Below are 55,922 nucleotides of genomic sequence, written 5' to 3'. Positions count from 1 at the left end.
CAAATTCATGGAGCGATGGGCGAACAAGCCGAAATATGATAAGTGCGAATGACGCACCTCGCGCCTGCCGTCGATGCGGACCATTTTGTCGCCCTGTCGGCTATTTCCATGGCGTCCGCAGTATATTACAGCCGGGGTTGTGACTGATTGTGCAACCTGTGTCGTTCGCAACCGCGCGATCTGTGCGAGCCTTAACGCCGAGGAACTCGCGTCGCTCAGCAAGATGGGCCGGCGCCAGCGCGTCCGGGCGGGGCATACGCTGCTCTGGGAGGGGGACGACGCGCCGGTCGTCGCCAATGTCCTTGAAGGCGTGCTGAAGCTCGTGGTCGCGACCGCAGACGGGCGCGAGCAGATTGTCGGGATCGTCTTTCCGTCCGATTTCATCGGACGCCCCTTCGGCAAGGAAAGTCCGTACAGCGCCACCGCGATGACCGATGCCGAGGTATGCATCTTCAATCGCAACAGTTTTGACGATTTTGCGAGCAATCATCCCGACCTTCAGCAGAAGCTGCTTCGCCGCACGCTCGACGAACTCGACCGGGCGCGGCACTGGATGATGCTGCTTGGTCGCAAGACGGCGTCGGAGAAGGTCGCCTCCTTCCTGCTCGAAATGTCGGAGCGATTGTCGGGGCAGGGGTGCGGCGGCGGAACGCAAGCCGGGTTCGAACTGCCCTTCGGCCGCCAGCAGATCGCCGACATATTGGGCCTGACCATCGAAACGACGAGCCGCCAGCTTACCAAAATGCGCGCCGACGGCCTGCTCGACCTGCCGTCGCGCCGCGAGATCGTGATCAACGATCGCGCGGCGATGGAGGCGGTGGCCGGCTGACCATCGGCGCGAGTCGGGGAGGTCAGAAGCGGAAGGCGACGCCGGCGCTGATGACCCAAGGGTCGAGCTTGTGGCGCGTTTTCAGCACCTCGGCGTTGCCGGCGTACCAGGTCGCGGTCGGACGCAGGAAATAGCGCTTGGCGTCAAGCGAGAGCGCCAGCCCGCGGGCATTCACCGGAACGTCTATCCCTGCTTGAAGCGCGGCGCCGAATTTGTCGCCCATCTTCTGCCGCGTCGCGCCGAGCGTGCGCGTCGTCGCGCCGGGCTTTTCGTCGATGAAGATGAAATAGCTCGGCCCCGCGCCGACATAGGGCCGGACGCCGCCCTCGGCGCCGAAATGATATTTGAGCGTCAGCGTCGCCGGGACGATCTTGGCGTCGGAAACAAGCGTCGCGCCGTTCAGCGCGCCGCGGCCGTTCACGTCGTGCTGCGTGACCCCGGCAATCGTTTCCAGCGAGACCGCGCCGGTCACGAAATATTCGATCGCGACCGTCGGCGTCACATTGTCGTCGGCCTTCGCCTGCGTTCCGGCGGGCAGGCCGATCAGGTCGGTCTTGACGTCGCTGATCTTGCCATCGGGTGCGACATAGGTCGCGAAGACCTTCAGTTGCACATCGCCGGCTTTCGCGGCGGCCTGGCCCGGAGCGGCCAGTGCTACGACCAGAGCGGCGAGGGAGAGATAGGTGATCTTCATGATGGGATGCTCCTCTGTTGACGGAGCCTCCGTGCGCCCGGCGCGGAACCGGGGCATTGATGGGGCACAATCTTTTCCTTGATCCTGATCAATGTTTTCGCGCCGCGGGGCGGGCAAGGCGGTTCCGAACCATGCAGCCCGAACGCTGCATCAAGCGGGGACAAGCGAAATGGACGGTCTGGTAACGAAGGCGGGCGGCTGGCTGGGGCTGGCGCTGCTGGCTCTGGTGATGGCGGCCGCGGCCGTCGATGCGCCTTATGCTGTGCACATGATCATCGTGGCGCTGGCGTGCCTGATCATGCTGTGGGCGACGATTTCGCGCGCCGACTATGCGAAGGTCGCGCGCGGGATACTGAAGATGCCGCCCGACGAAGGTGTCTACGACGACGATCCGGTGCGCTGGGGCGTGATCGCGACGATCTTCTGGGGTTTCGCAGGGCTCGCGGTCGGCCTCTATATCGCGTTGCAGCTCGCCTTTCCGGCGCTGAACCTCGGCCTCGAATATACCAGCTTCGGGCGGCTGCGTCCGCTCCACACCTCGGCGGTCATCTTCGCCTTCGGCGGCAATGCGCTGATCGCGACGAGCTATTATGTCGTGCAGCGCACCTGCCGCGCGCGGCTGGCGTTTCCGACCGCCGCGCGCTTCGTCTTCTGGGGTTATCAGCTCTTCATCGTGCTCGCCGCGACCGGCTATGTCATGGGCGTGACCGAGGCGCGCGAATATGCCGAGCCCGAATGGTATGTCGACCTGTGGCTGACGATCGTCTGGGTCGTCTACCTCGCGGTCTTCGTCGGCACGATCGTTAAGCGCCGCGAACCGCATATCTATGTCGCCAACTGGTTCTACCTCTCCTTCATCATCACCATTGCGATGCTCCACATCGTGAACAATCTGTCGATCCCGGTGACGATCTTCGGGTCGAAGAGCTATTCGGCCTTCGCCGGGGTGCAGGATGCGCTGACCCAATGGTGGTACGGCCACAACGCCGTCGCCTTCTTCCTGACAACGCCCTTCCTCGCGATGATGTACTATTTCGTGCCGAAGCAGGCGGAGCGACCGGTCTATAGCTATCGCCTGTCGATCATCCACTTCTGGTCGCTGATCTTCCTCTACATCTGGGCGGGTCCGCACCACCTCCACTATACCGCGCTGCCCGACTGGGCGCAGACGCTCGGCATGGTCTTTTCGGTCATCCTGTGGATGCCGAGCTGGGGCGGCATGATCAACGGGCTGATGACGCTCAACGGCGCATGGGACAAGATCCGCACCGACCCGATCATCCGCATGATGGTCGTCGCGCTCGCCTTCTACGGCATGGCGACCTTCGAGGGGCCGATGCTCTCGATCAAGGCGGTCAATTCGCTCAGCCATTATACCGAATGGACGATCGCGCACGTCCACGCCGGGGCGCTCGGCTGGAACGGCATGATCACCTTTGCCGCGGTCTATTATCTGGTGCCGCGCCTGTGGGGGCGCCCGCGGCTCTATTCGCTGCGCATGGTCAACTGGCACTTCTGGCTCGCGACGCTCGGCATCGTTTTCTACGCCGCGTCGATGTGGGTCGCCGGCATCATGCAGGGCCTGATGTGGCGCGAGTACGGCGCCGACGGCTACCTCGTCTACAGCTTTGCCGAGACCGTCGCGGCGATGCACCCGATGTATCTGATCCGCGCCGCGGGCGGGGCGATGTATCTCGCCGGCTTCGTGATCCTAATCGTCAATGTCTGGGCGACGCTTGCAGGCAAGATCCGCGAGGAAAAGCCGATGACCGAAACCCCGTACAACGCCGCCGCGGACCGCCCGCTGGCGCCCGTTCCTGCCGCATAAGGAGCCTCAGGCAATGGCGACCCAACCTGCCGAAAAGCGCTTCAGCCACAAGAAGCTCGAACGCAACATCACCCTGCTCGGCTTTTTCTCGCTCGTCGCGGTGGCGATCGGCGGCATCGTCGAGATCGCGCCGCTGTTCTGGATCGACAACACGATCGAGAAGGTCGACGGAATGCGGCCCTATACGCCGCTCGAGCTGGCGGGGCGCAACATCTATATCCGCGAGGGCTGCTATACCTGCCACAGCCAGATGATCCGTCCGTTCCGCGACGAGGTCGAACGCTATGGCCATTACAGCCTCGCCGCCGAGAGCATGTACGACCATCCGTTCCAATGGGGGTCGAAGCGCACCGGACCCGACCTCGCCCGGGTCGGCGGGCGCTATTCGGACGAGTGGCACCGGGCGCATCTGATCGACCCGCGCAGCGTCGTTCCCGAATCGATCATGCCGGGCTATGCCTTCCTCGCCGACCGCGACCTGCAGGTGGCCGACATGTCGCGCGACCTGACCGCGCTCTACCGCGTCGGCGTTCCCTATACGAAGGCGGACATCGCCAAGGCGAACGACGACATTCGCGCGCAGGCCGATCCCGAAGCGGGCGCGGGCGACCTCGTCAAGCGCTATCCGAAGGCGCAGGTGCGCGATTTCGACGGCGATCCCGGCCGCGTGACCGAGATGGACGCGCTGATCGCCTATCTCCAGATGCTCGGCACGCTCGTCGATGTCGAGAAGGCGGCGCCGCAGGAACAGGCGCATGCGCCCGACACCCCGGCGGGAGCGGCACGATGAGCTACGACGAAGTCCGCCATTTTGCCGACAGCTGGGCCCTGATCGTCATGGTGGCGATGTTCCTCCTCTTCATCGCCTGGCCGTTTCGCAAGGGGGCCCGCCGTCATCACGACGAAGCCGCGAACATGATCTTCAAGGACGACGACAATGGCCGAGCATAAGCGCATCGACGAAGCGACCGGCACGAGCACGGTCGGCCATGAATGGGACGGCATCGAGGAGCTGGACACGCCGATGCCGCGCTGGTGGCTGTGGGCGCTCTATGCGACGATCGTCTGGGGCATCGCCTATGTCATCCTCTATCCCGCCTGGCCGATGGTCCACGGCGCGACCGAGGGCGTGTTCGGCTGGAGCAGCCGAGGCCAGTTGCAGGCGGAGATGCAGGCCGACGCCGCGCGCCGTGCGCCGGTGATGAACGCGATCGCGGCGACGCCAGTCGCCGACCTTCCCGCCAGGCCTGAACTGATGCAGGCGGCGGTGCAGGGCGGGGCAGCCGCCTTCCGCGTCCATTGCGTCCAGTGCCACGGCGCGGGGGGCGCGGGGGTGAAGAAGCTTTATCCCAGCCTGACCGACGACGACTGGCTGTGGGGCGGCGATCTGGCGACGATCGAATATACGATCACCCACGGCATCCGGAATCCCGATCATAAGGAAACGCGGACGAGCCAGATGCCTGCCTTCGGCCGCGATGGCATCCTCGAGCCCGCGCAGATCGCCGATGTCGTCAGCCATGTCCGCGTCATCAGCCATCAGGAAAAGCCGAGCGCCTCGTCGGCACGCGGTGCGACGCTGTTCGCGGCGAATTGCGCGGTATGCCATGGACCGGCGGGCGAGGGCGGGCGACAGGTCGGCGCGCCGAAGCTGACCGACGCGATCTGGCTCTATGGCGGTGACCGCGCGAGCATCACGGCCACCGTGACCCAGCCGCGCAACGGCGTGATGCCGCGCTGGGACACCCGGCTCGACCCGGTGACGATCAAGATGCTCGCCGCCTATGTCTATTCGCTCGGCGGCGGCGAAAAGGCGCCGGTCCCGGCGGCCGAAGGACAGGGAGCCGATGAGCAGCCCTGACGACCTGACCGGCGAGCATGGGTCGCTCTATGCGGCGCGGAAGGGCGTCTACCCCAAGAAGGTGGACGGCCCGTTCCGCCGTTTCAAATGGGCGATCATGGCGGTCACGCTGGCGATCTATTATGCGACGCCGTGGATTCGCTGGGACCGCGGCCCGCATGCACCCGACCAGGCAGTGCTCGTCGATCTCGCGAACCGGCGCTTCTACATGTTCCAGATCGAAATCTGGCCGCATGAATTCTATTATGTCGCAGGCCTGCTGATCATGGCGGGGATCGGGCTGTTCCTCGTCACCAGCGCGGTGGGGCGCGCGTGGTGCGGCTATGCCTGTCCGCAGACGGTGTGGACCGACCTGTTCCAGCATGTCGACCGGCTGATCGATGGCGACCGCAACGCGCAGATCCGCCTCGCGAACGGGCCGTGGACGGCCGAGAAGATCGCCAAGCGGACACTCAAATATGCGATCTACCTGACCGTCGCCTTCTGGACCGGCGGTGCGTGGATCATGTATTTCGCCGACGCGCCGACGCTGACGCATGATTTCTGGACCGGGCAGGCTGCGCCCGTCGCTTATGCCACGGTCGCGGTACTGACCGCGACGACCTTCGTTCTCGGCGGCTTCCTGCGCGAGCAAGTGTGCATCTATATGTGTCCCTGGCCACGCATCCAGACCGCGATGATGGACGAAAAGTCTTTGCTCGTGACCTACAAGGACTGGCGCGGCGAGCCGCGCGGCAGCGTCAAGAAGGCGCAGGCTCACCCCGGCGCCTTCGGCGACTGCATCGACTGCAACCAGTGCGTCGCGGTCTGCCCGACCGGCATCGACATTCGCGAAGGGCCGCAGATCGGCTGCATCACCTGCGCGCTGTGCATCGACGCCTGCGACGGCGTGATGGCGCAGGTCGGCCGCCCGCGCGGGCTGATCGACTATTGCACCCTCGACGACGCGGCGATCGAGAAAGCGGGCGGTACCGCGCCGCCGATCCGCAAGACGCTGCTGCGCCCGCGCACGCTGATCTATTTCGGCATCTGGGCCGCGATCGGCCTCGCGATGCTGTTCACCCTCGGCCAGCGCACCCGGCTCGACCTTGCCGTCCAGCACGAGCGCAGCCCGCTCTATATCCAGCTGTCCGACGGATCGATCCGCAACAATTACACGCTGAAACTGCGCAACATGGAGCTTCGCCCGCGCGAGGTCGAGATCAACGTCAGCGGCCTCGCGGGCGCGCAATTGTGGACGCAGGCGGGATCGCGCGAAACGGCGCGGCAGAGCCTTCGCCTGCCGCTTGCGCCCGATAGCGTGACCCCGGTCAGGCTGTTCGTCGCCGCCCCCGGCAAGGGGCCAGCGCGGCAGGATTTTACGATCGCGGTGCGCGGGCTCGACGACGATCCGCGGGGTGACAGCGAGACCATCCAGTTCGACCGGCCGGAGACGGGACAATGACCGACAAGCAGACGCAGAAGTCTTTTACAGGCCGGCATATGGCGACAATCCTGATCGTCTTCTTCGGCATCGTCATCACGGTCAATCTCGTCATGGCGCGGTTCGCGCTGTCGACCTTCGGCGGGACGGTGGTCGACAACAGCTATGTCGCCAGCCAGCACTATAACGAATGGCTGGCCCGCGCGGCGACGCAGGACCGGCTGGGCTGGCAGCGGTCGGTGACCGTCGATGCGGACCGCCGTGTCCGCCTCTCGATCCGCAAGGACGGCAAGGAGCTGGAGGGCCTTCGGGTCCGGGCGACACTCAGCCATCCGCTCGGGCGCGTCGAGCCGCGGCCGCTGCATTTCCTGACCGCGCCCGACGGCGGCTTGCAGTCCGCCGAAGCGCTGCCCGCCGGGCGCTGGCGGCTCGACCTGTCCGTGCGGCACGGAGCCGACGAGGCGCGCTATCGCGAGACTCTGCAATGAGCGCCGCCGCGCTGATCGAACGCGACTTCGCGGTCCCCGACATCCGCTGCGCGGGCTGCATCGCGAAGCTCGAGCAAGGACTCGTGCGTGACCGGCGGATTGCGGCGGCGCGCGTCAACTTCACCGAAAAGCGGGTGCATCTGTCGTGTGTGCCCGATGCCGAGATGCCCGATCTGATCGGCGCCTTCACCAATTTGGGGTTCGAGGCGCACCCGATCGGCAAGGGGGGCGAAGGGATCGACGCCGAGGCCGAAACGAGCCGCGAGCTGCTGCGCGCGGTCGCGGTGTCGGGCTTCGCGATGATGAACGTCATGCTGCTTTCGGTTTCGGTCTGGTCGGGTGCGGCGGGCGCGACGCGCGACCTGTTTCACTGGCTCTCGGCGCTGATCGCGCTGCCGACCGTCGCTTATGCCGGACGCCCATTCTTCCGTTCGGCGTGGCGCGCGGTTCGGCATGGCCGCACCAACATGGACGTGCCGATCAGCATCGGGGTGCTGCTCGTCTGTGCGATCAGCCTCTACGAGACCGCGACGAGCGGCGCGCACGCCTATTTCGACGGCGCGGTGATGCTGCTCTTCTTCCTGCTCTGCGGCCGCTGGCTCGACAGCGTGATGCGCGACCGCGCGCGCGGCGGCGTCACGGCGCTGCTTCGCAACATGGGAACGGGCGCGATGATCGTGGAGACCGACGGCCGCACGCGCTGGGTCGATGCGACCGCACTCGAACCCGACATGGTGATGCTGGTTGCGGCGGGCGAACGATTGTCGGCGGATGGCGTGGTAATCAGCGGTGCAAGCCGGCTCGACCTGTCGCTGCTCACCGGCGAGAGCGCGCCGCAGGGCGTCCACATCGACGACCGTGTGCACGCAGGCACGCTCAACCTCGACGCGCCGGTTCGCGTGCGCGTCACCGCGGCCGGAGCCGATACGGTGCTCGCCGACATCGCGCGGCTGATGGGTGAGGCGGGGCAGGGGCGGTCGCGCTACGTCCGCATCGCGGACCGCGCGGCGCGGCTTTATGCGCCCGCGGTGCATTGCCTCGCGCTGATGGCCTTCGCGGGCTGGATGATCGCCGGGGCGGGCTGGCACCACAGCCTGCTCATTGCCGCTGCGGTGCTGATCATCACCTGTCCCTGCGCGCTCGGCCTCGCGGTGCCCGCGGCGCAGATCGTCGCGGCGGGCGAACTGATGCGGCAGGGGGTGCTGATCAAGGACGGGTCGGCGCTCGAGCGGCTCGCCGAGGTCGATCTGGCGCTGATCGACAAGACGGGAACGCTGACACTCGGGCGGCCCGAGGCGCGCGACCTCGACCAGCTCGACATCGCGATCCAGTCGCTGCTGCTCGCGCTGGCGCAGGCGAGCCGCCATCCGCTCAGTGAAGCGCTGACACGTGGGCTGCAGGCGCTGGACGTTCGGCCCGTCGAAATCACCGCGCTTCGCGAAACGCCGGGTTTCGGCATCGAGGCGCATTGGGCGGGAAGCACCGTCACGCTCGGCCGACCGCAGAGCCCCGGAGCGGGCGACGCACTCGCGACCGAGCTGACGGTTGCGGGCCGCCCGGTGGCGACGATCCGCTTCGCCGACCGGCTGCGACCCGACGCCGAGGCAATGATCGAGGCGCTGCGTGGCGAGGGGGTCGGCGCGATGATCCTGTCGGGCGACCGCGCCGAGGCGGTCGCGCCCGTCGCACGCGAGCTGGGGCTGACCGCGCAGACCGCGATGAGCCCGCAGGACAAGCTTGCCGCGATTGGGCGCCAGTCGGCGCAGGGACACAGGGTGCTGATGATCGGCGACGGCCTCAACGACGGCCCCGCGCTCGCCGCCGGCCATGCGTCGATCGCGCCCGGCTCGGCGAGCGATGTCGGCAAGAATGCGGCGGACTGCATTTTCCTCGGCGACCGGATGATGCCGGTGGTCCAGACGATCCGCATGGCGCGGCGGACGCAGGCGGTCGTGCGGCAGAATTTCATGGCCGCGATCGGCTATAATATCGTCGCGGTGCCGCTCGCTTTCATGGGGCTGGTCACACCGCTCGTCGCGGCCATCGCGATGTCGGGATCGTCGCTGATCGTCGTCGGCAACGCGCTGCGCCTGAAGCGGGCGATCCGGTGAACGGGCTCGCCTTCCTCATACCGATCGCGCTCGGCCTCGGCCTGCTGGGACTGGCCGGCTTCTTCTGGTCGCTGCGGCAGGGACAGTTCGAGGACCTCGACGGTGCGGCCTTGCGCATCTTCGTCGAGGAAGAAGAGGATCAGGCACCATGAGCGCGCGCCGCTTCGCTCTGACGCTCGCCATCGCTGCGCTGATCCAGCCGCCGGTCGCGGTCCACGCGCGCGTGCTGATCGTCCCCGCGTGCGGCGGCGCTTCGCATCGCCTGATCGTGCCGGACGATCCGGGCGATCCGGGGCAGGAGAAAGATTGCGCAAAGGCCTGTCACGCCGTCACCGACCGGCGCGGAAAATCGGCGAAGGCAAGGCCCGGATGCTGTTGATGTCCGCGACATTGATCCCGGTCAATGCGGGCGGCGCCATGCAAGGATAGGCCCTGCCCATCATGTGGTCCTATCATCCCGATCTGCTCGCCAAGCCGGTGCCGCGCTACACCAGCTATCCGACCGCGATGGAGTTTGCCGAGAATATCGGCGCGGACGATTATGCGCGCGCGCTGGACGCGATGGAGTCCGCGACGCCGGTCTCGCTCTATGTCCATATCCCCTTCTGCGAACAGATATGCTGGTATTGCGGTTGCAACACCGGGGCCGCGGGGCGCAAGCAGCGGCTCGCCGATTATCTGACGGCGCTCAGGACCGAAATCGCGCTTGTCGCAAAGCGGCTTGGCGGGCGCGGACGGGTGCAGCGCATCGCGTTCGGCGGCGGCAGCCCGAACGCGATCGCGCCCGTCGAACTGGTGCGCCTGCTCGACCGCATCCTGACCGTCTTCGACGCGCACCGGCCCGAAGTGTCGATCGAACTCGACCCGCGCGGCTTTTCGTCCGAATGGGCTCTCGTGCTCGCAGCGGCGCATGTCACGCGCGTCAGCCTCGGCGTCCAGACCTTCGCGCCGCACGTCCAGCAGGCGATCGGGCGCATCCAGCCGTTGTCGCATATCGAGCGCGTGGTTTCCGCGCTTCGTCTCCGCGATATCGATGCGATCAATTTCGACCTGATGTACGGGCTGCCGGGGCAGTCGCTCGCCGACCTTGAGGCGACGCTCGATGAGACGATCCGTCTTGCGCCGAGCCGCATCGCGCTGTTCGGCTATGCCCACCTGCCCGCCATGATCCCGCGCCAGCGGCGGATCGATGCCACGAACCTGCCGGATGCCAAGATGCGGTTCGATCAGGCGTGGCTCGGGTTCGAGCGCCTGACCGCCGCCGGTTATATCCCGGTGGGCTTCGATCATTTCGCGCTGCCCGGCGATGCTCTGGCGGCGGCCGCGCAGGAAGGGCGGGTCCATCGCAATTTCCAGGGCTTCACCGAGGATGACGCGCCGGTGCTCATCGGCTTCGGAGCGAGCGCGATCAGCCGCTTTCCCGATCTGATCGTGCAGAACGAAAAGCGCGCCGGCCCCTATCGCGATCTTGTCGGCGACGGCCGTCTCGCGGCGGTTCGGGGCGTCGCGGTCGATCGCGAGCAACAGGCAAGGGCGGCGCATATCCGCGATCTTCTGTGCAACGGACGGACGAAGCTTTGCCCAGAGAGCGTTGCCAGCGTGCGCGAATCCTTGCTGGACTTCGAGCGGCGCGGCGTCATCGCATGGGATGCGGGGGAGCTTGCAATCCGGGACTGCGGCCTGCCTTACGCGCGCCATGTCGCCGCGCAGTTCGATGGACTGAGAGGTTCGACCCGGTTCCTTTGAAAGGCCCGGTTGCGGCGCGGACGGTCAGGCCGACGCCGGAAACACGGGCCAGGAGCCTGTGATGGCGTTCCCGTCGAACAGCGCGATGTCGCCGAACTGGAGGAAGAGCGCTTCGCTCTGGTTCGGGCGGAAGAAGACGTAATCGTCGGGCTTCAGCGCGACATGCGTCGATCCCGTCAGCATCTCCTGATTGCTCGAACGGCCGTAAAGGTCGCTGAACTGCAATCCGGGCGGCGATACCGGCGTCGCGAGCCAGTGGCCGCCATAGATGAAGAAAGCGCGCGCCGCATTGGGGTCCATGAAGGTCAGCGGGCCGGTCAGCCATTCGTTGCCGGGCAGCTCCATGCGCTTCGCCTTGATCACCGGGGTCGCGATGAAGCTCGCGGGCCTGTGGCGCGTAAGCCAGGGCGTGTCGAAATCGACGGGTTTGACGAAGGCCGAGCCCACCGACACTTCGTTCGCGGCACTTCCCTGCGCGTGGCGTGCATAGGTCGGGCTTCCCGCGCCGTTGAGCGTCAGCGTTGCGGGATCGACGCCGAGCTTTTCGCGCAGCACGCCGATAGCGGTGCGATAGAGCGTCTGCGACGCGGCATAGGCTTCGTCGGGATCGTCCATCTTCGTGACATGCGCATCATAGCCCATCAGGCCGCTGACCGAGACATGCGGGAAGGTGCGGGCGAGATCGACCGCTTCCGCCAGCGCCTTGCCGTCCGCAAAGCCGCCGCGATGAAGGCCGACGTCGATCTCCATATTGGCGCGCAGCTTGACGCCGCGCGCGGCGGCGAGGTCGGCATATTGCCTGAGCCGCGTCGGCGTGTCGATCAGCCACTGGATGCGGCTCGCCGCCTCGGCGCCTGCCTTGTCGATGACTGCGGCGAATTCCAGTTCGGGCAGCGGCTTGCCGAGGAGCAGGTCGGCGTCGGTGCGCGGCGCCATGATCTCGATCATCGCGCCGTTGAAGACCATGAAGCGGTTCGTCGCCATACCCGCCGCGATATGGTCGATCAGGCCGGTCGCGGGCAGCGACTTGACGACGATGCGCAGCGGCAGGCCTGACGGCTTCAGCGTCGCGCGCGCCGCAGCGATATTCTGATCGAGCCGCGCCTGATCGACGACCAGCAACGGATGCGCGATCCCCGCCCGGCGGAGCGCCGCCGACAGCGCGAGGAAATAGCGATCGTGCGCGCCGCCATGGTCGCTCTTGCGCGAGGCCAATACGGCTGCCCCACCCAGCACCGCCGCGCCGCCGCCGACCATCGCCGCGCGGCGGGTCCAGCGTTTCGTCCGTCCAGCCTCAGCCATCGAGGAAAATCCCCTTCAGATAATCGTTGAGCATCCGTCCTTCGGGGTCGAGCGAGCGGCGCACCTCGCCGGCTTCCTTCCAGCGCGGATAGAGCGCCGCAAGGTCGCGCGCCTTCAGGCTGTGCAGCTTGCCCCAGTGCGGGCGGCCGCCGTGGCGGCGGAAGATCGGTTCGACGATGGTGAAGAAGAAGTCATGGTCCTCGCGGTAATAGGCGTGGACCGCGATCGACCCGCTTTCGCGCTGGTAGAAGGGCGACAGCCAGGCATCGTCGGGCGCGATCACGCGCACCTCGATCGGGAAGAACACATCCCTGCGATGCTCCTCGATCGCGGCGATGACTTCGCGCAGCGCCGGAATCTGCGCCTCGATCGGCAGATGATATTCGCATTCGTTGAAGCGCACCGGCCGCTCGTTCGACAGCAGTTTCCAGCCTTCGTCGACCATCTCCTCGGGCGGAACCTTCGCCATCTCCTCCGCCGCGAGCTTGCGGCGGAGCGCGGGGGCGAATTCGAACCAGTCGCGAAGCTGTTTGAGGCCCATCAGCGTCTCGGTGTCGGCGTCGGGGCCGCGCGGCTTGACCGGCCGGTCGGTGATGTCGTTGGTGATCACCGCCGAATGGCCGGTGAAGGGCAGGACATAGAATTCGACGTTGCGGTGCTTCTGGCGCAGTGCCGGCCAATCCTCCAGCACCTCGTCGGTCGGGCGCACCTCGGTGCGCTTGAGGATGCGGTGCAGCGGCTGGTTCTGCAGCGTCACCTGCGTCACGACGCCGAAGGCGCCGAGCCCCACGCGCGCGGCGTTGAAGACTTCGGGGCGGTTGGCGGCGTCGCAATCGATGATTTCGCCCGTCGGGGTCGCGATCCGCATCGCGACGACCGACCCGTGCACCGCCTGGATGCCGCGCCCGGTGCCATGCGTGCCGGTTCCGATCGCGCCCGCGATCGACTGTTTGTTGATGTCGGGAAGGTTGATCATCTCCTGCCCGATCGCCGCGAGCGCGGGGCCGAGGTCGGCAAGGCGGGTGCCGCCGCGCACCGTCGCCTGGTTTTTCGTGGAGTCATGGCCGACCAGCCCCGCCATGCCGTCAAGCGTCAGCAGCGTGCCGTCGGTCGGGACGAGCGCGGTGAAGCTGTGCCCCGAACCCACCGGGCGCACCGGCGCGGGCGCCTTGGTCAGGATGGAGAGCAATTCCTCTTCGCTCGTCGGCGCGCCGCGCTTTTCGGGGTAGCTGTGCGCGATGCCCGACCAGTTCGACCAGAGGAGATGGCCCTTGGCGTCCTCGGCGGCCAACGCCGCGGGTTCGCGGTCGCGCAGCCAGTTGCGCCCGGCAAGACCGCCGACGCCCAGCGCGCCCGCTCCGATCACTCCGCCGCCGACGAGCAGCGACCGCCGCGTTACCTTGCCCATCAATTCCTCCCCGCCATGAAGCGAATGAGCTTCCGATAATCGTCAGGCGTGCAGGAAAAGCACTGTCCGCCCGCCGGCATTCCATTCAGGCCGCGAACCGCGCTGTTCAGCAGCGCGTCCTCGCCCTTCGCCCAGCGCTTGTCCCACTGGGTGCGGTCGCCCGTTAGCGGCGCTCCGGTGTCGGGAACCGTATGGCACGACTTGCACGCTTGCTCGTAGAGCCCCGCGATGCGGGCATCGGCGGGTTTCAGTGCCGCGCTCTGTTCGGGGGTGAGCGGTTTCGCCGGCGGCGGCTCCGACTGGCACGCCGCCAGCAGCAGCGCCGCAGGCAGGAGGATCAGCGCGCGCATCAATATTTGACCCGGAATTCGACGCCGAACATCCGCGGTTCGCCGCGGAACTGCTCGATGAAGCCGAAGTCGGAAAGATCGACGGCGTAGTTGATATATTTTTTGCGCGTCAGGTTGCGGCCGAACACCGCCGCTTCCCAGCGCCCGTCTTCGTCCTTGAGCGCAATGCGTCCGCCGAGCAGCCAATAGCCCTTCTGCTTGAGCAGCGGATTATTGTCGGCCGAGAAAAACTGGCTGCTGCGATAGGAGGCAGAGGGCTGGAAGGCGAGGGCGAGCTTGTCCGACAGCGGAACCTCGTAGTTGGCGGTGCCGCTGAAGGTTACGGTCGGCGACAGCGCGAGGCGGTTGCCCGAATAATCGGCCACCGCAGTGACGAAATCCTTCACCTCGGTATCGAGCAGGCCGAGGTTCAGCGTGATGTCGAAGCGGTCGGCGGGCTTGGCGATCATCTCGAACTCGGCACCATAGATGGTCGCGTTCGCGGCATTGTCGAGCAGCGAGAGCGGGATCGCGCCGGTGTTGATCAGCGTATAAAGCTGCAGATCCTTATAATCATAATAGAAGGCGGCCGCGTTGAAGCGGAGGCGGCGGTCGAACAGCGTCGATTTGATCCCGACCTCATAGGCGGTCAACGTCTCCTCGTTGAACGGCTGGGCCTGCACTGCCGCTTCGGCGGGATCGAAGCTCAGGAAGCCGCCGTTGAAGCCGCCGCTCTTGAAGCCGGTCGAGATGCTCGCATAGGCCATCACGTCGGGGGCGATGTCGTAGTCGAGCCCGATCTTGAAGGAGACATTCTTGAACGACTTGCGATTGTCGAAACTATAGAGGGGAATGATGCCGCCGGGGATCGGCGCGACGGTGACGGCGCCTTCGCCGCCTTCCTCGTCGGGCACGATGATGCTGTTCTCCTCCAGCCGGGCCTCGGCGAGAAAGCGCTTGCGCTCGTAATTGTAGCGGCCGCCGATGGTCGCGCGCAGCGCCGGGGTCAGTTCGATCTCGGCCTGGCCGAAGATCGACGCCGCGTCGGTGTTCTGGCGATTGAGCGTGCGCGAGAAGAGCACGGGGATGCCGCCCGTCGCCAGTCCGTCGGGATCGCCCGCGCCGCCCGGCAGGGCGGCGCGCACCTCGCCGAACAGGTCGCCGGTCTGGTTCTGGTTCAGCGTCTCGTGCAGATAATAGCCGCCGACGACCCAGTTGACGCCGCCGCCCGTGCCCGACAGGCGCAGTTCCTGCGTGAAGGCCTTGGACCGCACGCCATAGTCGATGTCGAGAATGCGGAACGGGCTGGCGTCGGTGTCCTCGCGGTGCAGCTTGTCGTTCCAGTCATAGGCCGAGATCGACGTCAGCGTGATATCGCCGAAATGCCAGTTGAACCGCGCCGACGTGCCCCAATTCTTGACCACCAGCCGGTCGCTGCGGTCGTAATTGCCGTCGTAGAAGCCTTCGGGGCTGACATAGCCGAAGACGTTGCCGCACTGGTTCGCCATGATCGCATCGGGCGCGCATGGCGTCGTGAAGCCGGTGTCGGGATCTAGCAGGCCGAGGCTGCGATATTGCGGCGAGCGAACATCGACCTTGCCGCCGTGGACGTTGAGCAGCGCGTCGAAATTGTCGGCGATATCGAGGGCCAATTGGCCGCGCAGCGCGAAGCTGCCCTGGCCGTTCTCGCGGCGTCCGGTCAGCAGATTGTGGACATAGCCGTTCGAATGGGTGCCGGTGCCCGAGATGCGGAAGCGCGCGGCGTCGGAGATCGGCCCGCCGATCGCGGCCTCGCCGGTGATCGTGTCGAACGAGCCATAGGAGAGCGAGGCCTGCGCCTGAAAATCCTTGCTCGGCTTTGCGGTGATGAAGTTGATCGCGCCACCGGTCGCGTTGCGGCCATAGAGCGTGCCCTGCGGTCCTTTCAGCACCTCGACGCGTTCGAGGTCGAAAAGCTGGAAGGTCTGCGCGCCCGGCGAGGCGATATAGACCTCGTCGACATAGACGCCGTTGGGCCCCGCGTTGTTGCTGTTGGTATCGGCGAGTCCGACGCCGCGGATATAGATGAGCGGCTGATTGCCTTCGCCGGCGGGAAGGCCGATCTCAAGGTTCGGAACCACCGCCGCAATGTCCGAGCTCGACTGGATGCCAAGGTCGGCGATGGCGTCGCCCGAGAAGGCGGTGACCGCGACCGGCACGTCCTGCAAATTCTGTTCGCGGCGCTGCGCGGTGACGACGATGTCGCCGATGCCTTCGTTCGTTTCGGCGCTGGTTCCGGCGTCTGCCGCCCCCTCCTGCGCCGTCGCCGCGGACGGTGCGAGAATCGCAAACGCCAGGACGGAAGCGGTGCCGAGTCGCAATTTGCCCATCAATTTCATTATTTTGTTTCCCTGTTCCCAATTTAGTTATCGCTAAATTATAGTATAAGCTATATTGCGTCAACAAGGCTGGTCAGGACGCGTTGCGCCTTCCATGATGGAGCGGCGCAGGAAGGTGGGAATTCGATGGCAAGGCCGAAAGCAAAGGAGAAGCCGGCACGCGGTCCGTCGACGCGCGAGCGTTTGCTCGACACCGCGGGGCTGTTGCTCGCCGAGGTTGGGATGGAGCGCATCTCGACCAACATGATCTGCGAGCGCGCGGGCGTGACGCCGCCGGCGCTCTATTATTATTTCGCCGACAAGTTCGAAATCATCATCGCGCTCGGCGAGCGGCTGATGGATCGCCAGAATGAGGCGCTGGTCCGCTGGCTCGACCGCCATGCAAGCGGCGGCCTTCGCGCCTATGCCGAAAATACCGAGGAATTGCTGCGCGAGACGGCCGAGATCACCGAGGCCGAACCGGGCGGCGTGTGGATCGAGCGGGCGCTCCATTCGAGCCCGCGCCTCGAGCATGTCCGCATCGAATCGCATCGCTATGTGACCGGGAAGCTGACCGACGCCTTTGCGCCGTTCGTGCCGAGCCGCCCGCGTGACCTGATCTGGCTGCGCGTCCGGATGCTCGTCGAGTTCGGCTATGTCGCGACCGAGATGCTGCACGCCGAGAGCGGGATCGCGCGCGAGGCGGTTCTCGCGGAGACCGCGCGGATGCAGAAGCTGGCGACGCTCGATCTGCTCGATTGATGGCTCCGAATACGGACCTTTTTAATTGTAATTGAGAATCGTTCTCGATAATGGCGGGCATCCTTTCCCGATGGACCCACCTTTCCCCGATGCACGCACCCCGGACCCAACGCCCGCCGACGAAGAAAAGCCGGAAGAGCTTTTGGCTCAAGCAGTTGCATATGTGGCACTGGATGAGCTCGGCGATCAGCCTGATCGGGCTGCTGCTGTTCGCGGTCACCGGCTTCACGCTCAATCACGCCGCCGACATCGAGGGAACGCCAGTCGTGACGCAGGGGGCGGGGCAGATGCCGGCGGCGGTGCTTGGCCAGCTCGGCGCCGATCCCGCGGGCGGCAAGGGCCGGTTGCCAAAGCCCGTCGCGGCCTGGGTCGAGGGGCATTTCCCGGTCAAGGCGTCGGGCGAGGCCGAGTGGTCGGCCGACGAAGTCTATCTGCCCGCGCCGCGTCCGGGCGGCGACGCCTGGGTCGCGATCGACCGCGCGAGCGGCGCGGTGACGAGCGAAGTCACCGACCGCGGCTGGATCTCTTATCTCAACGACCTCCACAAGGGCCGCAATTCGGGTGGCGAGTGGAGCCTGTTCATCGATGTCTTCGCTTTCGCCTGTCTGGTCTTCGCGATCACCGGCCTGTTCCTGCACTGGTTGCACGCGGCGAAGCGCAAGAGCACCTGGCCGCTCGTCGGCGCCGGGCTCGTCCTTCCCGCCGCCGTCGCGATCGTCTTCATCCACTAAGGAGAGTCTTCAATGCAGTCCCCTTCGCGCACGCTTCTGATCGGCGGCTCGCTGAGCGCCGTGCTGACCGCCCCGGTGCTGGCCGCCGCGCCCGCGACGATGGACGTCACGATCACCATTCCGCGGCTCAAGGTTGCCGAATATCATCGTCCTTACGTGGCGATCTGGGTCGAAAAGGCCGGCGCGCCCGCGAAGACGGTCGCGGTCTGGTACGATTATGACATGAAGAATAACGAGGGCACCAAATGGCTGCGCGACGTGCGCCAGTGGTGGCGCGCCGCGGGCCGGACGATGACCTTCCCTGCGAACGGCATCACCGGCGCGACGCGCGCGCCGGGTGCGCAGAAAATCTCGTTCAGCCGCGCCCAGCTCGGCGCCACCGCTCCCGGCGCCTATACGCTGGTGATCGAGGCGGCGCGCGAGGTCGGCGGGCGTGAGCTGCTCCGCATTCCGTTCACCTGGCCGGCGAAGGCCGGCGCAGGTGGCCGCGCCGCCGGCACGACCGAACTCGGCGCCGTCACCATCGCTTTCCGCTGATTTTCGAAGGGGCAAGACAATGAAGAAGCATATCCTGGGTTTCGCGGCGACGATCGCGATTGCGGCGATGGCGGTGGTTCCGGCGAGCGCGCACCGCCAGTGGATGCTGCCCTCCGCGACCGTGCTCTCGGGCGACGATGTTTGGGTGACGGTTGATGCCGCAGTGTCGAACGACCTGTTCTATTTCGAGCATCAGCCGCTGCGTCTCGACGCGGTGAAGGCGTGGGCGCCCGACGGCACCGAACTGACGATCGAGAACAAGTCGACCGGCCGCTATCGCAGCACCTTCGACGTCCATCTGGTGCAGAAGGGCACCTATCGCATCGCGTCGGTCGCCGACATGCTGATGGGCAGCTATGACCTCAATGGCAAGACCGAGCGCTTGCCGCGCGGCACCACCGCCGCCAATCTCGCCGAGCGGGTGCCTGCAGGCGCGACCAATGTGAAGACCGCCGAGGCGAACAACCGCAACGAGATTTTCGTGACGGTGGGCGAGCCGACGACCACCTTGTTCAAGCCGACCGGCAAGGGGATCGAGCTGGTGCCGGTGACGCACCCCAACGACCTCTATGCAGGCGAGGCGGCGACCTTTCAGTTCCTGCTCGACGGCAAGCCCGCGGCGGGCCTGCCGGTGACGGTGATCCCCGGCGGCATCCGCTATCGCGACCAGCTCGGCCAGATCGACCTCAAGACCGATGCCGAGGGCAAGGTCGCGGTAACCTGGCCCGAGCCGGGCATGTACTGGCTGAACGTCACGACCCCGCAGGCCGAAGGCGCGGGCGAGGGCGCGCCGCAGCCGATCGCGCGCCGCGCCTCCTATGTCACGACGCTCGAGGTGATGGCGCCCTGAGCGACCGTATCCTGATTCCCCGCGCACTGACGCCCGCCGCCTTCGCGGCGCGCGGCGCGGGGGAGGTGCAGAGCTTCGCCGGCGAGGCGATGGGGACGAGCTGGTCGCTCCACGCCGTGTCGCCGCTCGCCGACGCGGCGGCGGGCGTGCAGGCGGCGTTCGACCGTGTTGTCGCGCAAATGAGCCAGTGGGAGCCCAAATCCGACCTGTCGCGTTTCAACCGTGCGCCGGCGGGAGAATGGTACGCGATCCTGCCCGAATTTGCACATGTCGTCTCAGCCGCGCTCGCGATTGCGGAGTCGAGCGACGGGGCATTCGATCCGGCGCTCGGGGAGTTGACCGAACGTTGGGGCTTCGGCGGCGGCGGGCCGGTCGATATCGTGCCGGACGACACGCCCCCCCGGAACCGCACGATCGAATATGATGCTTCCGGATCGCGCATCCGGCGCAGCGAAGGTGCCGCGCTCGACCTGTCGGGCATCGCCAAGGGCTATGGTGTCGACCTCGCGGCCGAATGGTTGCTGGGGCAGGGCGTGCGCCATTTCCTCCTCGAACTCGGCGGCGAATTGCGCGGGGAGGGGATCAGGCCCGACGGCCAGCCCTGGTGGGTCGATGTCGAGATGCCGCCGGCCGTGTCGATCCCGCCCTGGCGGATCGCGCTGCACGACCTGTCGGTTGCGACCTCAGGCAATTACCGGCGCGGTTTCAGCGTCGAGGGTCGCTATTATTCGCACAGTTTCGATCCCGCGACCGGACGGCCGATCGTCAGCAGCGTCTCGTCGGTGACGGTGTTGCACCGCGACTGCATGATGGCCGACGGCTGGGCGACCGCGCTGACTGTGCTGGGCCCCGAAAAAAGTATCGCGCTTGCCGATGCGGAAGGCCTCGCGGCATGCGTGGTTGCAGGTGATCGCGAATATATTTCGCGCGCGTGGCGCGCGATGCTCGATTAGAGCACGGAGCGTTAAGTCTGCATCGCCCTTTCTTCCGTTTGTGCTGAGCTTGTCGAAGCACCGTCCTTCTGCGGTGCCTGAAAGGAAGAACGACCCTTCGACAAGCTCAGGGCAAACGGCTTATATTTAATGCACGCCGCTTTAGGCGTCGGCCCAGCGGCGGAGCAGATTGTGGTAGGTGCCGGTGAGTTCGATCACCGAGCGGTCGCCGCCGCCCAACTGGCCGGTCAAGCGCTGGATCGACTGGTCGAGCCCGAACAGCAGCCGCCGCGCGTCATTATCGCGCACCATCGACTGGAGCCAGAAGAAGGAAGCCGTTCGGACCCCGCGCGTTACCGGAGTGACATGATGGAGGCTAGACGACGGATAGACGACCGCGTGACCCGCGGGCAGCTTCACCTGTTGCGTCCCGAAATAATCCTCGACGACGAGGACGCCGCCGTCATAGGCATCGGGGTCTTCGAGGAAGACCGTCACCGACAGGTCGCTGCGCAAACGGAAATCCGATCCGCGCTGGATGCGGACGGCGTTGTCGACATGGGTGCCGAAGGTCTGTCCCTCGCCATAGCGGTTGAACAGTGGCGGATAGACTTTGAGCGGTAGCGCGGCGGCGAAGAACAGCGGCGAATTGCCGAGCGCATTGAGGATGATCGTGCCCGCTTCCCGCGCCGCGGGGCTGCCTTCGGCGAGCTGCTCATTGTTCTTGGCCAGCGCCGCCTGCGGGCCGGAGGTGGCGTTGCCGTTGATCCAGGGCGCAGCGTCGATGATCTGGCGCACGCGCGCCACGGTGTCGGTGTCGAGCAGGTCGGGGACCGAAATCATCATGGCTTAGCCTCCTGACCCGCCACCAGCGCGGCCACGCCATCGGTGCGCAGCCGTTCATTATCAGACGCTGCGAGCCAGGCTTTCGCCTTTTCCATGAAAGCCGGTGTCGCCGTCTCACCGACACGGCCGAGCCAGTGCAGCACGCCATCGATATCGCCGACATCGGCCAGCATTCGCGCGTGGTTGAAGCGCCCGCGAAAATCACCGCCTTCGGCTGCGCGGCGATAATGGTCGGCCGCGACGGCCAGGTTGCGTTCGACCACCCATCCGTCTTCATGGAAGCTGCCGACGAAGTTGATCGCTTTTGCGTTCCCCATAGCGGCTGCACGCCGGAACAAGTCGAGCGCGGCAGGCTTGTCCTCGGCCACGCCCTGACCGAGCGCGAGCAGGGTGGCGTAATTATAGAGCCCCCAGTCGAGCCCGCGGTCGGCGGCAAGCCTGAACCATTCGGCGGCGCGCGCCTTGTCGATATCCACGCCCCAGCCGAGGTCGTAGCAGCGGCCGATCATGTTGATCGCCATCGCGTGGCCCTGCTCGGCGGCCTTGTGGAACCAGCCGATTGCGGCTTGCTGGTTCTGCGGCACCCCGTCCCCGTCGAGCAGCATCTGGCCATAGATCGCCTGCGCGTCGGCGAAACCCGCCTCGGCGGCGAGCCGGATGGCGGCGGGGCGCTCGGGATTGGCCGGCGCAAAGAGCGCGGAGAGTTCCTCCGCGCTCATTGCTTTCAGCCGGTCGATGTCGAGCGTCGCCATGACCCCCGCTTAATATTTGAAGTTCAGCGTCGCAATGGCTGACCGTCCGGGCGCGATCGCCGCATAGTGCGACGTGTACACCTGATTGAAATAGGTCTTGTTGGTCAGGTTGTTGACGTTGACCGACAGGTCGATCTTGTCGTTGAAGGCATAGCCGATCCGCGCGTCGAAGCGCCAATAGCTCGGCACCGTGCGATAGATGATACGCGTCGCCGGATTGATCGTGACATTGCCCTGTGCGTCCTGCGTCGCCGAACGGTTGTCCTGATAGCCGCCGAAGACCCGGCTCGAATAGAAGGCGCCGCCACCCAGCGTCAGCCCCTTGACCGGCTCGACATTGGTCCAGAGCGTGAAGCTGTGCTTCGCGGTCTGCGGGAAGCGCTTGCCGGTGTTGATCGAGGGGACCGCGACGGGTTGTGCTTTCTGGCTGCCGACGGCGGGCGCCGTCAGGATCGTGAAGCCGCCATCGACGATCTTGGCGTCGAGATAGGTATAGCCGCCGAAAATCGTCCAGTTCGGCAGGATCGTGCCGTTGAAGCCAAGCTCGGCGCCGCGGATTCGGCGTTCGCCGATGAACTGCACCGTATTGGCGTCGCTTGTCACGCGGGCGTTCTTGGTCTGGGTCTGGAAGACCGCTGCGGTGAGCGACAGCCGCGAGTCGAACAGATCGGCCTTGGCGCCGGCTTCCATCGACTTGGTGCGTTCGACTCGGAGAGCATCGGCGGCGGCCTGCGCGGCCGCCTGCGGATTGGCCGCGGTCACGCTGCCGAGGCCGTTCTGCTCCTGACCTTCGCCGAGGAGGCTGTTCGGCGGGGTCGCCGCGGTCGCGTAGGAGGCATAAAGGCTGACGTTGCTGACCGGCTTGAAGATGAGGCCGGCCTGGTAGTTGAAAATATCGTCCTTGCGGCGGACTTCGGGACGCGTGCCGTTGAGCAGCGGCAGTTTGACCTTCGAGGTGAAACTGTCGAACCGGCCGCCGAGATTGACGATCAGATGCTCGCCGATCGAAATCGAATCGAAGGCATAGAGCGCCTTGGTATTGGCATTGTTGATCGTGTGGGCGCCCGGCGCGGCGCGGGTGATCGGCGCTTGGGCCGCGCCGGCGGCGTCGCTGGCATAGTTGACCCACGGATCGTTCGGATTCGGATTGAAGATGCTGGTACAATAATAGCGCGAGATGGTCAGCGTATTGCAGCGCGGGCTGACGGTGTTGCCGCTCGCGAGAATGAAGGCGCCGCGCTCGGCCTTTTCGAGCGAAAGTTCGGCGCCGAGCGCAAAGCTGTGCTCGATCGCGCCCGTCTTGAACTTGCCGTAGAGGTCGGTCTGGTTGGTCAGGCTGTCGGTATAGCCGAAGCGCGTGTTGGCGCGGCGCCAGACATAGCCGCCGGTGACGATGTCGCCCGCTGCGTTACCGGGGTTGACCGGCTTGGTCCCGAACACATTGCCGGTGCTGTCGTCGGGCAGCAGGAAGATATAGGCTTGGCTGTTGTGGTTGAACCGCGACGTGTTGCGGACCTTGATGCCGTTCCCGAAGTCGTGATCGAAGCGCAGCGTCAGCTGGTCGGTCTTGCTGTCGCGGAAGTCGCGGGCCTTCAGACCATAGAAGGTGTCGCGGCTGACGAAGCCGGTTTCGCCCGAAATGGTCGTGATGTTGCCGAGCGCAGGCTCGTTGTAGGTCGTGCCGAGCGGGGCGTTGGCGATCGAATAGAGGAACGGAATGCCGCTGTCGGGCAATTCGTCGGTGTCGAGGTGATAATAGGAGAAGGTGAGCTTGGTCGGCCCCTCGATGCCGATCGCGATCGACGGCGCGATGCCCCAGCGCTTCTGGAAGATCGCGTCGCGTCCGGCGACATCCTGATCGTGCCACATGCCCGCGACGCGGACCGCGACGTTGCTGCCGATGACATAGTTTACATCGCCGGTGATGCGCTTGTAATCGTCGGTCCCGACCGAGATCGCGCCACTGATGAAATTCTCGCGCTGCGGCAGTTTCGAGATGATGTTGAGCGAGCCGCCCGCGCTGCCGCGGCCGCCGAGCGTCGAATCCGAGCCGCGCACGACCTGGATCTGTTCGACCGCGAAGACCTCGCGCGTCTGCGCGCCGATGTCGCGGACGCCATCGACATAGGTGCTGCCCTGGCTGTCGAAGCCGCGGATGAAGGGGCGGTCGCCGATCGGGTTGCCGCCCTCGGCCGCGCCGAAGGTAATACCGGGGACGGTGCGCAGCGCCTCGACCAGCGTCGCCGACCCGGTTTCCTTGATCACCTGCTTGTCGACGACGACGATCGAGCGCGGGGTATTGATCAGCGGCGCGGTCGCTTTCGGCGTGTCGCTTTGAACCTGCTGGCCGTTGACGATGATCGACTCGCGATCCTGATCGGCAGTCGCCGCAGCGTCATCGACGGCTTCGGCCGCCATGGCGGGGGAGGTGGCGATGAAACCGACGCAGGAGAGCGCGAGGAAAGAGGCGGAAGAGCTTTTCACGGAAATACCCCCTATTGGTTTGGTTGCCCGCGCCGCTATTGAGAGTCGTTCTCAGTGTCAATGATTATTGATAATCATTCGCGATATTGTCGCTATTTTGTCGCAAGCGCGCGGATGGGAGCGCGCTAGCGCCGCCGCTCCAGCCACCAGCTCTGCCGCCAGCCATATTGGCTTGCGACGGGATCGCCCGCGGGGTTGGTCGCCGGCCTGAAACGGAACCGGTCTTCGATCAGGCGACAGGTCGTCGCGTCGAGCGACGCATCGCCGCTCGAGCGCGTGACGCGGCAGCCGGTAACGCGGCCGGTAGGCTGGATGGTGAAACGCACTTCCACCTCGCCCCCGACGCGGGCGCGCGAGGCGTCCTTCGGATAGTCGTTGTCGCGGATCGTACCGCTGCGCCAGGCGGCCTTGGTGCCGCCGCCGCCCGTGCCCTGACCCGATCCGCCCGCGCCCGTCCCCGTGCCGCTGCCGCCTGCACCCGAGCCGGGGCCGGGAGTAGGTGTCGCGCCCGCCGAGGCATCGCTGCCGGTTCCGGGTTGCGGTGCTGCCGGGATCGGCGGCGGCTTCGGAGGCGGAAGCTTGGGTATGGGCGCGGCGACGGGCGCCGCCCTGGCGTGCTTGTTGGCGGCCGATGCCTTGCCGCTCTCGTGCTCGGCGGCGGTCGCGGCGGGTTTCGGTGCTTCGCGCGGCGGCGGCGGCGCGGGGAGGGCGATGGCGCTGATCGCCTCGCTGGCCGTGCGGATCGTCTTCAGATCGAGCCCGCTCGCGAGCACGAGGCCGACCGCGACGACGATCGCCAGCGTGCCGCTGCCCGCGGCCAGCCGCTGCCTTGTCGTGATCCGCCCCGAATAGGCCATGCCATGATCCAGAGCGCGCGACCGGCGCGCGCTTTCGCCCCGAACCCTAAAGGAACTCGTCTAGCGTGGACATGAACCGGTCGAACTGGTCGTGGTGCAACCAGTGACCGGCATTTTCGAACTCGATCACGCGCGCGGTGTTGAAATGAACAAGGCGGCCGTCCTTTTCCGGATTGGAGGCCCAGCTGTCGGCGCCATAGAGAAGCAGCGTCGGGCAGGTGATCGCCGACCAGAGCGATTCGATGTCCGCCTGCGGCAGATCGACCACCGGCCAGACGTTCAGATAATTGTCGAACTTCCAGCTCCACGTCCCGTCCTCGTTGCGGCTGATGCCGTTGACGGTGAGGTGGCGCGCCTGCTCGGGGGTCAGATAGGCATTTTCGGCCATCATCCGCGCGAGCGCATCGTCGAGCGTCGCATAGCGGCGCGGCGTCCGGCCCGCCGCCTGCCTTTTGTCGTCGATCCATTTGCGGAAACGTTCGGCGAAGGGCGTCGCGGCCCGCTCGGCCAGCACCTTGGGCGAGGGGCCGAGTCCCTCGATCGCGACCAGCTTGCGGACATTTTCGGGATAGAGGCCGGTATAGCGCAGCGCGATATTGCCCCCCATCGAATGCGCGACGATCGTTACCGGCGCGAGGTCGAGCTGGTGGACGAGCTGCGCAAGGTCATAGACGAAGGCGCCCATCTCGTAATTGCCGTCGGGCGCCCAGGCGCTGTCGCCATGGCCGCGCAGGTCGGGCGCAATGACGTGCCAGCGGTCGCGCAGCTTCCCGGCGACCCAGTCCCAGTTGCGGCAATGGTCGCGACCGCCGTGGATCAGGAGCAGCGGCGGCGCCTCTTCATTGCCCCAATCGACATAGTGCAGCTTCAGCCGCTGCGAGACGAAACTGTTCGAGGTGGGACCGGCACTTGCCATCGGCGCATCCTTGTTGTCTGGTTGCGTTTCAAAAGGCGACTGGTCTCGATCCGTCAAGCCCCATCGCCGCAACTGGGAGAAACGGGAGTATGTCGACCTTTCGGGACAATCTGCTGGCGGGCAAGACCGCTTTCGTCGCCGGCGGCACGAGCGGGATCAACCTCGGCATTGCCAAGCGCTTCGCCGAACTCGGCGCGAAAGTCGCGGTTGCAGGACGCGATCCCGACAAGGCGCAGCGCGCCGCCGCCGACATCGGTCCGGGCGCGCTCGGCCTGTCGGGCGACGTCCGCGACTATGCGGCGATTCGCGGGGTGATGGAGACGGTCGCCGACAAGCTCGGGCCGATGGATATCGTGATTTCGGGCGCGGCGGGCAATTTTCTCGCGCCGGTGCTCGGCATGTCGTCGAACGCGTTTCGGACCGTGGTCGATATCGACCTCAACGGAACGTTCAACGTCTTCCGCGGCTGTCATGACCTGCTCAATCGCCCCGGCGCGTCGCTGATCGCGATCACCGCTGGGCAGGCAGTCAACGCCTCGGCGCTTCAGGCGCACGCCTGCGCCGCGAAGGCGGGGATCAACCAGCTTATCCGCGTCCTCGCGCTCGAATGGGGGCCGGAGGTGCGCGTCAACGGCATTTCGCCGGGGCCGATTGCCGATACCGAGGGCATGGCGCGGCTCGCGCCCGACGCGGCATCGCGCGAGGCGCATTATGCCCGGATCGCAATGAAGCGCTGGGGCAAGGTCGAGGAGGTTGCCGAATCGGCGGTGTTCCTCTGCTCGCCCGCGGCGGGCTACATCACCGGGACGATCCTCGATTGCGACGGAGGAAGCCAGATCGGCGACGCCTCGCGCGGCGATCTGGCGAAGGGCATGGCGTAGGAGCCCCGTCTTCCGTGCCTCTGCGAAGGCAGGGGCCCATCTTCTATGCTATCGATTTCCAGAGCCATTTGCGGGATTTCGTGACGGCACGAGATGGGCTCCTGCCTTCGCAGGGGTACAGGCAATGCAAAAGATGCTGAAAGCAAAAACGCCGCCAACCTGTTGGGGTGGCGGCGTTTTGAATGGTGGGCGTGGCAAGGATTGAACTTGCGACCCCTGCGATGTCAACACAGTGCTCTACCACTGAGCTACACGCCCATCCCTTGGGGTGACGCGCCCCCTAAAGGCACGCGCGCCGCTTGGCAAGCCTTTCGTTGAAGTCTGTTTCAGTCAACTGAAACAGTTCGGCACCGGCCCGCTCCCCCACCCGGCCTCCCTACTTTAGTAGCCTATGGGAGGCCGGGTGGGGGAGCGGGCCGGTGCCGAGCCTGGAATTTAAGGCTGGCTCGATCGGTCGGCGCGGCCGAAGAGATTGTCGACCTCGCGCACCAGATCCTTGAGGTGGAAAGGCTTCGACAGGAGCTTCGCCTGCGGCACATTCTCCTCGGCGCGCAGCGATACGGCCGCGAAGCCGGTGATGAACATGACCTGCGTTTGCGGCGCGGCCTTCGCCGTATGCTGCGCGAGCTCGATCCCGTCCATTTCAGGCATGACGATGTCGGAGAGCAGCAGGTCGAAGGTCCCCGAATCGATATAGGGGACCGCCGCGGTGCCGCGGTCGACCGCGGTCACATGATAGCCGGCGCTGGTCAGCGCCCGCGCCAGATATTCGCGCATCACATCATCATCTTCGGCGAGCAAAATGCGAATCATCTGAAAATCGGTTCCCTGGCCCCGCGAAGCGCCGGTCTGCTCCGGCCGCCTCCTGTTTAGCTCTTTGTCCTGATAGCGCGAGACCTTTAACAAATTCGGTCCGGCTGGATTCATCTGTCGATTTTTGGCACGCTTTGCCGATGTCGTATCGCGCGCCGCCGTCCTCCGTCCTCGCCGTCGATCGTCCTGTCCATGCGGGGCCGGTCGTCGTGTCGGTTTCGCACGCCGGGCGCATCTATCCGCCGGAGATATTGGCCGCGGCGCGCGTCGGGCGTCCCGAGCTGGAGCGGCTGGAGGATAGCTGGTGCGACCTGATCGCCGCGCGGGCAAGCGATGCCGGCGCGATGGTCGTCCGGGCATTATGGGCGCGCGCGGTTGCGGACTGCAACCGCGGCGAAGGGCAAATGGCGCCGACCGAGGTCGCGCCCGCGCTGCGCCCGCGCTTCTCCGCGCCGGGGCGCAAGGAGCGCGCGGGCCTCGGCGTGGTGCCGACCCGGCTTTCGGATTGCGGGCCGCTGTGGCGGCGGCCGATCGACGCGGCCGCGCTCGACTGGCGGCTCGACAGCTTGCACCGACCCTATCACGCGGCGCTGGAGGCCGAGCTTGGGGTGGCGCGTGCGCGCTTTGGCCATGCCGTTCTGATCGATCTGCATAGCATGCCGCCGATTCCGCGCGGGCAGGCGGGCCATGGCGCAGGCGTCGTCATCGGCGACCGCTTCGGCGGCACAGCGGGGGGCTGGCTGATCGATCTCGTCGCCGATCATGCGAACGGCCTCGATGTGCCGGTGTCGCGCAATCAGCCCTATGCGGGCGGGCATATCGTGCGGACGCACGGGCGTCCGGCGGAGGCCCTTCATGCGGTGCAGATCGAGATCGACCGCAGCCTCTACCTTCATCCTGACCGCACCCCCGACGAGGCGCGGCTGGCCGTATTGCGCGGATGGTTCGAGGCGCTTGTCGAGCGAATCGGGCAGGCGCGTCCGGCCAGCGAAGACCTGCCGCTCGCCGCCGAATAAAAAACCACCTCGTACCGGAGTACGAGGTGGCCAGGGTCCAGGGAGGACGCACCCGCGTCAAGCGACGGGGCACTCGCCGCGATGGAAAGGGGGAAAACCACGGCGGCGTAACGACAATCTATGCATTGTCGCGCCGACTTACAAGGGCCGTTGATTACAAAAGAAACCGATCCGGCAGGGTGCCGGTTTTCGCGCGCGAATACGGCCTGCTGTGGAGGCGATTCTAGGGCAGGAGTAAGCTGGTCGGGGAGAGAGGATTCGAACCTCCGGCCCCTGCCTCCCGAAGACAGTGCTCTACCAGGCTGAGCTACTCCCCGACCGATCTTTGCACCGGCGGGCCGGTGCGAAGGCAGGGCGGTCCTCTAGACGCGCAAATTGCGAACATCAAGCGTCAATCGGTATCGCCGCGACGATTGTTCGCGCTAGAGGAGACCGGCGCCGCGAAAGCTGAAATGACCGCTTTCAATGAAAATCAGATGATCGGTGAGATCGATCCCGATGAGCCGCAGGAACTGGCTTGCCTCGCGCGTGCAGCGCGCGTCGGCGTCGCTCGGCCGCGCGATTCCCGACGGATGATTGTGCGCCATCAGCACGGTCGCGACGCGGCGGCCGAGCAGGCGGTGCCAGCATTGCGGCGTGATGATGCAGCGGCCCGTCGCGTCGCCGATGGCGCTTTCCAGGCCGACGAGTCGCGCATAGGCATCGAAGCCGGCGAGCAGCACGATCTCGCGGTCGGCGAAGAACATCGGGCGGAGCAGGTGACGGGCGAGCGTGTCCTCGCTGTCGCGCGGAACGAAGCCCGCGACGGCGCCCGGTTGCGGCCGTTTGTCGATGGGTTCGTGCAGGGTCATCCTTGCCCCATGCCCCTCTGCAAGGCCCCGTCCAACCGGGGATTGGGCCGTATCGGACGATTGCCGTTCACGAGAGCCCGTGCCCCTCGTCGCGGGCCTTGTCGTGCCGTCCAGCGAGGCCTAGCAACGAACAGGACGATCAGGAGAGAGTTTTGCCCGATTCCATCCATTATGAACTGCAATATCTCGACCTGATGCGCCGCATCTGGGTCGAGGGCGACGAGCGTATCGACCGCACCGGGGTCGGCACGCGCTCGCTGTTCGGCGAGACGATGCGATTCTCGCTGAGGGACGACGCAATCCCGCTGCTCACCACCAAGCGCGTCTATTGGAAAACCGCGCTGCGCGAGATGCTGTGGTTCCTGACCGGCGACACCAATATCCGCCCGCTGGTGGCGCAGGGCGTGAAAATCTGGACCGACTGGCCGCTCGAAAAATATCGCATGGCCACCGGCGAGGCCATCAGCGCCGAGGATTTCGAGGCGCGGATCATCGCCGACGGGGGCTTCGCTGCGAAATGGGGCGATCTTGGTCCCGTCTATGGTCATCAGTGGGTCAACTGGCCGCGCTACGAACCGGCGGGCGAGGGGCTGTTCCGCCGTGCAAGCCAGGGACACAATCAGATTGCGGCGCTGATCGACTCGCTTCGCAACAATCCCGGATCGCGGCGGCATATCTTCACCGGCTGGAACGTCGCCGACCTCGACCGCATGGCGCTGCCGCCCTGTCACATGACCTATCAGTTTCATGTGCGCAGCGACGGCGGGCTGTCGTGCCTGCTCTTTCAGCGCTCGTGCGACCTCGGCCTCGGTTTCGCGTTCAACGTTTTCGAAGCTGCGCTGCTCACGCGTCTAATTGCACAGCAATGTGACCTTTATGCACACGAACTGGTGTGGACGGGCGGGGACGTCCATCTCTACCGCAACCACGCGGACCTGGTCGAAGAACAATTGTCGCGTGTGCCCGAAGGCAGCCCCAAGCTGCGTATCCTGAGGCGACCCGACAGCATTTTCGATTATCGGTTCGAGGATTTCGCGGTTGAGGCCTATGCCCCGCAAGCGCATATTTCTGCGCCTGTCGCGGTCTAACGGCTGACGTTGCATTCTTCTGGCGGCCGTAATATTATGTCGCCACGTTGAAATATAACTAGGCGCCGATTCGCGCCCCGAAGGACGAGGATATGCCCGAAATGCCCCCCAAGGCGAATTTGGGGCGCCCGGCGAGCAACCTGCCGCCGCTGTCGCTTCACATTCCCGAACCGCGCTATCGTCCCGGCGACACGCCGGACTTCGGCGATATCGAAGTTCCCGCCGTCGACGCGACCCCGCGCCCCGGCGAGGCGACGAAGCCCGATGCGATGCGCGAGCTGTGCTATGGCCTCGTTCGCGTGCTCGATTTCGACGGGCAGGCGAAGGGGCAGTGGGATCCCAAGATCGCGCCAGAGCGGCTGCGGGTGATGCTGCGCACGATGATGCTCGTCCGCGCCTTCGACGACCGCATGTTCCGCGCGCAGCGGCAGGGCAAGACCAGCTTCTATATGAAGTGTACCGGCGAGGAGGCGACCTCGGTCGCCTCGACGATGGCGATCGACCGCGCCGACATGTGCTTTCCCAGCTATCGCCAGCAGGGCATCCTGATCGCGCGCGACTATCCGCTGATCCAGATGATGAACCAGATCTATTCGAACCGCGGCGATCATCTGCTCGGCCGCCAGCTTCCGATCATGTATTCGGCGCCCGAACATGGTTTCTTCAGCGTCTCGGGCAATCTCGCGACCCAGTATCCACAGGCGGTGGGCTGGGCCATGGCGTCGGCGTCGAAAGGCGACAGCCGCATCGCGACCGTCTGGTGCGGTGAGGGATCGTCGGCGGAGGGCGACTTCCACTCGGCGCTGACTTTCGCGACCGTCTATAATGCGCCGGTCATCTTCAACGTCGTCAACAACCAGTGGGCGATCTCGAGCTTTTCGGGCTTCGCGGGCGGCGAGCGCACGACCTTCGCGGCGCGCGCGGTGGGCTACGGCATCGCCGGTCTCCGCGTCGATGGCAACGATCCGCTCGCGGTTTATGCGGCGACGCAGTGGGCGGCCGATCGCGCGCGGACCAACAATGGCCCGACGCTGATCGAGCATTTCACCTATCGCAGCGAAGGCCATAGCACCTCGGATGACCCCAGCGCCTATCGCGCCGCCGACGAAGCGACTGCGTGGCCGTTCGGCGACCCGATCCTGCGCCTGAAGCAGCATCTCGAAACGCTCGGCGAATGGGATGGGGAGCGCCACGCCGCGCAGGCGAAGGAGCTCGAAGAGCTGGTCAAGACGACCCAGAAGCAAGCAGAAAAGCTCGGCATTCTTGGTCACGGTATGCACCAGCCGTTCGAGACGATGTTTCAGGACGTGTTTGAGGAGATGCCCTGGCACCTGCGCGAACAATGCGATCAGATGCTCGCCGAGCAAACGGCCAAGTTCGGCCCCGACTGGAAGCCCGAATGATGCCAGAATCTTCAAGCGCCGAAATCGAAACCGCCACCAAGACCATGAACATGATCGAGGCGATCAACAGCGCCATGGACATCATGCTCGAACGCGATCCCGCGACCGTGGTGATGGGCGAGGACGTCGGCTTTTTCGGCGGCGTCTTCCGCGCGACCGCGGGGCTGCAGAAGAAGCACGGCAAGACCCGCGTCTTCGACACGCCGATCAACGAATGCGGCATCATCGGCGTCGCGGTCGGCATGGGCGCCTATGGCCTGCGCCCGGTGCCCGAGATCCAGTTTGCCGACTATATCTATCCAGGCCTCGACCAGCTCGTTTCAGAGGCGGCGCGGCTCCGCTATCGCTCGGCGAACGATTTCATCTGCCCGATGACGGTGCGCACGCCCTTTGGCGGCGGCATCTTCGGCGGCCAGACGCATAGCCAGTCGCCCGAGAGCATCATGACGCATATCTGCGGTGTGAAGACGGTGATTCCGTCGAACCCCTATGACGCCAAGGGCCTGCTGATCGCGGCGATCGAGGACAACGACCCGGTCGTCTTCCTTGAGCCCAAGCGCATCTACAACGGTCCGTTCAGCGGCTATTACGACCGCCCGGTCGAGCCCTGGTCGAAGCATGATGCGAGCGCGGTGCCCGAGGGCTATTACCGCATCGACCTCGGCAAGGCCGCGACGGTGCGCGAAGGCGAGGCGGTAACCGTGCTCGCCTATGGCACGATGGTGCATGTCGCGAAGACGATCATCGAGGAGCGTGGCATCGACGCCGAAATCCTAGACCTCCGCACCTTGCTGCCGCTCGACATCGAGGCGATCGAGGCGTCGGTGAAGAAGACCGGTCGCTGCCTGATCGTCCACGAAGCGACGCGCACCTCGGGTTTCGGTGCCGAGCTGGCGGCGCTGGTACAGGAACGCTGCTTCTATCATCTGGAGGCGCCGGTCGAGCGCGTGACCGGCTTCGATACGCCGTACCCGCATAGCCTCGAATGGGCCTATTTCCCCGGACCGGTGCGCATCGCGACCGCGCTCGACAAGATTCTGAAGGACTGACCGCCATGGCTCGTTATTCGTTCCGCCTGCCCGACATAGGCGAAGGCATCGCCGAGGCCGAGATCGTGGCATGGCACGTCAAGATCGGCGACCGCATCGAGGAAGACGCGCAGCTTGCCGACATGATGACCGACAAGGCGACCGTCGAAATGGAATCGCCGGTGTCGGGGATCGTTGTGGAGATCGCGGGCGAGGTCGGCGACATGGTATCGATCGGCTCGACGCTGGCGGTGATCGAGACCGACGGTGAGGTTGCGGAACCTGCTGAAGAAGCTGTCGAGGAAGAGGTTGTGGCGGAAACGCCCGGTGCGGAGACGGTTTCGGTGGCGGAAACGGCGCGGCCTCCTGAACCCGTTCGCGCTGAGCTTGTCGAAGCGCCGTCCTTGCCTTCCGAAGAGAAAAACAGTCCTTCGACAAGCCCAGGACAAACGGGGCATGGAAAGTCGGTTTTGGCCTCTCCCGCCGTCCGCGCTCGTGCGCGCGATCTCGGCGTCGATCTCTCCCAGGTCCATGCCGAGGGCGACCGCATCCGCCATGCCGACCTCGACGCTTTCCTCCGCTACAGCGGCGGGCAGGGCTATCACGCCCCCGGCGCCAGCCGCGCGCGCGCCGACGAGCCGGTCAAGGTCATCGGGATGCGCCGCAAGATTGCCGAGAATATGGCGGCATCGAAGCGCGCGATCCCCCATTTCACCTATGTCGAGGAAATGGACGTCACCGCGCTCGAGGAGATGCGCGCCGACCTCAACGCCAACCGCGGTGGGCGACCGAAGCTGACGATGCTGCCTTTCCTGATCGTCGCGATCTGCCGCACGATTCCGCAATTTCCGATGATCAACGCGCGCTACGACGACGAAGGCGGCGTCGTGACGCGTTTTGGCGTGGTGCATCTCGGCATGGCGACGCAGACCGACGCCGGCCTGATGGTTCCGGTGATCCGCGACGCGCAGGACAAGAATGTGTGGCAACTCGCGGCCGAGATCACCCGCCTCGCCGAGGCCGCGCGCACCGGCAAGGCCAAGGTCGAGGAACTCACCGGCGGCACGCTCACCGTGACCTCGCTCGGTCCGCTGGGCGGAATTGCTACGACTCCCGTCATTAACCGGCCCGAGGTTGCGATCATCGGTCCGAACAAGATCGTCGAGCGTCCTGTCTTCGACGGCGATGACATCCGCCGCGCGAAGCTGATGAACCTGTCGATTAGCTGCGACCATCGCGTCGTCGATGGCTGGGATGCCGCGAGCTATGTGCAGGCGCTCAAGAAACTGATCGAAACGCCGGTGCTGCTGTTCGCCGATTGACGCGCTCGTCATTGCGAGCGCAGCGAAGCAATCCAGAGCGGTTTACGCCGACCCTGGATTGCCGCGTTGCCTTCGGCTCCTCGCAATGACGAAGTTGTTTAAAGCCCCAGCCCGGCAAAGCTCGTCTGGTCGAACTTCAGCTTGAATGTCACATAGACACCCGAGCGCGAGAAACGCGCGTCCTCGAAATCGCGGTCGTGGAAGCCCGCGAAATTATAGCCGAGGGTGATATTGGCGTTCTTCATCGGCGCCAGCGTCACCGTCGGTCCGCCGGCCCATGCCACGGTGTCGCCGCCGGTGCCGATCCGCGCGGTGCCCGAGGCACCGACGTCGATATGCTCGCCGAGGTTGAAGCGGAAATCGGCGCCGAGCAGGTTCGACCAGCCCTTCACATCGTCCGCGCCGAAGCGGTCGAAATTATAGCGCGTGCCCCAGAAAAAGCCGATTTCGGCGCGCTCCAACCAGCGATTGCCGCCAATGAGACCGCGGCTGCCGAGTGGCGTCCAGTTAACCGACAGACTGTTGAGCAGGCGGCGGCTCGTCGCGTCGCCATCGATCGTCAGCGCCGCGCCGCCGATCGGTCCGGGCTGGCCCGCGACGGCATCCCGCACCTTGTCCGAGCGGAATTCGCTCTTGTTGAGCCAAGAGATTTGGGAATCGGCGGGCCGGTGTGCCCAGCTCGCCTCGAAGCTGATAACCTCGGTGGTCGGCGTCGCGCCGCTGCCGCTCGCCTTCGCATAAGTGAAGAGTGCGCCGAGGGCGCTGCCCTCGCCGAGCTGGCGGAGTCCGCCGAGCGTCAGGCCGTAACGGTTGGCCAGTTCGCCGTCGCGATATTCGGCGCGACCCGTCAATGTCCAGCGCTCGGCGCGCCAGGTTGCGCCGGCGGTGATCGCGGTGAAGTCTTCGGTCAGCGTGCCGTTGCCGCCGAGGAAACCGCCCGAAGCGACAGGCTGATCGACGTTGAGTACATCCTTGGCACGGATGCCCCCGATCGTGCGATTGCCGTCGAGTGACAGGTCGATCGACCAATGCTCGTCGAGCTTCAGCGACTGCGACAGGCCATAGGCGGCGAAGCTCCGCGGGCCATATTCGCCGATGTCCTGTTGGTTGGCGGTGGCGAGAAGACGGGCGCCGGCCCACGGTGCAAGGTCGAAGCCGATCCGGGCGGTGCGCGCCTTGACCGTGTCGCCATCGGCGATTTCATAGCTGCCGACCAGATTGACGTCGCGCGTTATCGCATAGCGCGCGCCGATGCGGTGGCGGGTCGGAAAATCGACGCTCGCATCATCGCCGCCGAGCGCGAATTCGGTCTGCGCGTCGAGCTCGAGCTTCTTGTCGAACAATCGCTGCGTCGCGCCGAGTTGAACGATGTTCGACGTGTTGCGCGAGCCGTCGGAAAGACGGTCGTCGGCGTGGGTCAGTCCCGCACGCATCACGGTGGTGCCATTGTCATATTCGACGAGGGCACTGGCCGCGCGACGGCGCGCATCGACATCAAGATAATCTTCCTGCCAGGCGCTGCCGGTGATCGACAGGCCGCGGCGCGCCTTCACGCGGGCGTCGAAGCCGAACTTGCGGGTGCCATTCTCGCTGCCGCTGAGCTGGCCGGTGCCGAAACCTGTTTCCCGTGTCCGGATATAGGCGAGGACGTCAATCGCGCTGCTGTGATGTTCGGCTTCGATGAGCCATGCTTTCGCTGTGCCGGCGGCGGGCGTGCTGCCGCCATTCTTGGTCTTGGCATCGCTCACGGCATATTCGGCGCGCACTTCGGTATCGATGGCCGGGCGATAGCGCGCGTCGACTCCGCCGAGGTTGGTCCTGGCGCTATTATCCTCGTCATGGATGAAGGTCGCACCGACGCGCAATTTCTCGTCATTAGACTGGTAGCTGACGCGGCCACCGGCGTTAAGCACTCGCTCGCCGATCCCGTCGACCTCATATTCGGCGACGATGAATTGCGGATCGAGATTCGATGAGCGGCTGAGAACCGGCGCACGGAAGCGGATCGTGCCGGCGAGATAGTCGATGTCATAGTCGATGTTGCGCGTCAGGCTGACGCTCTCGACGATGCGCTCGCTGTGCAGCCGGTCGCGCGTCTCGATGACGATGCGTTCGCTGTTCGGCAATATATCCCGCGCGCCGAGCTGGTACGGTCCGGTCAGGCCATTGCCCTGCAACTCGTCGCGGCGGAAGCGATAGGGCGTATCGGCCGCGAAGGCGGTCGCGGCGACATTGCGGCCGCGATACTCGGCTTTGGCGCCATTTAGGGCGCGCTGGTAGCGGGCGAGTTGCGGTTCCGAAATGCCCGTCTCGATATCGCCGAACATCGCATAGAATTGCGGGCGTTCGAGGCGCAGATAGAGTTTGCGCACCGACGCGGCGTCGTAGCGCGTCTCGTTGCGGTCGGCGTAGATGGTGTAATAGGCGCGCGGGTCGATCACGCCGCCGAAGCGTGCATCGTCCTTGTCCTTGTCGCTGTCATAGGCCAGCGTCATCAGCCATTTGCCCCGGACGCGGCCCTTCGCATAGAGCGCGAGGCGCGCATCGGCATTGAGGTCGTCGAGCGTCTCGGCCACCGGCTCCATGCGATCGTCGAGCGTGTTGTAGCCGATCGTTCCCGCCGCGAAGCCGACGACGGTCCACGGCCGGTCGCCCGGATCGAGCCAGGTTTCGATCGTCTGCTTGCGGATTACCTTGTCGTCGCGGAAGGCGAAGTCCATCGTCAGCGTGCCCGAGGCGGTCGTCGGCTCGAGTTCGATATAGGCGATGCCGTCGTCACCGTTGACATGCCAGACGGGCTGCGCCCGTTCGAGACCCGCAAGCTGGCGCGCCTGCTGGGCGTCGGTTTCGACGGCGGGATAATAGGGCGCGGGGACGGCGAAATCGCCCGTCAGCCCTGCGCGGACCGGCCTGCCGTCGCGGTCGGTCAGGCGCACCGCAATCACGGGGCGCGTCACGCCGTCGGCGACCAGCACCGACTTTTCGCGAAGCAGAGTCGCGCGCATCGGTGCGATCGCATAATGGACGCTGCGTTCGAGGGTCTGAACGACCGCGCCATTGGCGTCCGTGACGGTCGCCACGAGCCGGTTGTCGCCCTCGCGAATCTCGATCCCGCGCCACAGGCTGATCGCGACGAGGCCGTCGGCCGACTTGCTCAACCCCTCGAAGGTCAGTTCGTCGACGGGCTTGCCGTTGATCGTCAGCGAAACCTTTTGCCCCGGAGCGTGCTTGATCGCGGCGCGGATCGCCTTGGTGCGCGGGTTATGGTCGGGTTCGGGGAAGAGCCAGCCGATGCCCGGTGCCTGACCGGCGAGCCAGTCGCGGTTGGCGCCCGCGGCTTCGGGGTCGCTGGTCGGCTTCGGCGCCTCGAATTTTGTCTGTCCCGGCGCGGCGCGCGGTGCGGCGGCCACGGCACGGAAGTCGGCGCGTTTCAGCGAACCGCCGCGCCCCTCGACAAAGCGTGAGATCGCGCTGCCCGCACTCGCCGCCGAGCGGGCGCAGTCGATGGCTTCGCGGTCGAGCGGCAGCGTTGACGGATCGATCTGGACGACATGGAGGCCGGGACGCACGCCCTCGAAATGATAGCGGCCGCCTTCGTCGGTGACGGTGTAGCTGCCGTCCTGCAGCATCACGCGGACGCCTGCGATTCCGGGTGCCTTGCCCGGGTTTACGGCGCAGCCACCATCGGTGATGCGGCCGATGATCGTCATGCGATCGCCGAGCTGGTCGCGCTTGATCGCGATCGTCGCCTCGGCGACATTGCTTGTCGTGCCGCGATTGTCCTCTGCCGAGGCGCGGTTGAGCGCGGTGCCGGGCTGTGCCGAGACGATCACCTCGGCGACATAGGTAAGCAGTGCCGTGCCCGAAGGGGCGACCGAAGGCAGGGTAACGGTGAAGTCGCGGCCGTTCGCGTTGACGTCGGCATCGACGCGCGCACCGTTCACGCGCACCGTATCGGCGCGCAGTCGCATGCCGGCGGGCAGAGCGTCGCTGATTGTCACTGCGCCGGTCGAGCGCCGCGCGTCGCGGTTGGTGACCTCGATACGGTATTGCACGACATCGCCGGGAACGGCGGTCTGCGTCGAGGTCGTCTTGCGCAGGATGAGCGGCAGGCCGGGCTGGTCGACCGGAATATCGACGCGCACCGGCGCCGGGCTGTCGAGCGTGAAGGCGCGCGCATAGCTGGCGTCGGTGATAGTGAAGGGCAGTCCGTCGTCGGGCCGGCGCAGGCCTGCGAGGTCGGCGGCGTTCGTCTTCGACGGCGCAGTAAAGGGCGCGGGCGGTTCGACCAGCAGGCGATAGGAACCCGGTGCGACGAAGGGAAAGCGATAATCGCCCGGAGGGAAAGTGTAGACCTTTCCGCTGGCATCGGTGACATTCTGTCCTGTGACGATCGTTGCCGGGTAGGCGGATACGCCGTCATCGCCGAATACCTGTGCGGGCTGGCCGGTCGCGGTATTGATCAGCGTAACACGGCTGCCTGCGACCGCCGATCCGTCGCCGCTGTCGAAGACGATGCCGAAGGGATCGACGAGAAAGTCGATCGTCGCGGTTGCGACGAGGCTGGCGTTGGCCTGATCGGTGACGCGGAGCTGGATCGGCGATCCGGGATCGACTGACAGGCGGCAATCGCCCGCGACGACCGCGGGCGGAACGCCGATCGTGTTGATGAAGCCGGTGAATTCGCCGCTGTTCGCTGCGGTTTCGGTCAGGGTTATGCGCTCGCTGTCGCCGTTGGCGAGGTCGAGGATGACCGGCAGCGTGTCGATCGCGTTCGGATCGCGGTTCGCGGAGGCGAGGGTGACGCCCACCACCAGCATTTCGCCGGCGCGGAATGCGTCGCTGCTCTGGAGCGAGGCCGGGGCGGTCGGAAGGCCGGCATAGACGCCGGCAAGCTGGATGAGCCGGTCGCTGCTGCGAACGCCCGGATTGGCCGCGCTGCAGCGCGTCGGGACGAGCGGAGCGCTCTTGTTGCCGCCATCATCGACGATACGATAGGTTTTGATGACCGGCTGCTCGGGCGGACGCGGACGCACGGTCACATCGACGCGGTTCGACAGCGTCTGACCGCCACTCCATTCGGCCGACGCGGTATTGCTGATGACCTGCGCGCGCGCCGGCGCCGCCGCGGGCAGCGAGGCTGCCGCAACCAGGGCGGTCATGAAGGAAAGATATGTCCGGCGGAGCTGCATCGCTGGTCCTGATGGAGGCAGCGGAAGGGCGAAATCCCTCCCGCTGCCCCTTCGTTCCGTCAGGTCAGTTGACCGTCGCGCGGAAGACGAGCGTCCGCGTTGCGCCCGCCGCGACCGTCGCGAGCGTACCGGATACGGTCGATCCCGCGATGCTGCCGCCGGCGGTGCCGTCGGTGTTGCAGGTGCCGCCGGATACCGTGCCGTTCAGTGCGATCGGACCGTTGGACAGGCTGTACGTCTGCCCCGTGCCGAGGAAGGTCAGCTGGCTCGGAACGGGGTCGGTGATCGCGACCGATGTCGCGGCGACGCTGCCGCTGTTGGCGACCGCGATGCAATATTCGACGACCGCCCCCGGGATCAGCTTCGGATTCGTGGTTGCATTGACCGGATCCGAAATGACGCGGCTGGACTTGGTGATCGCAAGCGTTGCCGACTGAACGGTATAGTCGTCGGCTGCGCTGTACGCGCCATCGCGCGCGCCGTCGTTCACCCCTGCGGTATCGGCAAAAACCGTGTCCTTGACCGCGGTATTGGCGCCCGTCGTCTGAGTGATCGTGGCGCCCAGCGAGCCGGCTGCGCCGCCCTCGCGCGCGGTTGCGCGGAGTTGCACGACGGCCCGGTCGTTGTTCGCCCGGCCGGCCGGGATGTCCGCCACGACGAACAGGACCACGCTCGCGTCCGCCGCCAGTTCGTCGGCATAGGTGACGAGCGTGTCGGTTCCGGCGTCATAGGTGTTGTTGCCGTTGGTATCACGATAGATCGGAACCGCAGCGACGTCGAAATTGTCGGCGGGCCCCGAGTGCGCGCCGGCGCCGCCCGTCGGCTGCGTCGCCGCGAGCGCGAAATCGAGCGTTTCGTTCGACGTGTTCGTCAGGCGAAAGGTCGTGACGGCGGCCGTCTGTCCGGGAACGACGCTGGTCGTTGCGCCGTCGAGATCGATGACGGTCAGATTGACGACGCGGTCGACGACGAAGGTGTCCGACGCGGTCTGCGAATTCTGTGCGACGCCGCCGACCTGATAATTGACGGTCGCGGTGTTCGTAATCGAGGCACCGGCGGTGGTCCCGGCCGCATGAGCCGGGCCGGCCACGACGATCGACGTCGCGGCCAGGCCGATAGTGCCCCAATAGATCAGCTTGCTGGTCATAGCTGAGCTCCAGGCTTGATCGGCTGCCTATCCCCACCGCCGGCAACCATTAAGCGGTTTTGATCAAAGGGTTATTTAACAACCCCCCTGAACATGAGTTTCCCGGCGCCGCCCGCCGGAATCGGTTTCTGAAAGGCCCAGCGGATGTGCGTCACATCGGCGGGCTGCGCCGGACGGCGGGTGCCATCGGCGAGCGGAACGGTTAGCGTGTCGAGCGTGCCCCAGTTCTTGCCGCCATCGACCGAAACGAGCGGCTGCGTATCGCCGGCGTCGGCGAAGCGGACCGCCGAGGGCAGCGGGTTGGTGATCACAAACTTGTCCGCAGGCTGGGCGCCCGCGTTGCGATAGTTAAGCACGAAAACGAGCCGGTCGCCCGGAACGACGACTTTCGGCTCCTCGAGCAGGACGCGCGGCTTGCCGCTGGCGTCGGTCGTCGCGCGTTCGATGAACACGCTGTTGTCGAGCACGACCTGGTTCGCGGCGAAAGCTTCGGTCGGTGCCAGAGCGGCGAACAAAAGGAAAAGAGCTGTACGCATGTGCATCTCCATCAATTGGCTTTGATCTTGGTCTTGAAGGTGACGGTCCGGGTCTGTCCGCCGGCTACGGTGCCGAGTTGCACCTGAACGCGCGTGCCGTCGTAATTGCCGGCGTCGGCATCGGCGGCGTCGGTCAGTGCGGCGCCGCCGAGAGTCACGGAATTCGGCACATAGTCGGTGTCGGACGGGATAGGGTCGCTGATCGCCAGTCCGTTCACCGAGCCCGAGCCGGCAATATTGGCGACGATCGTATAGGTGATCGTCGCGCCCGGCACTGCCTCGCCACCTCCGAACGGGTCGACGATGGTCGCCGATTTGACGAGCGAGACCGTGGCCGCCGACACCTTGTAGGCGCCATTGTCCTGTCCGTCGGCCCCGGTCGAGCCGACGATCGCGTCGCCGCCGCCTTCGCCCTTGCCGGCAAAGGTCGTTCCGGGCGCTCCGGTGCCGGTCTTGGCGGCCGCGACGAGCGTAACGATACCGCGGTTGCCGTCCACGGCGGTGCCGGGTGTGGTCGCGAGCACGAACACCGTCATAGCCGTGTCGGGCTGCAGCGGCGTTTCGGAACCGGCCGCATAGAGCGTGTCCGTGGGGTCCCACGTCCCGTTGCCGTTCGCATCGATATAGATTTGCGTGACGACCGGGTCGTAATTGTCGCCGCCGACATTGGCGATCGTGCTGAGCGCAAAGGCTTCGGGGCCGTTGCCGGTGTTGGTGACGCGATAGGTCAGAACCTGATTCGTCGCGCCGGGCGTCGTCGCAACGTCGGTCGCGTTGCCCGCGACTGTCACGTCGAGCAGTTCATCGACCTTGAGGTCCACGCGGTTCGAATCGATCGTTTGCGGGCCGCCGCCGCTGTTGAAGCTGGCGCTCGCGGTATTGCTGATCGTCGTTCCGGCATGCGTGCCCGCAGCGTCGGCGGCGGTCGGCGCGAGAAGCGCGGTGGCAAGCGCAAGGGTTGAACAGGAGGGTATGAGAAGCGGATGATGCTTCGCGCCCCCCACAGGCGCTTTCATCATGATTTTGACTCCAAAGCTGGTCCTTGGAGTCCGCCTTCGCGGAAAAAGGGAAATTTCTGGTTAAAATAGCGATAGAAAATAGGATTTTGGCTCAAATGGAGACAGGTGTCGTGGTCCGCCACGCATCGATCGGGCCGACTGGCGCAACGGTCAAAGCTCGCCTAGGATAAGATCGTTAGCGGGGGAGGTATCGGGCGTGGCCGAAGACAGGGGAAGCAAGGATGCACGGTCGGCGCGCACCGGCTCCCTGCACCAGATCGAGGTCGATGATTTTCGGCGCGATCGGCTGCTCGCCGCGTTGGCGCTCATCCTCGGGGCGGCCTTCTGTCTTGGTCTGCCGTTCGCGCTTCAGGCGGGGGCGGAGTTCTTTCTGCCGCTGACGGCGGCGATCGTCATCTCGATCGCCTTGGTGCCGCTGCTCGAATGGCTCGAGCGGCGCGGCGTTCCGTCGGGGCTGGCAGCTTTCCTCTCGCTCGGCGGCTTTCTGATGCTGATCAACGCCGCGCTGGCGATCATCGTCGTCCCCGCGACCGGCTGGTTCGCGCGCATTCCCGAATCGATTCCGCGGATTCAGAGCAATCTCGCCCCACTTATCGATTTTTATGCGAGCTTTCAGCGCTTTGTCGATCGGACTTTGATGTCCGTGGCAAGTGGTACCGAAGCGACGGCGCAGGCGGTCGCGGCGCAGGCTCCATCGTCGGTGATCGACTATTTCATCTCGGCGGCGCCCGCGGCGGCGATTCAGCTCTTCTTCGCCGTTCTCGTCATCTTCTTCTTCCTTGCCGGCTGGACGCGGCTCCGGCGCGGCACGATCCGGCGCCGCGGCAGTTTCGACGGCGCGATGCAGACCGCGCGGGTGATCCAGAATGTCGTCGATGCCACGGCGGATTATCTCGCGACGATCACGATGATCAACGCGATCCTCGGTCTCGTCGTGTCGCTGCTGCTCTGGGCGCTCGGCATGCCGTCGCCCTTCATGTGGGGCGGGATCGTCAGTATCTGCAATTTCGTGCCCTATCTGGGGCCGATCGTCGCGGCGGCGCTGCTCGGGCTCGGCGGGCTGATGACCTTCGACGCGGTCGGATTTGCGCTGCTGCCCGCGCTGATCTTCATCGGCGTGCATCTGGTCGAGGCGAATCTGGTGACGCCGCTCGTGCTCGGGCGGCGCCTGACGATCAATCCCTTGCTGATTCTCGTCTCTCTGAGCTTCTGGGGATGGGTATGGGGGACGCCGGGCGCATTGCTCGCGGTGCCGCTCCTGCTGATCCTGCAGACGATCCTCCATTCGACCGGAACCCCGGATCTTGCAGGTTTCCTGTTCGAGCACGGCACGCTGACGACGACCGACGAGGTGCGCGATCGATTAAATCGCACAAAGGATGAAAGCGACGGTTGACAGGGTGGAGCGCGGCGCATATTGGCGCCTCTCCCGAGCACACGCGGGTGTAGCTCAGTTGGTTAGAGTGCCGGCCTGTCACGCCGGAGGTCGCGGGTTCGAGCCCCGTCACTCGCGCCATTTCCTGCCCTTTCGGGCGAAATGGCCACCGCAGCTTGGGAGCATTTCCAGATCGGAACTTTACGGGTTGGCGCGGCTTATCAGCCGCGCCACCGGCCCAGCTCCATCCAGCGCAGCAGCGGCTTCAGCGGCAGCACCCAGACGGTCCCCGCCACGAGATAAAAGATCGCCTGAATCAGGATCGGCCATGTGCCGACCCATGACGACAGCGCGACGACGATCGTCGCCCACAGCGCAATCAGCGCCAGGATCAGGAAGATGCCCGCAGGCTTGCGCCAGCTCGGCGGGGGATCGGCGGGAAGCTGGCTCACAGACGGTCTCCGGTGATGATAAATTCCTGTTCGGTCAGGACAGCGTCGAGTTTCGCGTCGGTCGGCTCGATGGGAACAGTGTCAACTTCCTGCACCGACCAGGCGATACCGATCCGCAGGATGTGGGGATGGGCGGCGAAGAAGCGGTCATAATGACCGCCCCCCTGGCCGAGCCGGCCGCCGGAGCGATCGAAGCCCAGCAGGGGGCAGAAAATCAGCCCCGGAAGCGCTCGCTCCGCGGTTTCTGAGGGTTGCGCTGTTCCCCATGGCCCCTTCGCCAGCGGCTCGCCGGGCTGCCAGCGCCGGAAATCCATGGTCTCGATGCGCCCTTCATTGTGCGGAAGCAGCAATGTTGTCTCCGTCAACATGGGCACTATGTCGGGCTCGCCCTTGCACGCGACGTATGCGGCGACAGGATCGTTCGCTTCGACGAGATCGGCCAACGGAGCGGGTAGAGCGCGAAACGCTGCAAGGCGCGCCATATCGTCAAGATTGGCAGTGAAATGCCGGCGCCGGAAGCGCAATTTCTCGCGAAGCTGTCGCTTCCGTTCGGGGCCATCGGAAAGCATGTCGTTTCCGGCTCCTCGGAACGCGAAAGGGGCGGGTGGCGGGACCACCATGGGTCGTTTGCTGGAAGATCCTCTGACGCCAGTAACGTCAGGTGGGGACCATATACGTCGGACCAGGGTCCGGGCAGGGACAGCCCCCTTGGATGATGTATCGCCTCAGGGATTTTCGCAACAGCTCGTGCCGGGCAGTACCCGCCGCCCCCTATGTAGGAGGCGTGCCAGCCAGTCTCAAGAGATTTAGGGAATTTGCTCGATCCGGTTCGCGAGGGCCTCGATCCGGTCGGCGATCTGGAGCAATGCGCGGTCGTGCGATGGCCGGGCCGGGGTGGCAACGGGCGTCGCCTTCTTCAGGGCATCGAGTTCGCCAAGCGCAGCCTTGAGTTCATCGCGCGCCTGCGCTTCGCGGCTTTCGGCGAGCGCCACCGCGGCGCGAAGCGAATCGGACTGGGGTTCGGCCTTTGCGGCCTTCCCCTTGGCTTCCTGCGCCTCGTCGGCGAGCATCAGTGCGGCGAACAGCAATTGACGCGTTTCCGTGCTGGCGGGCAGGCCGCGTACCTTCTCGTCGAGCAGCGCACCGAGGCCCAGAAGCTGTTGTTCCTGCCCGTCGGCGCAGTGAACGTCATAGACGCGTCCGGCGATGGTGAGCTTGACGTCAGCCATTGCCCGCCTCCGCGATCAGCCGGTCGAGTTCGCCGATGACGGCGGCGACTTCGGCCTTAAGCGCCGATTGGTCGGCGCCAGCCGGTTCGGATGTAGCTATCGGGGGCGCAGGGCGGTTCGCGCGGTCGGTCAGCGCCTTCTCGATCCGGCTCAGCGCCCGTTCGATGCGGCCGACGGCCAGGCTGGATTCGTCGAGATCGAGTTCCATGGCAACGGGGTAGCAGCGTCGGGGAAGGGGTGCAATCGCCTCTCCAATCCGAAATAGGCGCTATTTTCTGCCTTCGGCGGTTGACTCCTGCCCCCACCCCCGCAAAGGGCTGTCCCCACCGAATCCGGTCATCTTCACATCCTTTCCCGGGGGACTCATGACACTGCCCGAACGTCAGCTCGCCAACGCGATCCGCGCGCTTGCGATGGACGCCGTACAGGCCGCGAACAGCGGTCACCCCGGGATGCCCATGGGCATGGCCGACGTCGCCACTGTCCTCTATTCGGACTATCTGAAGTTCGACCCCACGGCACCGAAGTGGGCCGATCGCGACCGATTCGTCCTGTCCGCAGGACATGGCTCGATGCTGGCCTATGCGACGCTCAACCTCGCGGGTTATGCGCGGCCGACGATCGACGACATCCGCAATTTCCGCCAGCTGAGCAGCCCGTGCGCCGGGCATCCGGAGAATTTCGAACTCGAGGGCGTCGAGACGACGACCGGGCCGCTGGGGCAGGGGCTCGCGACCGCGGTCGGGATGGCGATCGCCGAACGGCACCTCAACGCGATTTATGGCGACGAGCTGGTCGATCACCGCACCTGGGTGATCGCCGGTGACGGCTGCCTGATGGAAGGCATCAACCATGAAGCGATCGGCCTCGCCGGGCATCTCGGCCTCGGCCGCTTGATCGTGCTCTGGGACGACAACAAGATCACCATCGACGGATCGACCGACCTGTCGACGAGCGAGGATGTGAAGGCGCGCTATGCCGCGACCGGCTGGCATGTCGACAGCTGCGACGGCCACGATCCCGCCGATATCCGCCGCGCGATCGACGGCGCGCTTGCCGACAATCGCCCGTCGCTGATCGCGTGCAAGACGCTGATCGGCTTCGGCGCGCCGAACAAGCAGGGCACTTCGGCTACGCATGGCTCGCCGCTCGGCGCCGACGAGGTTGCCGCGGCGCGCGCCAATCTTGGCTGGACGGCTGAGCCGTTCGTCATTCCCGCCGACATCGCAGCGGCTTGGGCTGCGTTCGGCGAGAAGGGCAAGAAGCTTCACGCCGAATGGAGTAATCGACTCGCAAATAGCGAAAAGAAAAAGGATTTTGAGGATCGCCTAAGCGGCAAGGTCGCGCCGGGAGATGCCTTCAAGGCCTATCTCGGCGGCCTCGTCGCAGAGCCGCCGAAAGTCGCGACGCGCAAGGCGTCTGAAAATACGCTGACCGCGCTGACCGCCGATATCGCGTCGCTCGTTGGCGGCAGCGCCGACCTCACAGGTTCAAACAATACCAAAACATCGTCCACGAAGCCGTTGACAAAGAATGATTATTCGGGCCGATATATCTATTATGGTATCCGCGAGTTCGGGATGGCCGCGGCGATGAACGGCATGGCGCTGCACGGCGGCGTCGTGCCCTATGGCGGCACCTTCCTCGTCTTCGCCGACTATTGCCGTGCGGCGATCCGGCTGTCGGCGCTCCAGCGCCAGCGCGTCGTCTACGTGATGACGCACGACAGCATCGGGCTCGGCGAGGATGGCCCGACGCACCAGCCGATCGAGCATCTCCAGTCGCTCCGCGCGATGCCGAACCTACTCGTGATGCGCCCCGCCGATGCGGTCGAGACCGCCGAATGCTGGGCGATCGCGCTCGCGCAGGAAAACCGGCCGTCGCTGCTCGCGCTGACCCGCCAGAATCTTCCGGCGCTGCGTCATGACGTCACGGAAAATCTTTGCCTGAAAGGCGGTTATCGCCTTCGCGCGGCTTCGGCGGCGAAGAAGGTCGTGCTCGTCGCCACCGGCTCCGAAGTGTCGCTCGCGCTCGAAGTGGCGGACAAGCTGGAGGCCGCAGGGCAGGGCGCTGATGTGGTCTCGATGGTCTCAACCGAATTGTTCGATGAACAGACCGCCGCCTATCGGGCGGATATTCTGCCGCACGACGCGCTGGTCGTCTCGATCGAGGCGGGCACGACCTTCGGCTGGGAGCGCTATACCGGCCGCGACGGCCTGCGCTTCGGCATCGACGGCTTCGGTGCTTCGGCACCGATCGACGATCTTTACCGGCATTTCGGCCTGACCGCCGACGCTATCACCCCCCAGATCCTGGCACGGCTCGGCATATAAGCCCCGGCGGCCATAGGCAGAAAGGACTCCCCGAAAATGGCAGTGAAAGTCGCAATCAACGGTTTCGGACGCATCGGCCGCAATGTGGCGCGCGCCATATTGGAGCGTACCGACCATGATCTCGAACTGGTGTCGATCAACGACCTCGGCGATGCCAAGGCGAATGCCCGTCTGCTCCGCCATGACTCGGTGCACGGCGCGTTCAACGGCACCGTCGAAGTCGATGGCAACGATCTGATCATCAACGGCAAGCGCATCCAGGTGACCGCCGAGCGCGACCCCGCCGCTCTGCCGCATGCCGCGAACGGCATCGACATCGTGATGGAATGCACCGGCTTCTTCACCAACAAGGCCGGCGGCCAGAAGCATCTCGACGCCGGCGCCAAGCGCGTGCTGATCTCGGCGCCCGCCAAGGAAGTCGACCTGACAGTCGTCTATGGCGTCAACGACGACCAGATCACCGCCGATCACCTGATCATCTCGAATGCGTCGTGCACCACCAACTGCCTCGCCCCCTTCGCGAAGGTGCTGCACGAGGCAATCGGGATCGAGCGCGGTTTGATGACCACGATCCACGCCTACACCAACGACCAGAAGATCCTCGACCAGATCCACGACGACCCGCGCCGCGCGCGTGCCGCCGCGATGTCGATGATCCCGACCTCGACCGGCGCGGCGGTGGCCGTCGGCCTCGTCCTGCCAGAGCTCAAGGGCAAGCTCGACGGTTCGTCGATCCGCGTTCCGACCCCGAACGTGTCGGTCGTCGACCTGACCTTTACCCCGCTGCGCGAGACCACCAAGGAAGAGGTTAACGCGGTGCTCAAGGCGGCGGCCGAAGGCCCGCTGAAGGGCGTGCTCGGCTATACCGAGGAGCCGCTGGTTTCGATCGATTTCAACCATAACGCGGCCAGCTCGACCATCGACAGCCTCGAGACCGCCGTCATCGACGGTAAGCTTGTGCGCGTGCTCAGCTGGTACGACAATGAATGGGGCTTCTCGAACCGCATGATCGACACCGCGGGCGTGATCGCGAAGTTCCTTTAATTCGCCGCTCTGTTCCCCCGCGAAGGCGGGGGCCCATCTCCGACCGCATCGGAATGAAACAGGTGGTGGTTAGGTGATGAGAGCACAGGAGATGGGCCCCCGCCTTCGCGGGGGAACACTCCGGGATCGGAGTGAGAGATGGAACGAGTCAAAACCCTCGACGACATCGGTGACGTCACCGGCAAGAAAGTGCTGGTGCGCGTCGATCTCAACGTTCCGATGTCCGATGGCGCCGTCGCCGATGACACGCGAATTCGCGCGGCGATGCCGACGATCCGCGAACTGTCGGACAAGGGCGCGATCGTCCTGCTGCTTGCCCATTTCGGCCGCCCGAAAGGCGCGAAGAACCCGACCCAGTCGCTCAGCCTCGTGATCGATGGCGTTGCCGACGTGCTCGGCCATTCGGTGATGTTCATCCCCGAGGCCGTGGGCGAGGGCGCGAAGGCGGGCGTCGCGGTGCTCGCTGCGGGCGATGTCGCGGTACTCGAAAACACGCGATTCTATCCCGGCGAGGAAAAGAACGACCCCGCCTTCGCCGACGCGCTGGCCGAGGTTGGCGACCTGTACGTCAACGACGCCTTTTCGGCGGCGCACCGCGCGCACGGCTCGACCGAAGGCATCGCGCACCGCTTGCCGGCCTACGCCGGTCGCGCGATGGAAAAGGAACTGAAGGCGCTCGACGCGGCGCTCGGCAATCCGGCGCATCCGGTCGCGGCCGTGGTCGGCGGCGCGAAGGTGTCGAGCAAGATCGACGTGCTGCGCAACCTCGTCGGCCAGGTCGATCATCTGATCATCGGCGGCGGGATGGCGAACACTTTCCTCGCCGCGCGCGGGGTCGATGTCGGCAAGTCGCTCTGCGAGCATGACCTCGTCGATACCGCGAACGCGATCTTCGACAGCGCCGATGCGGCAGGCTGCACGATCCATCTGCCCTATGACGTCGTGGTGGCAAAAGAGTTCGCGCCCAATCCGCCGACGCGCACCGTCAACGTCCATGAAGTCGCCGCCGACGAGATGATCCTCGACGTCGGTCCCGCCGCGGTCGAGGCCTTGGCGGATGTCCTCAAGAATTGCCGCACGCTCGTCTGGAACGGCCCGCTCGGCGCGTTCGAGACGCCGCCGTTCGATGCCGCGACCGTCGCGCTCGCGAAGACCGCCGCTGCCTTGACCCGCGAGGGCTCGCTGATCTCGGTCGCGGGTGGCGGCGATACCGTTGCCGCGCTCAATCATGCGGGCGTGGCGGATGATTTCACCTTCGTCTCGACCGCGGGCGGCGCCTTCCTCGAATGGATGGAAGGCAAGCCGTTGCCGGGCGTCGATGCGCTGAAGGCCTAGACTTTCCCGTCGCATTGCATCCCACGGACCGGGAAGCTATGCGCACCGCAACATACGTATGCAACCAACCGGAGATGTTATGACCGCCGCCAATGCCGCCATGCTCGACCAGATCAAATCGGGGCAGGGCTTCATCGCCGCGCTCGACCAGAGCGGCGGCTCGACGCCCAAGGCGCTTGCCGGTTACGGTATCGGAGAGGATGCCTTCTCGAACGACGAAGAGATGTTCGCGCTGATCCACGACATGCGCAGCCGCATCGTCACCGCGCCCTGCTTCAACGGCGAGAAGGTGATCGGCGCGATCCTGTTCGAGCGCACGATGGACGGCGAAGCCGGCGGCAAGCCCGTTCCCGCGCTGCTCTGGGAACGCGGAGTCGTGCCCTTTCTGAAGGTCGACAAGGGCCTTGAGGCCGAAGAAAATGGCGTCCAGCTGATGAAGCCCAATCCCGACCTCGACGCGCTCTGCGCGCGCGCGGTCGCCAAGGGCGTGTTCGGCACCAAGATGCGCAGCGTCGTCAACCTCGCCAACCCGGCGGGCATCAAGGCGATCGTCGAACAGCAATTCGCCGAAGCCGCGCGGATCGCCGCGCACGGCCTTGTTCCGATCATCGAGCCCGAGGTGAACATCAAGAGCGTCGAGCGCGATGCGGCCGACCGCCTGCTGCTCAAGGAAACGCTCGCCGCGCTCGACGCGTGGACCGGAGCGCCGGTGATGCTGAAGCTGTCGCTGCCCGCCGAGGCCGGCCTGTTTCAGCCGCTCGTCGATCATCCCAAGGTGCTTCGCGTCGTCGCGCTGTCGGGCGGCTTCAAGCGCCCAGAGGCTTGCGTCGAACTGGCGAAGAATCCCGGTATCATCGCGAGCTTCAGCCGCGCGCTGCTCGAAGACCTGCGCCATCAGATGAGCGACGACGAATTCAACGCCTCGCTCGGCGGCGCGATCGGCGAGATTCACGCGGCGTCGGTTGCCTGATGAGCGCTTGGGAATGAGTGGCGGCTGGCAAGCCGTCGACGATTATATCGCCGGGAAATTGCTCGGCGAGGACGACGCGCTTGCCGCCGCGCTTTTGAACAATGCTGCCAAAGGCCTGCCGCCGATCGACGTGTCGGCGGCGCAAGGCAAGATGCTGTTCCTGCTGGCGCAGATCGCGGGCGCAAAGCATATCCTCGAAGTCGGGACGCTCGGCGGTTATTCAACGATCTGTCTCGCGCGGGCGCTGCCCGAGAACGGGCGGCTGGTGACGCTTGAGCTCGACCCGCATCATGCGGCGGTGGCGCGCGAGAATCTGGAACGGGCGGGCGTTTCGGGCAAAGTCGATATCCGGGTCGGCCCGGCCGCCGACAGCCTCGCCGCCATGTCCCCCGACGCGCCGCTCGATTTCGTCTTCATCGACGCCGACAAGCAGGGCAACGCTCGCTATGTTGCCGAAGCGATCCGCCTCGGGCGCAGCGGGACGACGATCGTCGTCGATAATGTCGTCCGCGAAGGCGGCGTGCTCGACGCGAACAGCGGCGACGAGCGGATCGACGGCACGCGCGCGCTGTTCGACATGCTGAGCGCCGACCCGCGGCTCGATGCGACCGCGGTACAGACGGTCGGCGCCAAGAAATGGGACGGCTTCGTACTGGCGCGGGTGCGCTAAAGCCCGCCCATGAAGCGGAAGGCGAAGCGATAATCCTCGGGCCTGATCACCTTATCGGTCCGGCGCGCGGGTGAGACGCTTTCGAGCTGGATCGTGCCGTCGGCAAGCGGTGTCTGCTTGCCGAGCGTGACCTCGAACGGCTGCAGGCGCCCGCCGGGGCGGACCCAGACCATCTTCAGGCGAAGCTGCCCCGCCCAGACGCATGTCACATTCTCCGGGCAGCGGCTGTCCTCCAGAACCGCGACCGGCTGAATGATCGGCCCGTCGGCATAGGCGCGCTGGCCGAGCGCGACGTTGCTTGCCTCGGGAAGCGGTGGCGGTTCGTCCGCTGCGGGCCGCGCCGTCGCGCAGGCGGTGAGCGCGAAAAGCAGGATCGGGAGCGAAATCGCAAGGCGGGGCATGTTCTGCATTTGCCGGATATACACCACGTCGCTATGAACCCGCCATGACCACGCCAAGCTGCCAGATCTATCTGATTTCCCCGCTCGATGTCGGGGGCGATTTTCCAGCAAAACTCGAAGAAGCCTTGTTGGCGGCGGCCGTCGCGGCCTTTCAGTTTCGGGTCAAGGATGTGAACCAGCATGAGGCGGCGCGGCTCGCCGAACCGCTGCAGGCGATCTGCGCCGCGCATGACACGGCTTTCATCGTCAACGACGATATGGCGCTCGCCAAGCGCCTCGGCGCCGATGGCGTGCATCTGGGGCAGGGCGACGGCGACCCGCAAGAGGCGCGCCGCTTGCTCGGGCCGCAGGCGCAGATCGGCGTGACCTGCCACAATAGCCGCCACCTCGCGATGGAAGCCGGTGAGGCGGGCGCCGATTATATCGCGTTCGGCGCCTTTTTCCCGACGACGACCAAGGCGGTCGAGCATCGCGCCGAACCCGAAATCCTGACCTGGTGGCAGGGCCTGTTCGAACTCCCCTGCGTCGCGATCGGCGGGATCACGGTCGACAATGCGAAGGCGCTGGTCGACGCGGGTGCTGATTTCCTCGCCGTGTCGGGTGGCGTCTGGGCGCATCCCGAAGGGCCGGCGGCAGCGGTGCGGGCATTCGACAAGCTGATGGCGGGGTGACTCGAGGCAGGCTCCGGCTGCTTTGCGCGGCGGCGGCCTTCGCCGCTGTCGGAACGGCGCCCGAACCTGACATCATCATCCCGGTCGAGGGGATTCGCGCATCTGATCTCGTCAATAGCTGGGACAAGAGCCGCGCCGAAGGACGCGTTCACCATGCGATCGACATCCAGGCGCCGCTCGGCACGCCCGTGCTTGCGGCGATGGACGGGCGGATCGAGAAGCTGTTCGCGTCGAAACGCGGCGGACTCACCATCTACCAGCGCTCGCCGGACGGGCGGCTGATTCTCTATTACGCGCATTTGCTGGGCTACCGGCGCGGGCTCGCCGAAGGGCAGACCATCCGGCGCGGGCAGGTGATCGGGACGGTCGGCGCCAGCGGCAATGCCGATCCCACCTTTCCGCATCTCCATTTCCAGATTCTCGAGACCGTGCCGGGAAGCGGCTGGCAGGGCGGCGAACCGATCAATCCTTATCCGCTGCTGACGGGCAGGCGGCGACTTCGCTGAACATATCTTTGAAAAACTGTGTTCCCCCGCGAAGGCGGGGGTCCATCTCCCGCCGATGCCATCCTGAACCGACCGGAGATGGGTCCCCGCCTTCGCGGGGACACGGTTGGGCGGCAATTCAATCGTTCGCTTCTAAACGAGCGGATAGTCGCCGGGTGTCTTGTCTTTCGGAGTGTCAGTGTCGGAACGAACGGTCTTGCGCCAGCCGAACAGGCCAGCGCAGGGCGCGGGCCGTTGGAGCGGCTTTTGCGGAGGGCGGGCTGGGGGCGCCCGGTCGGGAAGATCGATATTCGTCATGCGGCCCTTATGAATCGCGCGCCGCCGCAGATATTGGATCGATGCGTCAAATCAGCTTCGGTTCATCGCCTTTTTGCTTGCCTCGCGAAGCGCTGCCCGCAACAGGTTGCAGCGAGGGAGCATATTATGACGATTGAGACCCAAAGCCGTGCCGCGATGCGCGAGTTGACGCTGCGCGCGATCCTGCTCGGCGGGCTGCTGACGTTGGCCTTCACCGCGGCGAATGTTTATCTGGGGCTGAAGGTCGGGCTGACCTTCGCAACCTCGATCCCCGCAGCGGTGATCTCGATGGCGCTGCTGCGCTATATGGCGGGCGCGACGATCCTCGAGAATAATATCGTCCAGACGATCGCCAGCGCGGCGGGTACGCTCGCGGCGATCATCTTCGTGCTGCCGGGGCTCGTGATGGTCGGTTACTGGCAGGGTTTCCCGATGCTGGAGACGACCGCGATCACCATGCTCGGCGGCATTTTGGGCGTGCTCTTTTCGGTCCCGCTGCGTCGCGCGCTCGTCGTCGACGCCGATCTCCCCTATCCCGAAGGCCGCGCCGCCGCCGAGGTGCTGCACGTCGGCGCGGCGAGCGCCGAGGGCGCGGCGGAGAACAAGGCCGGGCTGTCGGCGCTGCTCTGGAACAGCCTGATCTCGGCGGGTTTCACGCTGCTGACCCAGATGAAGCTGGTGGCGGCGGAAGTGTCGCACTGGTTCAAGGTCGGCGCGGGCGCGACCGGCATTTCGGGCGGGCTGAGCTTCGCGCTGTTCGGTGTCGGCCACCTCGTCGGCCTGTCGGTCGGCATCGCGCAGCTCGTCGGCATGATCACCGGCTGGTGGGTGCTGCTGCCGATCCTGACGCAGGGTGCGACCGGTCCCGATGTCGAAACGATCGCCAACGACGTGTTTCGCGCCGATGTCCGTTTCTTCGGTGCGGGCGTGATCGCCATCGCCGCGATCTGGACGCTGCTCAAGATTGCCGGGCCGGTGATCGGCGGCATCCGCTCGGCGATGGCGGCAAGCAAGGCACGCCAGTCGGGCGCCGCGCTGGCGGTCGAGGAACAGGATATTCCGATCGGCTGGGTGTTCGGCGGCTCCCTCCTGACGCTGGTTCCGATCGCCTGGCTGCTCTGGTCGGTGCTGGCGGGTGGTCCGCTTGCCGGATCGGCGGCGATTCTCGTTGCGGGTGCCCTGGTGTTCGTGGTCGTGATCGGGCTGATGATCGCCTCGGTCACCGGCTATATGGCTGGTCTGATCGGTGCCTCGAACTCGCCGGTGTCGGGCATCGGCATCCTCGCGATCATCGCCTCGTCGCTGCTGCTCGTCGGCCTGCTCGGCCGCGGCGGCGGGGATGAAGCGAGCGCGGCGATGGTCGCCTATGCGCTGATCGTCACCGGCATCGTCTTCGGTATCGCGACGATCTCGAACGACAATCTCCAGGATCTGAAGACCGGCCAGCTCGTCGGCGCAACGCCGTGGAAGCAGCAGGTCGCGCTGATCATCGGCGTGGTATTCGGCTCGCTCGTGGTGCCGCCGGTGCTCAACGTCCTCAATGAGACGCTGGGGTTTGTCGGCGTGCCCGGCGCGGGCCCCAACGCGCTCGCGGCGCCGCAGGCTGGACTCATCTCGTCGCTCGCGAAGGGCGTACTCGGCGGCGACCTCAACTGGACAATGCTCGGCTATGGCGTGCTCGCGGGGATCGGTTTCATCCTCATCGACGAACTGCTCGGCCGCGCGAAGAAGCTCCGCCTGCCGCCGCTCGCGATCGGGATCGGGATCTATTTGCCGATGGCGGTAATCCTGCCGGTGGTGATCGGCGCGGTCGGCGGCTGGTTCTACGATCGCTGGGCCGCAGGGCGCGCCAACCCGGAATTCGCGCACCGGATGGGCGTGTTGACCGCGACCGGCATGATCGTCGGCGAAAGCCTGTTCGGCGTGTTCTACGCCGGGCTGGTCTACGCGACCGACAGCGATGCGCCGTTGGCGGTTGTCGGCGACGGTTTCCATGTGCCGTCGATCTTCATCGGCCTCGGCCTGTTCGTCGAGCTCGTTCTGACCAGCTATGCGCGGACGCGCAAATCGGTCGAAACGACGGCCTGAGATACGGATCGCTTGCCCTTCGCCGCCTGCGCGGCTAAGGGCGCGCACCTGAACCGGTGCGCGGAGCGCGGGCCGGCGGCTCTTTCCATCCTTGTTGAAGCGAGTGTGCGCGATGAAAATCACCGGCGTTGAAATCCGTCCCGGCAATATTATCGAATATGAAGGCGGCATCTGGAAGGTCACCAAGATCCAGCACACCCAGCCGGGCAAGG

At 65.6% G+C, this 55,922-nt stretch carries 52 protein-coding genes, 3 tRNA genes and 1 pseudogene; 33 read left to right on the top strand and 23 right to left on the bottom strand.

Going from position 1 to position 55,922, the window contains the following annotated elements; translation table 11 throughout:
- Positions 1-139: 139 nt before the first annotated feature.
- A complete protein-coding gene (locus tag ACE3SL_RS06955) occupies positions 140-829 on the top strand; it encodes a Crp/Fnr family transcriptional regulator (RefSeq protein ID WP_374525021.1) in 690 nt (229 codons plus the stop codon).
- A 22-nt stretch (positions 830-851) separates the two neighbouring features.
- Here ACE3SL_RS06955 and ACE3SL_RS06950 read toward each other — a convergent pair whose 3' ends face one another.
- Positions 852-1,523 (bottom strand): OmpW family protein, encoded by a 672-nt coding sequence (locus ACE3SL_RS06950; RefSeq protein WP_374525020.1) that lies wholly within the window; start codon positions 1,521-1,523, stop codon positions 852-854.
- Between the two features lie 169 nt (positions 1,524-1,692).
- Here ACE3SL_RS06950 and ccoN point away from each other — a divergent pair, with 169 nt between their 5' ends.
- The 10 genes from ccoN to hemN all read left to right on the top strand — a co-directional run bounded on the left by ccoN (position 1,693) and on the right by hemN (position 10,980).
- The gene (gene ccoN, locus ACE3SL_RS06945; RefSeq protein ID WP_374525019.1) at positions 1,693-3,351 is read left to right on the top strand and encodes a cytochrome-c oxidase, cbb3-type subunit I; all 1,659 of its coding nucleotides are present in this window, start codon (positions 1,693-1,695) and stop codon (positions 3,349-3,351) included.
- A gap of 13 nt (positions 3,352-3,364) precedes the next feature.
- Positions 3,365-4,141: a cytochrome-c oxidase, cbb3-type subunit II gene (gene ccoO, locus ACE3SL_RS06940; protein WP_374525018.1), complete on the top strand. Its 777-nt coding sequence runs from the start codon at positions 3,365-3,367 to the stop codon at positions 4,139-4,141.
- On the top strand, positions 4,138-4,302 hold the full coding sequence (locus tag ACE3SL_RS06935; RefSeq protein WP_374525017.1) for a cbb3-type cytochrome c oxidase subunit 3: 165 nt from the start codon (positions 4,138-4,140) through the stop codon (positions 4,300-4,302). Before ccoO ends, ACE3SL_RS06935 begins: the two co-directional genes overlap by 4 nt.
- Positions 4,289-5,212 carry a cytochrome-c oxidase, cbb3-type subunit III gene (gene ccoP, locus ACE3SL_RS06930; RefSeq protein ID WP_374525016.1) on the top strand — a complete coding sequence of 308 codons (924 nt, stop codon included), beginning with the start codon at positions 4,289-4,291 and terminating at the stop codon, positions 5,210-5,212. Before ACE3SL_RS06935 ends, ccoP begins: the two co-directional genes overlap by 14 nt.
- The gene (ccoG, locus tag ACE3SL_RS06925) at positions 5,199-6,656 is read left to right on the top strand and encodes a cytochrome c oxidase accessory protein CcoG (protein ID WP_374525015.1); all 1,458 of its coding nucleotides are present in this window, start codon (positions 5,199-5,201) and stop codon (positions 6,654-6,656) included. Before ccoP ends, ccoG begins: the two co-directional genes overlap by 14 nt.
- Positions 6,653-7,123, top strand: a complete 471-nt coding sequence (locus ACE3SL_RS06920; RefSeq protein WP_374525014.1) for a FixH family protein — start codon at positions 6,653-6,655, stop codon at positions 7,121-7,123. Before ccoG ends, ACE3SL_RS06920 begins: the two co-directional genes overlap by 4 nt.
- Complete coding sequence (locus tag ACE3SL_RS06915) at positions 7,120-9,234, top strand: heavy metal translocating P-type ATPase (protein WP_374525013.1); 2,115 nt, start codon at positions 7,120-7,122, stop codon at positions 9,232-9,234. The genes ACE3SL_RS06920 and ACE3SL_RS06915 overlap by 4 nt, the downstream gene beginning before the upstream one ends.
- A complete protein-coding gene (gene ccoS, locus ACE3SL_RS06910) occupies positions 9,231-9,386 on the top strand; it encodes a cbb3-type cytochrome oxidase assembly protein CcoS (RefSeq protein WP_374525012.1) in 156 nt (51 codons plus the stop codon). Before ACE3SL_RS06915 ends, ccoS begins: the two co-directional genes overlap by 4 nt.
- Positions 9,383-9,613 (top strand): hypothetical protein, encoded by a 231-nt coding sequence (locus ACE3SL_RS06905; protein ID WP_374525011.1) that lies wholly within the window; start codon positions 9,383-9,385, stop codon positions 9,611-9,613. Before ccoS ends, ACE3SL_RS06905 begins: the two co-directional genes overlap by 4 nt.
- 62 nt (positions 9,614-9,675) lie before the next feature.
- Complete coding sequence (gene hemN / locus ACE3SL_RS06900) at positions 9,676-10,980, top strand: oxygen-independent coproporphyrinogen III oxidase (RefSeq protein WP_374525010.1); 1,305 nt, start codon at positions 9,676-9,678, stop codon at positions 10,978-10,980.
- Between the two features lie 24 nt (positions 10,981-11,004).
- Here hemN and ACE3SL_RS06895 read toward each other — a convergent pair whose 3' ends face one another.
- From ACE3SL_RS06895 to ACE3SL_RS06880, 4 genes are read right to left on the bottom strand one after another with little or no spacing between them, the layout of a single operon-like run.
- The gene (locus ACE3SL_RS06895; RefSeq protein WP_374525009.1) at positions 11,005-12,282 is read right to left on the bottom strand and encodes an alanine racemase; all 1,278 of its coding nucleotides are present in this window, start codon (positions 12,280-12,282) and stop codon (positions 11,005-11,007) included.
- On the bottom strand, positions 12,275-13,690 hold the full coding sequence (locus tag ACE3SL_RS06890; protein WP_374525008.1) for a D-arabinono-1,4-lactone oxidase: 1,416 nt from the start codon (positions 13,688-13,690) through the stop codon (positions 12,275-12,277). The genes ACE3SL_RS06895 and ACE3SL_RS06890 overlap by 8 nt, the downstream gene beginning before the upstream one ends.
- The gene (locus ACE3SL_RS06885; protein WP_374525007.1) at positions 13,690-14,040 is read right to left on the bottom strand and encodes a cytochrome c5 family protein; all 351 of its coding nucleotides are present in this window, start codon (positions 14,038-14,040) and stop codon (positions 13,690-13,692) included. The genes ACE3SL_RS06890 and ACE3SL_RS06885 overlap by 1 nt, the downstream gene beginning before the upstream one ends.
- Entirely contained in the window at positions 14,040-16,397 is a 2,358-nt protein-coding gene (locus tag ACE3SL_RS06880) for a TonB-dependent receptor (RefSeq protein ID WP_374525006.1), read from the bottom strand. The genes ACE3SL_RS06885 and ACE3SL_RS06880 overlap by 1 nt, the downstream gene beginning before the upstream one ends.
- 126 nt (positions 16,398-16,523) lie before the next feature.
- Here ACE3SL_RS06880 and ACE3SL_RS06875 point away from each other — a divergent pair, with 126 nt between their 5' ends.
- The 5 genes from ACE3SL_RS06875 to ACE3SL_RS06855 all read left to right on the top strand — a co-directional run bounded on the left by ACE3SL_RS06875 (position 16,524) and on the right by ACE3SL_RS06855 (position 20,209).
- Positions 16,524-17,138 (top strand): TetR/AcrR family transcriptional regulator, encoded by a 615-nt coding sequence (locus ACE3SL_RS06875; protein WP_374525005.1) that lies wholly within the window; start codon positions 16,524-16,526, stop codon positions 17,136-17,138.
- Positions 17,139-17,227: 89 nt separating this feature from the next.
- Positions 17,228-17,869 carry a PepSY-associated TM helix domain-containing protein gene (locus tag ACE3SL_RS06870; protein WP_374525004.1) on the top strand — a complete coding sequence of 214 codons (642 nt, stop codon included), beginning with the start codon at positions 17,228-17,230 and terminating at the stop codon, positions 17,867-17,869.
- 12 nt (positions 17,870-17,881) lie between these two features.
- Entirely contained in the window at positions 17,882-18,406 is a 525-nt protein-coding gene (locus tag ACE3SL_RS06865) for a DUF2271 domain-containing protein (protein ID WP_374525003.1), read from the top strand.
- A gap of 19 nt (positions 18,407-18,425) precedes the next feature.
- Complete coding sequence (locus tag ACE3SL_RS06860) at positions 18,426-19,256, top strand: DUF4198 domain-containing protein (RefSeq protein WP_374525002.1); 831 nt, start codon at positions 18,426-18,428, stop codon at positions 19,254-19,256.
- 65 nt (positions 19,257-19,321) lie between these two features.
- A complete protein-coding gene (locus tag ACE3SL_RS06855) occupies positions 19,322-20,209 on the top strand; it encodes an FAD:protein FMN transferase (protein ID WP_374525001.1) in 888 nt (295 codons plus the stop codon).
- Between the two features lie 141 nt (positions 20,210-20,350).
- On the opposite strand, the gene ACE3SL_RS06850 is transcribed toward ACE3SL_RS06855, so the two are convergent.
- From ACE3SL_RS06850 to ACE3SL_RS06830, 5 genes are all read right to left on the bottom strand, one after another.
- The gene (locus tag ACE3SL_RS06850) at positions 20,351-21,034 is read right to left on the bottom strand and encodes a Fe2+-dependent dioxygenase (RefSeq protein ID WP_374525000.1); all 684 of its coding nucleotides are present in this window, start codon (positions 21,032-21,034) and stop codon (positions 20,351-20,353) included.
- Complete coding sequence (locus tag ACE3SL_RS06845; RefSeq protein ID WP_374524999.1) at positions 21,031-21,786, bottom strand: tetratricopeptide repeat protein; 756 nt, start codon at positions 21,784-21,786, stop codon at positions 21,031-21,033. The genes ACE3SL_RS06850 and ACE3SL_RS06845 overlap by 4 nt, the downstream gene beginning before the upstream one ends.
- A 9-nt stretch (positions 21,787-21,795) precedes the next feature.
- Positions 21,796-24,270, bottom strand: coding sequence for a TonB-dependent receptor (locus ACE3SL_RS06840; RefSeq protein WP_374524998.1), 2,475 nt, complete (start codon positions 24,268-24,270; stop codon positions 21,796-21,798).
- A gap of 125 nt (positions 24,271-24,395) precedes the next feature.
- A complete protein-coding gene (locus ACE3SL_RS06835; protein ID WP_374524997.1) occupies positions 24,396-25,127 on the bottom strand; it encodes an energy transducer TonB in 732 nt (243 codons plus the stop codon).
- A 46-nt stretch (positions 25,128-25,173) separates the two neighbouring features.
- Positions 25,174-26,043 carry an alpha/beta fold hydrolase gene (locus ACE3SL_RS06830; RefSeq protein ID WP_374524996.1) on the bottom strand — a complete coding sequence of 290 codons (870 nt, stop codon included), beginning with the start codon at positions 26,041-26,043 and terminating at the stop codon, positions 25,174-25,176.
- An 89-nt stretch (positions 26,044-26,132) separates the two neighbouring features.
- Between ACE3SL_RS06830 and ACE3SL_RS06825 the strand changes: the two genes are divergently transcribed.
- Complete coding sequence (locus tag ACE3SL_RS06825) at positions 26,133-26,924, top strand: SDR family oxidoreductase (protein ID WP_374524995.1); 792 nt, start codon at positions 26,133-26,135, stop codon at positions 26,922-26,924.
- Positions 26,925-27,107: 183 nt separating this feature from the next.
- On the opposite strand, the gene ACE3SL_RS06820 is transcribed toward ACE3SL_RS06825, so the two are convergent.
- Positions 27,108-27,182 (bottom strand) — tRNA-Val (locus ACE3SL_RS06820).
- 177 nt (positions 27,183-27,359) lie between these two features.
- Positions 27,360-27,737, bottom strand: coding sequence for a cell cycle two-component system response regulator CpdR (gene cpdR / locus ACE3SL_RS06815; RefSeq protein WP_329628501.1), 378 nt, complete (start codon positions 27,735-27,737; stop codon positions 27,360-27,362).
- A gap of 140 nt (positions 27,738-27,877) precedes the next feature.
- Between cpdR and ACE3SL_RS06810 the strand changes: the two genes are divergently transcribed.
- The gene (locus ACE3SL_RS06810) at positions 27,878-28,753 is read left to right on the top strand and encodes an N-formylglutamate amidohydrolase (protein ID WP_374524994.1); all 876 of its coding nucleotides are present in this window, start codon (positions 27,878-27,880) and stop codon (positions 28,751-28,753) included.
- A gap of 240 nt (positions 28,754-28,993) precedes the next feature.
- Here ACE3SL_RS06810 and ACE3SL_RS06805 read toward each other — a convergent pair.
- A tRNA-Pro gene (locus ACE3SL_RS06805) sits at positions 28,994-29,070 on the bottom strand.
- Between the two features lie 105 nt (positions 29,071-29,175).
- Positions 29,176-29,604, bottom strand: coding sequence for a JAB domain-containing protein (locus ACE3SL_RS06800; protein ID WP_374524993.1), 429 nt, complete (start codon positions 29,602-29,604; stop codon positions 29,176-29,178).
- Between the two features lie 152 nt (positions 29,605-29,756).
- Here ACE3SL_RS06800 and thyA point away from each other — a divergent pair, with 152 nt between their 5' ends.
- The 4 genes from thyA to ACE3SL_RS06780 all read left to right on the top strand — a co-directional run bounded on the left by thyA (position 29,757) and on the right by ACE3SL_RS06780 (position 34,445).
- On the top strand, positions 29,757-30,692 hold the full coding sequence (gene thyA, locus ACE3SL_RS06795) for a thymidylate synthase (protein ID WP_374524992.1): 936 nt from the start codon (positions 29,757-29,759) through the stop codon (positions 30,690-30,692).
- 92 nt (positions 30,693-30,784) lie between these two features.
- Positions 30,785-32,095 carry a 3-methyl-2-oxobutanoate dehydrogenase (2-methylpropanoyl-transferring) subunit alpha gene (locus ACE3SL_RS06790; RefSeq protein WP_374524991.1) on the top strand — a complete coding sequence of 437 codons (1,311 nt, stop codon included), beginning with the start codon at positions 30,785-30,787 and terminating at the stop codon, positions 32,093-32,095.
- A gap of 44 nt (positions 32,096-32,139) precedes the next feature.
- Positions 32,140-33,144 carry an alpha-ketoacid dehydrogenase subunit beta gene (locus ACE3SL_RS06785; RefSeq protein WP_374524990.1) on the top strand — a complete coding sequence of 335 codons (1,005 nt, stop codon included), beginning with the start codon at positions 32,140-32,142 and terminating at the stop codon, positions 33,142-33,144.
- Positions 33,145-33,149: 5 nt separating this feature from the next.
- Positions 33,150-34,445, top strand: coding sequence for a dihydrolipoamide acetyltransferase family protein (locus tag ACE3SL_RS06780; RefSeq protein WP_374524989.1), 1,296 nt, complete (start codon positions 33,150-33,152; stop codon positions 34,443-34,445).
- Positions 34,446-34,543: 98 nt separating this feature from the next.
- Here ACE3SL_RS06780 and ACE3SL_RS06775 read toward each other — a convergent pair whose 3' ends face one another.
- From ACE3SL_RS06775 to ACE3SL_RS06760, 4 genes are all read right to left on the bottom strand, one after another.
- Positions 34,544-39,607, bottom strand: coding sequence for a hypothetical protein (locus ACE3SL_RS06775; RefSeq protein ID WP_374524988.1), 5,064 nt, complete (start codon positions 39,605-39,607; stop codon positions 34,544-34,546).
- Between the two features lie 94 nt (positions 39,608-39,701).
- Complete coding sequence (locus tag ACE3SL_RS06770; protein ID WP_374524987.1) at positions 39,702-40,784, bottom strand: hypothetical protein; 1,083 nt, start codon at positions 40,782-40,784, stop codon at positions 39,702-39,704.
- Positions 40,785-40,855: 71 nt separating this feature from the next.
- The gene (locus ACE3SL_RS06765) at positions 40,856-41,320 is read right to left on the bottom strand and encodes a hypothetical protein (protein WP_374524986.1); all 465 of its coding nucleotides are present in this window, start codon (positions 41,318-41,320) and stop codon (positions 40,856-40,858) included.
- 11 nt (positions 41,321-41,331) lie between these two features.
- On the bottom strand, positions 41,332-42,339 hold the full coding sequence (locus ACE3SL_RS06760) for a hypothetical protein (RefSeq protein WP_374524985.1): 1,008 nt from the start codon (positions 42,337-42,339) through the stop codon (positions 41,332-41,334).
- A gap of 247 nt (positions 42,340-42,586) precedes the next feature.
- On the opposite strand from ACE3SL_RS06760, the gene ACE3SL_RS06755 reads away from it, so the two are divergent.
- Together ACE3SL_RS06755 and ACE3SL_RS06750 are read left to right on the top strand one after the other, a co-directional pair.
- Positions 42,587-43,735, top strand: a complete 1,149-nt coding sequence (locus tag ACE3SL_RS06755; RefSeq protein ID WP_374525172.1) for an AI-2E family transporter — start codon at positions 42,587-42,589, stop codon at positions 43,733-43,735.
- 43 nt (positions 43,736-43,778) lie between these two features.
- Positions 43,779-43,855: transfer RNA gene (locus ACE3SL_RS06750), tRNA-Asp, on the top strand.
- Positions 43,856-43,935: 80 nt separating this feature from the next.
- Here the strand turns inward: ACE3SL_RS06750 and ACE3SL_RS06745 are convergent.
- The 4 genes from ACE3SL_RS06745 to ACE3SL_RS06730 form a co-directional block, all read right to left on the bottom strand.
- Positions 43,936-44,166 (bottom strand): DUF2842 domain-containing protein, encoded by a 231-nt coding sequence (locus ACE3SL_RS06745; RefSeq protein WP_374524984.1) that lies wholly within the window; start codon positions 44,164-44,166, stop codon positions 43,936-43,938.
- Entirely contained in the window at positions 44,163-44,735 is a 573-nt protein-coding gene (locus ACE3SL_RS06740; RefSeq protein WP_374524983.1) for a 5-formyltetrahydrofolate cyclo-ligase, read from the bottom strand. Before ACE3SL_RS06740 ends, ACE3SL_RS06745 begins: the two co-directional genes overlap by 4 nt.
- Before the next feature lie 237 nt (positions 44,736-44,972).
- Positions 44,973-45,395, bottom strand: coding sequence for a cell division protein ZapA (locus ACE3SL_RS06735; protein ID WP_374524982.1), 423 nt, complete (start codon positions 45,393-45,395; stop codon positions 44,973-44,975).
- A complete protein-coding gene (locus tag ACE3SL_RS06730; protein ID WP_374524981.1) occupies positions 45,388-45,603 on the bottom strand; it encodes a hypothetical protein in 216 nt (71 codons plus the stop codon). The genes ACE3SL_RS06735 and ACE3SL_RS06730 overlap by 8 nt, the downstream gene beginning before the upstream one ends.
- 157 nt (positions 45,604-45,760) lie before the next feature.
- Here ACE3SL_RS06730 and tkt point away from each other — a divergent pair, with 157 nt between their 5' ends.
- From tkt to ACE3SL_RS06705, 5 genes are all read left to right on the top strand, one after another.
- The gene (gene tkt / locus ACE3SL_RS06725; protein WP_374524980.1) at positions 45,761-47,728 is read left to right on the top strand and encodes a transketolase; all 1,968 of its coding nucleotides are present in this window, start codon (positions 45,761-45,763) and stop codon (positions 47,726-47,728) included.
- Between the two features lie 36 nt (positions 47,729-47,764).
- A complete protein-coding gene (gene gap, locus ACE3SL_RS06720; RefSeq protein WP_374524979.1) occupies positions 47,765-48,772 on the top strand; it encodes a type I glyceraldehyde-3-phosphate dehydrogenase in 1,008 nt (335 codons plus the stop codon).
- A 138-nt stretch (positions 48,773-48,910) separates the two neighbouring features.
- Positions 48,911-50,107 (top strand): phosphoglycerate kinase, encoded by a 1,197-nt coding sequence (pgk, locus tag ACE3SL_RS06715; RefSeq protein WP_374524978.1) that lies wholly within the window; start codon positions 48,911-48,913, stop codon positions 50,105-50,107.
- 100 nt (positions 50,108-50,207) lie between these two features.
- Positions 50,208-51,077 carry a fructose bisphosphate aldolase gene (locus ACE3SL_RS06710; RefSeq protein WP_374525171.1) on the top strand — a complete coding sequence of 290 codons (870 nt, stop codon included), beginning with the start codon at positions 50,208-50,210 and terminating at the stop codon, positions 51,075-51,077.
- Between the two features lie 13 nt (positions 51,078-51,090).
- Positions 51,091-51,747 carry an O-methyltransferase gene (locus ACE3SL_RS06705; protein WP_374524977.1) on the top strand — a complete coding sequence of 219 codons (657 nt, stop codon included), beginning with the start codon at positions 51,091-51,093 and terminating at the stop codon, positions 51,745-51,747.
- Here ACE3SL_RS06705 and ACE3SL_RS06700 read toward each other — a convergent pair.
- Positions 51,744-52,157 carry a hypothetical protein gene (locus ACE3SL_RS06700; RefSeq protein WP_374524976.1) on the bottom strand — a complete coding sequence of 138 codons (414 nt, stop codon included), beginning with the start codon at positions 52,155-52,157 and terminating at the stop codon, positions 51,744-51,746. The genes ACE3SL_RS06705 and ACE3SL_RS06700 overlap by 4 nt on opposite strands.
- Before the next feature lie 35 nt (positions 52,158-52,192).
- On the opposite strand from ACE3SL_RS06700, the gene thiE reads away from it, so the two are divergent.
- The 4 genes and pseudogenes from thiE to ACE3SL_RS06680 form a co-directional block, all read left to right on the top strand.
- Complete coding sequence (thiE, locus tag ACE3SL_RS06695; protein WP_374524975.1) at positions 52,193-52,819, top strand: thiamine phosphate synthase; 627 nt, start codon at positions 52,193-52,195, stop codon at positions 52,817-52,819.
- A complete protein-coding gene (locus ACE3SL_RS06690) occupies positions 52,816-53,325 on the top strand; it encodes a M23 family metallopeptidase (protein ID WP_374524974.1) in 510 nt (169 codons plus the stop codon). Before thiE ends, ACE3SL_RS06690 begins: the two co-directional genes overlap by 4 nt.
- 423 nt (positions 53,326-53,748) lie before the next feature.
- On the top strand, positions 53,749-55,710 hold the full coding sequence (locus tag ACE3SL_RS06685; protein WP_374524973.1) for an OPT family oligopeptide transporter: 1,962 nt from the start codon (positions 53,749-53,751) through the stop codon (positions 55,708-55,710).
- 112 nt (positions 55,711-55,822) lie between these two features.
- A pseudogene (locus ACE3SL_RS06680) lies at positions 55,823-55,922 on the top strand (elongation factor P); the annotation flags it as partial.

Source organism: Sphingopyxis sp. (genome assembly GCF_041916015.1).
GTDB lineage: Bacteria > Pseudomonadota > Alphaproteobacteria > Sphingomonadales > Sphingomonadaceae > Sphingopyxis.
The sequence above is the reverse complement of the archived record's forward strand: the minus strand, read 5'-3'. Positions and strand labels throughout refer to the sequence as shown.

Coding starts and splice junctions, on each gene's coding strand:
- ACE3SL_RS06950 (WP_374525020.1), bottom strand. CDS start 1,523: ATGAAGATCACCTATCTCTCCCTCGCCGCTCTGGTCGTAGCACTGGCC.
- ccoN (WP_374525019.1), top strand. CDS start 1,693: ATGGACGGTCTGGTAACGAAGGCGGGCGGCTGGCTGGGGCTGGCGCTG.
- ccoO (WP_374525018.1), top strand. CDS start 3,365: ATGGCGACCCAACCTGCCGAAAAGCGCTTCAGCCACAAGAAGCTCGAA.
- ACE3SL_RS06935 (WP_374525017.1), top strand. CDS start 4,138: ATGAGCTACGACGAAGTCCGCCATTTTGCCGACAGCTGGGCCCTGATC.
- ccoP (WP_374525016.1), top strand. CDS start 4,289: ATGGCCGAGCATAAGCGCATCGACGAAGCGACCGGCACGAGCACGGTC.
- ccoG (WP_374525015.1), top strand. CDS start 5,199: ATGAGCAGCCCTGACGACCTGACCGGCGAGCATGGGTCGCTCTATGCG.
- ACE3SL_RS06920 (WP_374525014.1), top strand. CDS start 6,653: ATGACCGACAAGCAGACGCAGAAGTCTTTTACAGGCCGGCATATGGCG.
- ACE3SL_RS06915 (WP_374525013.1), top strand. CDS start 7,120: ATGAGCGCCGCCGCGCTGATCGAACGCGACTTCGCGGTCCCCGACATC.
- ACE3SL_RS06905 (WP_374525011.1), top strand. CDS start 9,383: ATGAGCGCGCGCCGCTTCGCTCTGACGCTCGCCATCGCTGCGCTGATC.
- hemN (WP_374525010.1), top strand. CDS start 9,676: ATGTGGTCCTATCATCCCGATCTGCTCGCCAAGCCGGTGCCGCGCTAC.
- ACE3SL_RS06895 (WP_374525009.1), bottom strand. CDS start 12,282: ATGGCTGAGGCTGGACGGACGAAACGCTGGACCCGCCGCGCGGCGATG.
- ACE3SL_RS06890 (WP_374525008.1), bottom strand. CDS start 13,690: ATGGGCAAGGTAACGCGGCGGTCGCTGCTCGTCGGCGGCGGAGTGATC.
- ACE3SL_RS06885 (WP_374525007.1), bottom strand. CDS start 14,040: ATGCGCGCGCTGATCCTCCTGCCTGCGGCGCTGCTGCTGGCGGCGTGC.
- ACE3SL_RS06880 (WP_374525006.1), bottom strand. CDS start 16,397: ATGAAATTGATGGGCAAATTGCGACTCGGCACCGCTTCCGTCCTGGCG.
- ACE3SL_RS06875 (WP_374525005.1), top strand. CDS start 16,524: ATGGCAAGGCCGAAAGCAAAGGAGAAGCCGGCACGCGGTCCGTCGACG.
- ACE3SL_RS06870 (WP_374525004.1), top strand. CDS start 17,228: ATGCACGCACCCCGGACCCAACGCCCGCCGACGAAGAAAAGCCGGAAG.
- ACE3SL_RS06865 (WP_374525003.1), top strand. CDS start 17,882: ATGCAGTCCCCTTCGCGCACGCTTCTGATCGGCGGCTCGCTGAGCGCC.
- ACE3SL_RS06860 (WP_374525002.1), top strand. CDS start 18,426: ATGAAGAAGCATATCCTGGGTTTCGCGGCGACGATCGCGATTGCGGCG.
- ACE3SL_RS06850 (WP_374525000.1), bottom strand. CDS start 21,034: ATGATGATTTCGGTCCCCGACCTGCTCGACACCGACACCGTGGCGCGC.
- ACE3SL_RS06845 (WP_374524999.1), bottom strand. CDS start 21,786: ATGGCGACGCTCGACATCGACCGGCTGAAAGCAATGAGCGCGGAGGAA.
- ACE3SL_RS06835 (WP_374524997.1), bottom strand. CDS start 25,127: ATGGCCTATTCGGGGCGGATCACGACAAGGCAGCGGCTGGCCGCGGGC.
- ACE3SL_RS06830 (WP_374524996.1), bottom strand. CDS start 26,043: ATGGCAAGTGCCGGTCCCACCTCGAACAGTTTCGTCTCGCAGCGGCTG.
- ACE3SL_RS06825 (WP_374524995.1), top strand. CDS start 26,133: ATGTCGACCTTTCGGGACAATCTGCTGGCGGGCAAGACCGCTTTCGTC.
- cpdR (WP_329628501.1), bottom strand. CDS start 27,737: ATGATTCGCATTTTGCTCGCCGAAGATGATGATGTGATGCGCGAATAT.
- ACE3SL_RS06810 (WP_374524994.1), top strand. CDS start 27,878: ATGTCGTATCGCGCGCCGCCGTCCTCCGTCCTCGCCGTCGATCGTCCT.
- ACE3SL_RS06800 (WP_374524993.1), bottom strand. CDS start 29,604: ATGACCCTGCACGAACCCATCGACAAACGGCCGCAACCGGGCGCCGTC.
- ACE3SL_RS06790 (WP_374524991.1), top strand. CDS start 30,785: ATGCCCGAAATGCCCCCCAAGGCGAATTTGGGGCGCCCGGCGAGCAAC.
- ACE3SL_RS06785 (WP_374524990.1), top strand. CDS start 32,140: ATGAACATGATCGAGGCGATCAACAGCGCCATGGACATCATGCTCGAA.
- ACE3SL_RS06780 (WP_374524989.1), top strand. CDS start 33,150: ATGGCTCGTTATTCGTTCCGCCTGCCCGACATAGGCGAAGGCATCGCC.
- ACE3SL_RS06775 (WP_374524988.1), bottom strand. CDS start 39,607: ATGACCGCCCTGGTTGCGGCAGCCTCGCTGCCCGCGGCGGCGCCGGCG.
- ACE3SL_RS06770 (WP_374524987.1), bottom strand. CDS start 40,784: ATGACCAGCAAGCTGATCTATTGGGGCACTATCGGCCTGGCCGCGACG.
- ACE3SL_RS06765 (WP_374524986.1), bottom strand. CDS start 41,320: ATGCGTACAGCTCTTTTCCTTTTGTTCGCCGCTCTGGCACCGACCGAA.
- ACE3SL_RS06760 (WP_374524985.1), bottom strand. CDS start 42,339: ATGATGAAAGCGCCTGTGGGGGGCGCGAAGCATCATCCGCTTCTCATA.
- ACE3SL_RS06740 (WP_374524983.1), bottom strand. CDS start 44,735: ATGCTTTCCGATGGCCCCGAACGGAAGCGACAGCTTCGCGAGAAATTG.
- ACE3SL_RS06735 (WP_374524982.1), bottom strand. CDS start 45,395: ATGGCTGACGTCAAGCTCACCATCGCCGGACGCGTCTATGACGTTCAC.
- ACE3SL_RS06730 (WP_374524981.1), bottom strand. CDS start 45,603: ATGGAACTCGATCTCGACGAATCCAGCCTGGCCGTCGGCCGCATCGAA.
- tkt (WP_374524980.1), top strand. CDS start 45,761: ATGACACTGCCCGAACGTCAGCTCGCCAACGCGATCCGCGCGCTTGCG.
- gap (WP_374524979.1), top strand. CDS start 47,765: ATGGCAGTGAAAGTCGCAATCAACGGTTTCGGACGCATCGGCCGCAAT.
- pgk (WP_374524978.1), top strand. CDS start 48,911: ATGGAACGAGTCAAAACCCTCGACGACATCGGTGACGTCACCGGCAAG.
- ACE3SL_RS06710 (WP_374525171.1), top strand. CDS start 50,208: ATGCTCGACCAGATCAAATCGGGGCAGGGCTTCATCGCCGCGCTCGAC.
- ACE3SL_RS06705 (WP_374524977.1), top strand. CDS start 51,091: ATGAGTGGCGGCTGGCAAGCCGTCGACGATTATATCGCCGGGAAATTG.
- ACE3SL_RS06700 (WP_374524976.1), bottom strand. CDS start 52,157: ATGCAGAACATGCCCCGCCTTGCGATTTCGCTCCCGATCCTGCTTTTC.
- thiE (WP_374524975.1), top strand. CDS start 52,193: ATGACCACGCCAAGCTGCCAGATCTATCTGATTTCCCCGCTCGATGTC.
- ACE3SL_RS06685 (WP_374524973.1), top strand. CDS start 53,749: ATGACGATTGAGACCCAAAGCCGTGCCGCGATGCGCGAGTTGACGCTG.